At 73.3% G+C, this 57671-nt stretch carries 49 protein-coding genes (2 of these 49 only partly in view); 26 read left to right on the top strand and 23 right to left on the bottom strand.

Annotation, left to right across the window (positions count from 1 at the left end):
• From AB0P03_RS06640 to AB0P03_RS06625, 4 genes are all read right to left on the bottom strand, one after another.
• A protein-coding gene (locus tag AB0P03_RS06640; RefSeq protein ID WP_363580356.1) for a sugar ABC transporter permease crosses the window boundary here: on the bottom strand, positions 1-722 show its 5' portion. 277 nt of this gene lie to the left of the window's left edge; only the first 722 of its 999 coding nucleotides appear in the window; the start codon lies at positions 720-722; the stop codon falls past the left edge of the window.
• A 23-nt stretch (positions 723-745) separates the two neighbouring features.
• Complete coding sequence (locus AB0P03_RS06635) at positions 746-2101, bottom strand: ABC transporter substrate-binding protein (protein ID WP_363618758.1); 1356 nt, start codon at positions 2099-2101, stop codon at positions 746-748.
• Between the two features lie 165 nt (positions 2102-2266).
• On the bottom strand, positions 2267-3457 hold the full coding sequence (locus AB0P03_RS06630; RefSeq protein WP_363580360.1) for an ROK family transcriptional regulator: 1191 nt from the start codon (positions 3455-3457) through the stop codon (positions 2267-2269).
• Between the two features lie 232 nt (positions 3458-3689).
• The gene (locus AB0P03_RS06625; protein WP_363580362.1) at positions 3690-4871 is read right to left on the bottom strand and encodes a mechanosensitive ion channel family protein; all 1182 of its coding nucleotides are present in this window, start codon (positions 4869-4871) and stop codon (positions 3690-3692) included.
• A 436-nt stretch (positions 4872-5307) separates the two neighbouring features.
• Here AB0P03_RS06625 and AB0P03_RS06620 point away from each other — a divergent pair, with 436 nt between their 5' ends.
• Entirely contained in the window at positions 5308-5952 is a 645-nt protein-coding gene (locus AB0P03_RS06620) for an HNH endonuclease (RefSeq protein ID WP_363580364.1), read from the top strand.
• A gap of 112 nt (positions 5953-6064) precedes the next feature.
• Here AB0P03_RS06620 and AB0P03_RS06615 read toward each other — a convergent pair whose 3' ends face one another.
• On the bottom strand, positions 6065-9706 hold the full coding sequence (locus AB0P03_RS06615) for a beta-N-acetylglucosaminidase domain-containing protein (RefSeq protein WP_363627969.1): 3642 nt from the start codon (positions 9704-9706) through the stop codon (positions 6065-6067).
• On the opposite strand from AB0P03_RS06615, the gene AB0P03_RS06610 reads away from it, so the two are divergent.
• The 3 genes from AB0P03_RS06610 (at position 9705) to AB0P03_RS06600 (ending at position 12816) form a co-directional block, all read left to right on the top strand.
• Entirely contained in the window at positions 9705-9962 is a 258-nt protein-coding gene (locus AB0P03_RS06610) for a hypothetical protein (protein ID WP_363580368.1), read from the top strand. The two genes, AB0P03_RS06615 and AB0P03_RS06610, sit on opposite strands and share 2 nt — an antisense overlap.
• A gap of 420 nt (positions 9963-10382) precedes the next feature.
• A complete protein-coding gene (gene malQ / locus AB0P03_RS06605; RefSeq protein WP_363627999.1) occupies positions 10383-12476 on the top strand; it encodes a 4-alpha-glucanotransferase in 2094 nt (697 codons plus the stop codon).
• 106 nt (positions 12477-12582) lie between these two features.
• On the top strand, positions 12583-12816 hold the full coding sequence (locus tag AB0P03_RS06600; protein WP_363580370.1) for a hypothetical protein: 234 nt from the start codon (positions 12583-12585) through the stop codon (positions 12814-12816).
• Between the two features lie 183 nt (positions 12817-12999).
• On the opposite strand, the gene pepN is transcribed toward AB0P03_RS06600, so the two are convergent.
• Both pepN and AB0P03_RS06590 read right to left on the bottom strand, forming a co-directional pair.
• A complete protein-coding gene (pepN, locus tag AB0P03_RS06595; RefSeq protein WP_363580372.1) occupies positions 13000-15582 on the bottom strand; it encodes an aminopeptidase N in 2583 nt (860 codons plus the stop codon).
• Positions 15583-15747: 165 nt separating this feature from the next.
• The gene (locus tag AB0P03_RS06590) at positions 15748-17478 is read right to left on the bottom strand and encodes a PQQ-binding-like beta-propeller repeat protein (protein WP_363627968.1); all 1731 of its coding nucleotides are present in this window, start codon (positions 17476-17478) and stop codon (positions 15748-15750) included.
• Positions 17479-17896: 418 nt separating this feature from the next.
• On the opposite strand from AB0P03_RS06590, the gene AB0P03_RS06585 reads away from it, so the two are divergent.
• The 3 genes from AB0P03_RS06585 to AB0P03_RS06575 all read left to right on the top strand — a co-directional run bounded on the left by AB0P03_RS06585 (position 17897) and on the right by AB0P03_RS06575 (position 22895).
• A complete protein-coding gene (locus AB0P03_RS06585) occupies positions 17897-19075 on the top strand; it encodes an ROK family transcriptional regulator (protein WP_063349467.1) in 1179 nt (392 codons plus the stop codon).
• A gap of 245 nt (positions 19076-19320) precedes the next feature.
• On the top strand, positions 19321-21228 hold the full coding sequence (gene dxs / locus AB0P03_RS06580) for a 1-deoxy-D-xylulose-5-phosphate synthase (RefSeq protein WP_363580376.1): 1908 nt from the start codon (positions 19321-19323) through the stop codon (positions 21226-21228).
• Between the two features lie 137 nt (positions 21229-21365).
• A complete protein-coding gene (locus tag AB0P03_RS06575; protein ID WP_363580378.1) occupies positions 21366-22895 on the top strand; it encodes a glycosyltransferase family 39 protein in 1530 nt (509 codons plus the stop codon).
• Between the two features lie 75 nt (positions 22896-22970).
• Here the strand turns inward: AB0P03_RS06575 and AB0P03_RS06570 are convergent, their stop codons facing one another.
• The 5 genes from AB0P03_RS06570 to AB0P03_RS06550 all read right to left on the bottom strand — a co-directional run bounded on the left by AB0P03_RS06570 (position 22971) and on the right by AB0P03_RS06550 (position 29711).
• A complete protein-coding gene (locus AB0P03_RS06570; RefSeq protein WP_363618750.1) occupies positions 22971-25100 on the bottom strand; it encodes a 3-hydroxyacyl-CoA dehydrogenase NAD-binding domain-containing protein in 2130 nt (709 codons plus the stop codon).
• A 2-nt stretch (positions 25101-25102) separates the two neighbouring features.
• Positions 25103-26347 (bottom strand): acetyl-CoA C-acyltransferase, encoded by a 1245-nt coding sequence (locus AB0P03_RS06565; protein ID WP_363580382.1) that lies wholly within the window; start codon positions 26345-26347, stop codon positions 25103-25105.
• 238 nt (positions 26348-26585) lie between these two features.
• On the bottom strand, positions 26586-27830 hold the full coding sequence (locus AB0P03_RS06560; protein WP_363580384.1) for an HRDC domain-containing protein: 1245 nt from the start codon (positions 27828-27830) through the stop codon (positions 26586-26588).
• Positions 27831-27993: 163 nt separating this feature from the next.
• Positions 27994-28728 carry a response regulator transcription factor gene (locus tag AB0P03_RS06555; RefSeq protein ID WP_063349472.1) on the bottom strand — a complete coding sequence of 245 codons (735 nt, stop codon included), beginning with the start codon at positions 28726-28728 and terminating at the stop codon, positions 27994-27996.
• Positions 28729-29048: 320 nt separating this feature from the next.
• Positions 29049-29711: a DUF3000 domain-containing protein gene (locus AB0P03_RS06550; protein WP_363368843.1), complete on the bottom strand. Its 663-nt coding sequence runs from the start codon at positions 29709-29711 to the stop codon at positions 29049-29051.
• Positions 29712-29947: 236 nt separating this feature from the next.
• Here AB0P03_RS06550 and hemE point away from each other — a divergent pair, with 236 nt between their 5' ends.
• Positions 29948-30961 (top strand): uroporphyrinogen decarboxylase, encoded by a 1014-nt coding sequence (gene hemE, locus AB0P03_RS06545; protein ID WP_244293679.1) that lies wholly within the window; start codon positions 29948-29950, stop codon positions 30959-30961.
• Positions 30962-31017: 56 nt separating this feature from the next.
• On the opposite strand, the gene AB0P03_RS06540 is transcribed toward hemE, so the two are convergent.
• The gene (locus AB0P03_RS06540) at positions 31018-31998 is read right to left on the bottom strand and encodes a DUF4349 domain-containing protein (protein ID WP_363627967.1); all 981 of its coding nucleotides are present in this window, start codon (positions 31996-31998) and stop codon (positions 31018-31020) included.
• A gap of 88 nt (positions 31999-32086) precedes the next feature.
• On the bottom strand, positions 32087-32539 hold the full coding sequence (locus AB0P03_RS06535) for a DUF523 domain-containing protein (RefSeq protein ID WP_363627966.1): 453 nt from the start codon (positions 32537-32539) through the stop codon (positions 32087-32089).
• Between the two features lie 55 nt (positions 32540-32594).
• On the opposite strand from AB0P03_RS06535, the gene AB0P03_RS06530 reads away from it, so the two are divergent.
• The 3 genes from AB0P03_RS06530 to hemQ are packed head-to-tail and all read left to right on the top strand — an operon-like array spanning position 32595 to position 35357.
• Positions 32595-33167 (top strand): Uma2 family endonuclease, encoded by a 573-nt coding sequence (locus tag AB0P03_RS06530; protein WP_363618745.1) that lies wholly within the window; start codon positions 32595-32597, stop codon positions 33165-33167.
• A 34-nt stretch (positions 33168-33201) separates the two neighbouring features.
• Entirely contained in the window at positions 33202-34635 is a 1434-nt protein-coding gene (gene hemG, locus AB0P03_RS06525) for a protoporphyrinogen oxidase (protein ID WP_363627965.1), read from the top strand.
• Positions 34632-35357, top strand: coding sequence for a hydrogen peroxide-dependent heme synthase (gene hemQ / locus AB0P03_RS06520; RefSeq protein ID WP_363580394.1), 726 nt, complete (start codon positions 34632-34634; stop codon positions 35355-35357). The genes hemG and hemQ overlap by 4 nt, the downstream gene beginning before the upstream one ends.
• Positions 35358-35408: 51 nt before the next feature.
• Here the strand turns inward: hemQ and AB0P03_RS06515 are convergent, their stop codons facing one another.
• The 3 genes from AB0P03_RS06515 to AB0P03_RS06505 all read right to left on the bottom strand — a co-directional run bounded on the left by AB0P03_RS06515 (position 35409) and on the right by AB0P03_RS06505 (position 38712).
• Positions 35409-36191, bottom strand: a complete 783-nt coding sequence (locus AB0P03_RS06515) for a TIGR04222 domain-containing membrane protein (protein ID WP_363580396.1) — start codon at positions 36189-36191, stop codon at positions 35409-35411.
• A 69-nt stretch (positions 36192-36260) separates the two neighbouring features.
• Positions 36261-37358 (bottom strand): TIGR04222 domain-containing membrane protein, encoded by a 1098-nt coding sequence (locus AB0P03_RS06510; protein WP_363627964.1) that lies wholly within the window; start codon positions 37356-37358, stop codon positions 36261-36263.
• A 40-nt stretch (positions 37359-37398) separates the two neighbouring features.
• Positions 37399-38712, bottom strand: a complete 1314-nt coding sequence (locus tag AB0P03_RS06505) for a DUF692 domain-containing protein (protein WP_363627963.1) — start codon at positions 38710-38712, stop codon at positions 37399-37401.
• A 266-nt stretch (positions 38713-38978) separates the two neighbouring features.
• On the opposite strand from AB0P03_RS06505, the gene AB0P03_RS06500 reads away from it, so the two are divergent.
• From AB0P03_RS06500 to AB0P03_RS06465, 8 genes are all read left to right on the top strand, one after another.
• Positions 38979-39899 (top strand): GNAT family N-acetyltransferase, encoded by a 921-nt coding sequence (locus AB0P03_RS06500; RefSeq protein WP_363627962.1) that lies wholly within the window; start codon positions 38979-38981, stop codon positions 39897-39899.
• A 116-nt stretch (positions 39900-40015) separates the two neighbouring features.
• On the top strand, positions 40016-40819 hold the full coding sequence (locus AB0P03_RS06495) for a hypothetical protein (RefSeq protein ID WP_363580404.1): 804 nt from the start codon (positions 40016-40018) through the stop codon (positions 40817-40819).
• 121 nt (positions 40820-40940) lie between these two features.
• Entirely contained in the window at positions 40941-41954 is a 1014-nt protein-coding gene (locus AB0P03_RS06490) for an MBL fold metallo-hydrolase (RefSeq protein ID WP_363627961.1), read from the top strand.
• 118 nt (positions 41955-42072) lie between these two features.
• Entirely contained in the window at positions 42073-43893 is a 1821-nt protein-coding gene (locus tag AB0P03_RS06485) for an ATP-binding protein (protein ID WP_363580408.1), read from the top strand.
• Positions 43890-44321: a roadblock/LC7 domain-containing protein gene (locus AB0P03_RS06480; RefSeq protein ID WP_363580410.1), complete on the top strand. Its 432-nt coding sequence runs from the start codon at positions 43890-43892 to the stop codon at positions 44319-44321. Before AB0P03_RS06485 ends, AB0P03_RS06480 begins: the two co-directional genes overlap by 4 nt.
• Complete coding sequence (locus tag AB0P03_RS06475) at positions 44318-44671, top strand: DUF742 domain-containing protein (RefSeq protein WP_350885830.1); 354 nt, start codon at positions 44318-44320, stop codon at positions 44669-44671. Before AB0P03_RS06480 ends, AB0P03_RS06475 begins: the two co-directional genes overlap by 4 nt.
• A gap of 55 nt (positions 44672-44726) precedes the next feature.
• Positions 44727-45362 (top strand): ATP/GTP-binding protein, encoded by a 636-nt coding sequence (locus AB0P03_RS06470; RefSeq protein WP_363580665.1) that lies wholly within the window; start codon positions 44727-44729, stop codon positions 45360-45362.
• A complete protein-coding gene (locus tag AB0P03_RS06465) occupies positions 45359-46549 on the top strand; it encodes a cytochrome P450 (protein WP_063349490.1) in 1191 nt (396 codons plus the stop codon). The genes AB0P03_RS06470 and AB0P03_RS06465 overlap by 4 nt, the downstream gene beginning before the upstream one ends.
• Before the next feature lie 140 nt (positions 46550-46689).
• Here the strand turns inward: AB0P03_RS06465 and msrB are convergent, their stop codons facing one another.
• The 4 genes from msrB to AB0P03_RS06445 all read right to left on the bottom strand — a co-directional run bounded on the left by msrB (position 46690) and on the right by AB0P03_RS06445 (position 49947).
• Positions 46690-47094, bottom strand: a complete 405-nt coding sequence (gene msrB / locus AB0P03_RS06460) for a peptide-methionine (R)-S-oxide reductase MsrB (protein ID WP_063349491.1) — start codon at positions 47092-47094, stop codon at positions 46690-46692.
• A gap of 22 nt (positions 47095-47116) precedes the next feature.
• Positions 47117-48547: a UDP-N-acetylmuramate--L-alanine ligase gene (gene murC, locus AB0P03_RS06455; RefSeq protein WP_363627960.1), complete on the bottom strand. Its 1431-nt coding sequence runs from the start codon at positions 48545-48547 to the stop codon at positions 47117-47119.
• A gap of 104 nt (positions 48548-48651) precedes the next feature.
• The gene (locus tag AB0P03_RS06450; protein ID WP_350885822.1) at positions 48652-49113 is read right to left on the bottom strand and encodes an indole-3-glycerol phosphate synthase; all 462 of its coding nucleotides are present in this window, start codon (positions 49111-49113) and stop codon (positions 48652-48654) included.
• A 66-nt stretch (positions 49114-49179) separates the two neighbouring features.
• Entirely contained in the window at positions 49180-49947 is a 768-nt protein-coding gene (locus AB0P03_RS06445) for a pyrimidine reductase family protein (protein WP_363618730.1), read from the bottom strand.
• A 102-nt stretch (positions 49948-50049) separates the two neighbouring features.
• Here AB0P03_RS06445 and zapE point away from each other — a divergent pair, with 102 nt between their 5' ends.
• The 6 genes from zapE to AB0P03_RS06415 all read left to right on the top strand — a co-directional run bounded on the left by zapE (position 50050) and on the right by AB0P03_RS06415 (position 55757).
• Positions 50050-51096 (top strand): cell division protein ZapE, encoded by a 1047-nt coding sequence (gene zapE, locus AB0P03_RS06440; protein WP_350885869.1) that lies wholly within the window; start codon positions 50050-50052, stop codon positions 51094-51096.
• A 4-nt stretch (positions 51097-51100) separates the two neighbouring features.
• Positions 51101-51241, top strand: a complete 141-nt coding sequence (locus AB0P03_RS06435) for a hypothetical protein (RefSeq protein ID WP_363627959.1) — start codon at positions 51101-51103, stop codon at positions 51239-51241.
• Positions 51242-51267: 26 nt separating this feature from the next.
• The gene (locus AB0P03_RS06430) at positions 51268-51546 is read left to right on the top strand and encodes a helix-turn-helix transcriptional regulator (RefSeq protein ID WP_363627958.1); all 279 of its coding nucleotides are present in this window, start codon (positions 51268-51270) and stop codon (positions 51544-51546) included.
• Between the two features lie 43 nt (positions 51547-51589).
• Positions 51590-53683: an excinuclease ABC subunit UvrB gene (gene uvrB, locus AB0P03_RS06425; RefSeq protein ID WP_363580420.1), complete on the top strand. Its 2094-nt coding sequence runs from the start codon at positions 51590-51592 to the stop codon at positions 53681-53683.
• A 297-nt stretch (positions 53684-53980) separates the two neighbouring features.
• A complete protein-coding gene (locus AB0P03_RS06420) occupies positions 53981-54559 on the top strand; it encodes a TerD family protein (RefSeq protein ID WP_363627957.1) in 579 nt (192 codons plus the stop codon).
• 217 nt (positions 54560-54776) lie between these two features.
• The gene (locus tag AB0P03_RS06415) at positions 54777-55757 is read left to right on the top strand and encodes a TerC family protein (RefSeq protein WP_363580424.1); all 981 of its coding nucleotides are present in this window, start codon (positions 54777-54779) and stop codon (positions 55755-55757) included.
• Positions 55758-55837: 80 nt separating this feature from the next.
• Here AB0P03_RS06415 and AB0P03_RS06410 read toward each other — a convergent pair whose 3' ends face one another.
• Complete coding sequence (locus tag AB0P03_RS06410) at positions 55838-56491, bottom strand: MBL fold metallo-hydrolase (RefSeq protein WP_363580426.1); 654 nt, start codon at positions 56489-56491, stop codon at positions 55838-55840.
• Between the two features lie 48 nt (positions 56492-56539).
• Positions 56540-57274, bottom strand: coding sequence for a maleylpyruvate isomerase family mycothiol-dependent enzyme (locus AB0P03_RS06405; RefSeq protein ID WP_363580428.1), 735 nt, complete (start codon positions 57272-57274; stop codon positions 56540-56542).
• Positions 57275-57542: 268 nt separating this feature from the next.
• On the opposite strand from AB0P03_RS06405, the gene uvrA reads away from it, so the two are divergent.
• Positions 57543-57671: the 5' end (the start) of an excinuclease ABC subunit UvrA gene (uvrA, locus tag AB0P03_RS06400; RefSeq protein WP_350885808.1), read on the top strand. Its footprint extends 2781 nt past the window's final position; the window shows 129 of its 2910 coding nt (coding positions 1-129); the start codon lies at positions 57543-57545; its stop codon lies off the right edge, out of view.

The following is a 57671-nucleotide window of genomic DNA, read 5'->3' as shown; positions in this document are numbered from 1 at the left end:
ACGGCGAACATGATGATCGGCGAGATGTTCGGCAGCGTGACGTACCGGAACCGCTGGAAGGGTCCGGCGCCGTCCAGTTCGGCGGCCTCGTACTGCTCCTTGGGGACGTCGAGCAGCGAGGCCATGAAGATGACCATCAGGTCGCCGATGCCCCACATGGCGAGCATGGTGAGCGCGGGCTTGGACCAGTCGGCGCTGGCGAACCAGCCGGGCTGCGGGAGGCCGATCTCACCGAGGAAGTGGTTGACCGGGCCCGTGCCGGGGTTGAGCAGGAAGGCGAAGGCGACGGTGGCGGCCACCGGCGGTGCCAGGTACGGCAGGTAGAACGCGGTGCGGAAGAAGCCGACGCCGGTCTTGACCTTGGTGATGAGCAGGCCGATGCCGAGGCCGAAGGCGACCCGCAGGCTCACCATGATGAAGACCAGCCACACGGTGTTGCGCAGGCCCTGCCAGAACGCCGGGAGGTCGTTGAAGACGTAGTCCCAGTTCTTCAGGCCGCTGAAGGAGGGGGCGCCGAAGCCGTTGTACTTGGTGAAGGAGAAGTAGACGGTGGAGATCAGCGGGTACAGGAAGAAGACGCCGAAGCCGATCAGCCAGGGGGAGAGGAAGGCGAGGTTGCGGGCCGCCTCCCGGCGGCGCTTCCGGCGCAGCAGGTGCTGCGTGGAGGGCGCCGCCGGGTCGGTCGATCCGGTGCCCCTGCGGGTGCCGAACGCGAGTGACATGGGAGCTCCGTGGACCGTTTCCGCTACTTCGCCTGGGCGATGGCGGCGTCGATCTCCTTGGCGGTGGCCGCGAGGCCGGCCGCGAGATCGGGCTGCTTGCCGGACTCGTAGTCGTAGCCGAGGTTCTGCAGGGAGGCGATGTAGCCGCTGCCGTTGACGGCCGCCGGGGTGGTGCCCGAGTGCTGGTTCTTGGCGACGTCGATGAAGGTCTTGAAGTTCGGGTCGTTCGTCAGCTTCGGCGAGTTGAGCGCGTCGAAGGTGCTGGGCACGTTGTGGATCGCGTTGGCGAAGCTGACCACCGCGTCGGTGTCGGTGGTCAGGTACTTGACCAGCTCCCAGGCCGCGGCCTGCTTCTTGCTGCTGCTGGCGATGCCGACGATGGTGCCGGTCTGGTAGCCGCGGCCGTAGGTGTCGGCCTGGTCGTCCGGGACGGGGAACGCGGCGGTGGCCCAGTCGAAGTCGGGCTTGTTCTCGGCGAGGGCGGCGGTGCGCCACTCGCCGTCGATGGCCATCGCGACCTGGCCGGTGAGGAAGGGGTTCTTGGCGCTGAACTCCTCGCCGAAGGTGGCGCGGTACTTCTCCAGCTTGGTGTAGCCGCCGAGCTGGTCGACCATGCCCTTCTGCCACTTGAGCATCGCGGCGACCTTCGGGTCGGTGGCGATGTTCGACTTGCCGTCGGCGCCGAAGTAGGTCGGGCCGTACTGGCCCAGGAAGTGCTCGGTGGTCGACTCGTAGCCGTGGTACAGCGGCATGAAGCCGAGCTGCTTGTAGCCGTCGCCGTCCGCGAGGGTCAGCCTCTTGGCGTCCTCGGCGAACTCGCTGAAGGTCTTCGGCGGGTTGGCGATGCCCGCGTCGGCGAAGGCCTTCTTGTTGTAGTAGAGGCCGTAGGCGTCGCCGAGCAGCGGCAGCGAGCACTGGTTGCCCTGGAACTGCGTGTAGTTGAGCATCGCGGCCGGGAAGGTCTTGACCGGGTCGATGCCGCTCTTCTGCAGCAGCGGCTTGAGGTCGGTGAACGCCTTGGTCGAACAGAACATGCCGACGTTGTTGGTGGTGAAGGAGGAGACCACGTCCGGCGCGTCGTCGCCGCCGGCCCGCAGGGCCTGGTTGACCTTGTCGTCCGCGATGTTGTCCACGGCCTTGACGTGGATGTTGGGGTGGGCCTTCTCGAAGGCGGCGATGTTGTCGTTGATCGCCTTCACCTCGTTGTCCTGGCTCCAGCCGTGCCAGAAGGTGATGGTGACGTCCTTGCCGCTGGCCGAGTCGTCGCTGCCGCTGCTCTCGCTGCTGCCGGTGCAGGCGGTGGCGAGCAGGGCCAGGACGGCGGTGCCGGTGACGGCGGCGATCGTGCGACGGCCTCTGCGGGAGGTGGTGGAGTGCACTTCGAGGTCCTCCTGGGGGTGCGCGGGCAGGCGTCATTGCCTCGGGGCCCGCGTTCGGGGGTTGGGAGAGGTGGGTGCAGGGTGCGTGCGGGGTGACGGGCGACCGGGGAGCGTCGGTGGGTGGGCGTCTGTGAGCGTCGGTGGGCGGCTGTCAGTGGGTGGCTGTCAGTGGGTGGAGAAGACCGCCTCGCGGGCGTCCGCCAGCGCGCGTTGCAGGGCGCCGAGCAGGACGGGCGAGCCGGGCAGGGCACTGCTGCGGACCTCGGGCCGGGCGATGGAGAGCCTGGCCAGTTCGTCCTCGACGAGGGCGCGCAGGCGTTCGCCGCCCGCGGTGGGCACCGCGCCGGAGAGGACCACCAGTTGGGGGTCGACGACGGCGACGATCGCGGCCAGTCCGACGGCGAGCCGGCCGGCCAGTTCGACGAGGAAGGCGTCGCCGGCGCCCGGGGTCTCCAGGGCCTTGGCGATCGACTCCTCGGCGGTGGGCGCGCCGAGCCCGTGTTCGCGGGCCAGGGTCCGGACGGCGGGTGTGCCGACCAGCTCCTGGAACCCGCCGAACTTGCGGCGGCGCACGTCCCGCGCGACCGGTGAGCCGGGCACCGGCATGTAGCCGACCTCCCCGGCGCCGCCGGTGAAGCCGCGGTGCAGCCGGCCGGCGATGACGATCGCGGCGCCGGTGCCCGCACCGGCCCAGAGCAGGACGAAGTCCTCGGAGCCCCGCGCCGCGCCGGAGGCCTGTTCGGCGACGGCGGCGAGGTTCACGTCGTTCTCGATCGACACGGGCGCGCCGATCGCCTCGGACAGCTCCTCGACCAGCCGCGGCGAGTGCCAGCCGGGCAGGTGGGAGGCGTAGCGCAGCTTGCCGGTGACCGGGTCGGGGGCGCCGCCGACGCCGATCGCGGCGGTGCGCAGGCTGCCCGCGGCCAGTCCCGCGGCACGGACGGTCTCGGCGACGGCGGCGGCGACCTTGGCGACGGTCTCGGCGGCCGGCACGCCCTTGGTCGGCACGGCGTGCTCGGCCAGCGTGGAGCCGGTGATGTCGGCGACGGCGACTCTGATCTCGCTGTTGGTGACGTCCAGCCCGGCGACGTGGCCGGCGGCCGGATTCACCTCGTACAGCTGCGCGTTGGGGCCGGGGCCGCCGGCGGTGGTGCCGACCGGCAGGACCAGTCCGGCCGCCTCCAGACGGGCCAGCAGCTGGGAGGCGGTGGGCTTGGAGAGGCCGGTCAGGGTGCCGATCTGGGTGCGGGAGAGCGGGCCGTTCTCCAGCAGCAGTTCGAGGGCGGCGCGGTCGTTGATGGCGCGCAGCAGGCTGGGGGTGCCGGCGAGGGGGGCCTTGGCGGTGGTCTTGGTCACGCGCGAAATCCTCCTCTTCCGGCTGGTGGGGGGAGCGACGAGGGTGAACCCGCCGGTTCGGGGAGCCGAACTGTTAGGAAAGTTTCCAGTCGCTTGGGAAGGACCGTACGGGCCCCGTCAGCGGGGTGTCAATGGTCCGTGGCCCGGAGGATGCCGAAGCGTTACCGGGCAGCACGAAGCCCCGTTCCCAAGGGTCTTGGGAACGGGGCTTCGTGCTGCCGGGCCTGGGGCCCTACGGCTTGGCGAGGTCGTCGGTCGGCCTCGGCGCCGGTATCGGCTCGGTCGCCCGGTACCGGGGCGAGGTCGGGTCGGACAGCGCGGACGGCGGTGCCGGCTCGGTCGCGGGGGAGATCACCACCCCGGTGGCGGGGGCCGCCGTCGCCGCGGCGGCCACCGGCGCGGCCTCCTCCTTGACCTTGATCCCGGCCTGGTCGAAGGCCGTCTTCAGGCGCTGGCGCAGCGCCCGGGACACCGCCGGCGCCTTGCCCGGCGCGGTCCGCGCCTCGATCCGCACCATCACCGAGTCCGCCGCGACCGACTCCACGCCCAGGACGGACACCGGCGCCCAGACCAGCTCGTCGTACGGCGACTCCTTGGACAGCGCCTCGGCCGTCTCCTGGATCAGGTCCTCGACCCGCAGCAGGTCCTCCTTGTACCCGACCTGCACGTCCACCGAGGCGGTCGACCAGCCCTGGCTCATGTTGGCGATCCGCTTCACCTCGCCGTTGCGGATGTACCAGATCTCGCCGTTGGCCCCGCGCAGCTTGGTCACCCGCAGGCCGACCTCCAGCACCGTGCCGGCGGCCACCCCGGTGTCGATCTCGTCGCCGACGCCGTACTGGTCCTCCATGATCATGAAGACCCCGGAGAGGAAGTCCGTCACCAGGTTGCGGGCGCCGAAACCGATCGCCACACCGGCCACACCGGCGCTGGCCAGCAGCGGCGCCAGGTTCACGCCCAGCGCGGACAGCACCATCAGCGCGGCCGTGCCCAGGATGGAGAACGACGCCACGCTGCGCAGCACCGAGCCGATCGCCTCCGACCGCTGCTGGCGCCGCTCCGGGTTCACCACCCCGGTGTTGGCCAGCAGCCCGCCGAGCCGGCTCTCCTCGTGGTGGTCGTGCGAGCGCGCCATCCGCGTGATCAGCTGGGTGATCAGCTTGCGCACCACGGCGCGCAGCACCAGTGCCAGCAGCACGATGAAGACGATCCGCACCCCGCCGGCCAGCCAGCCCTGCCAGTGCGTGTCGAACCAGCTGGCGGCCTGCTTGGTGGTGTCGCTGACCTCCTGCGCGCTGGTCGGGATTCTCAGGTCCAGCTGCGGCAGTTGCGGCGCGGTCGGGCTGGGCGCCGGTGTCGGAGTGGAGAGCGTCGAGGACGCGTCGGCGATACCGGTGGCGCCGGAGCGGAACACGTGCGGGCCTTCCTGCAAGGGGGCGTGGCGGGCCCGCGCCGCGGCACGCGGCCCGCGGACCGTCCGCCTCAGCCTAACCGGCGCCGAACACCCGACCGGACACGCCGAAGGGCGTACGGAGCAACACGAACGCCCCGTCAGCGCACCGGTGCGCTCCCCCGGACGACGGGGTCGACCGCTGCTCCGACCGGCCGAGCGCTCCCCCGGGAGGGCCACGGGCGGCACCCCGAGGGCACCCGGGTGCAACCCGACCTTCCCCAGGGCATACCGGCTATGACAGAGGCCACACCCGAAGTTCACACCAGGTCCGTTACACAGGAGTGGTGGCGCCGTACAAAGGCGTAAGGCGACACTGGGGGAGATCGCGCACCAGTTGTGCGATCCAACCGCTCGTCCCGGCGCGAGCCACGCGCCGCAGGCGTCCAAGGAGGCATCCGTGCCGCATGTCCTGGTCCTCAACGCGTCCTACGAGCCACTCGGCGTCGTATCGATGCGCCGCGCACTCATCCTGGTCCTCAACCACAAGGCGGTCAGCCTGGAGGACTCGGAAGTCACTCTGCACAGCGCCACCAGCGCCCTCCCGGCGCCGTCCGTCGTCCGCCTGACCCGCTTCGTCCGGGTCCCGTTCTGCGGGCCCGTCCCGCTCACCCGCCGGGCGCTGTTCGCCCGTGACCACGGCCGCTGCGTCTACTGCGGGGCCGCCGCCACCAGCGTCGACCACGTCATCCCGCGCAGCCGGGGCGGCCAGCACCGGTGGGACAACGTGGTGGCGGCCTGCCGCCGCTGCAACCACACCAAGGCCGACCGCCACCTCACCGAACTCGGCTGGCGGATGAAGCGGCCACCGGCCCCGCCCAGCGGCCTCGCCTGGCGGATCATCGGCACCGGCATCAAGGACCCGCGCTGGCGTCCCTACCTGGAGCCGTACGGCGGCTCCGACCAGCTGCGCGCCCCGCAGTGGGGCGAGTACGAGCACCACGACCATACCGAGCAGGGCCTCCCCGTCCCGCTCGGCCGGGCGCACTCGGCCCACTCCGCCCCCGTCCGCCGCGGTGAGCAGCCCGAACCGCTCTCCGCCTGACCCCGCTCCACAAGGGCCAGCCCGTCATACCGTCGGTACGCCTCATGGGCCGCCGCGCCCCCCACCGGGGAGCACGGCGGCCCGCCGCGTTGTCCGGTGGGGGAGGCAGCGGCTACTGCTTCGGCGGCGGTGTCCCGCCCGTCATCCCGCCCGTCGTCCCGCCCGGAGTCCCGCTCGCCGGGGGCGTGGCCGGGGCGCTCGGAGCGGTCGGGGCCGTGGTCGGGGCCGTGGTCGCGGTGGTGGCGCCGCCGCCCGGCGGGGCCGGGGGGACGGCCGGCGGCTGCGACGGGGGCGGCGGGGTGACGGCGTACAGCTCGACGCCCCACAGCGAGTAGCCGTACTTGTTGGCCCGGGCCACGCCCTGCACCCGGAGGAACCGGGCGTCCGGAGCGTCGAAGCGCACGGTCTCGTCGCCGCCCTTGCCGTTGTCCACCGTCGCCGCGTCGGTCCAGGTGGTGCCGTCCGCCGAGACCTGGAGCCTGTAGGCGGCGGCGTACGCGGCCTGCCAGTGCAGCACCGCCGCGCCCAGGTGGGTCGCCTGCGGAAGTTCCAGCTGCACCCAGGCGTCGTCCTTGGCGGGGGAGGACCAGCGGGTCTTCGGGTCACCGTCGGTGACCGCCGAGGCGGGGAAGTTCGGCGTCTCGTCGCCCGAGGAGGTGGCCTTCGCGCCGAGCGCCAGGTCCGGACCGCTGGTCGGCGGCACCACACGCACCTGGAGCACCTGCTTCACGGTGGTGGCGCCGGCCGCGAACTGCACCGGTACCTGGTATGTCCCGAACGGCGTCCCGGGAGCGGCGCTGACCAGCAGCGGCACGCCGATGCGGCCGCCGCGCGGCACGGTCACCCCGGCCGCCGGGGTCACGGTCAGGCCCTTGGCCGCGGCCGGCACCTCGGTGTGCAGCTCGCCGCTGGTCCCCTCGGGGCGGCCGGCCTCGACGGTGGCCCGGGTCTGGGCGGGCGCGGCGGCGCCGGCCACCACGTCCAGGGTCGGGTCGGACAGGCTGAGCCGGGCCGCCGGGACGTCCGCGTACCAGGGGATCACCTGGTTGACCACCGGCGGGTCGCCGCCCGGCTTCCAGGCCAGCCGGAACGCGTCGGCGGCCTGCCCGCCGGCCGGCAGCTCGTTGTAGCCGGGCTGCACGGTGCCGATGTCCGTCCAGCCGCCGTCCGAGCGGCGCACCGAGACGGTGGCGGTGGCGTGCACGCCCGGGTCGGTGAGCACGGTGAGCCGGTCGAGCGGGCGGGCGGCGCCCAGTTCGACGGTGAGCGGCTCGTCCTGCGCGGTGGGCGGCTTGGCGGCCCGGTACGCGGTGTCCGGATTGCCGTCCAGCACCGCGGACGCCGAGGAGCCGGGCAGCGCGGCGGGGCCGCCGGTGACGCTGGCGGGGGCGTCGTCGGGCGCGGTGACGGTGAACTCGCGCACCGCGACGGCGGTCTTCTGGGCGGCGGTGGCCCGCAGCCGCACGGCCCGCACCACCGAGCCGGCCGGCAGCTTGGCGCTGACCGACTTCTGGTTCTTGACCACGGCGAGCTGCTTCCAGCCGCCCTCGCCGGTGCTGTACTCCAGCACGCCGTCGTGGAGGTAGTCGTCGACCGCGCTCCGGCCGTCCGGCCCGTTGCCCCAGGAGCCCATCAGCACGGTGACGGCGCCGACCGGGCGCCCGCCGCCGAGGTCGACGCCGACCGCGTCGCCGGGCTGCGGGGGAGCGGAGCTCCAGTAGAACGTGTCGGCCACGCCGTCGGTCATCAGCGCGGGCAGGTGGTCGTGCGCGGTGCCCATGGTGGTGGTCGGGGTGATCCCGCCGCCGGCCACCCCGGCCCAGTTGTCGGCGGCCCCGACGGCCCGCTCCAGGAACGGGTCGAGCACGCCCGCGCCGATCGTGGCCGGGCTCTGCGCGAGCTGCTCGCGCAGCCGGTTGAGCTCCACCCGGGCCTTCCAGGCAGCCGCGCCGTCGCCGCCGTGCTGGGCCAGCAGCATGTCCAGCGCGGACTGCCCGGCCAGCCCGTAGTCGTGCAGCGGGGCGAGCCAGGGCGCGGCCTCGGCGGCGAGCTGGGCGGTGGCCTGGGTGCCGGCGAGGGTCTGCTGGGCGGTGGCCATCGCGGCGAAGGCGTCCCGCAGGGGCGCGGCGGCCTCTATCAGCTTGGCGAGGTCCGACGCGGTGCCCGAGGTGGGCTCGGCGGCGGCCCAGAACCGGTCGAGCAGCGGCGTCAGGTAGCCGGACTCCTGCTGGGACAGCGGCGAGGAGGAGCTGTTGCCGGCCAGCGCGGTGACCGCGGACAGGGCGGTGCCGGCGGGCGTGCTGCCGGCACCGGTCGGGCCGGCGAGCGAGCGCACCGCGGCCTGCCAGGAGTCCTCCGGCCGGTAGCCGGCCGGGTTCCAGGCGAAGTCGCCGGCCGTGGCGAGGGCGATCCGGGAGGCCATCGGCTGCTGCATGGCACCGGTGAGCATCACCGCCGAGCGGGTGGCCACCTCCGGTTCGCGCCCGGTGTAGGCGCCGAGGAAGAGCCGGTCCGGGCTGGCATCGTTGACCGGGTAGTTGTCCATGGTGACCAGCGGGTGGCCGTACAGGTCGCCGGTCTCGGCGGCCTGGGCGCCGGTGATCTTCTCCGGGATCACCCCGCCCCCGCTCCAGGCCACCTGCACGCCGTCCGGCAGCGCCGCGGCCAGCGCCTTGCGGTACGGCGTGACGCCCTGCTTGTGGTACTCGGTGGGCACGACGGACAGCGGCGCCAGGCCCGGGTTGCGCGCGATCAGCCGGTCCCTCACCTTGGTCACCAGCGCGGCCTGCGCCTTGGCGGCCGCGGCCGGGCCGGTGCCGTAGGTGTCGCGGTCGTCGCCGCAGTGCCACTCGTCGTAGCTGACGTCCAGGAACTGGAGCTGGAAGGCGGTGAAGCCGAGCTTGCGCAGCCCGTCCAGCTTGGCCACCAGCGCGTTCACGTCCTTGCCGGAGCTGAAGCAGAGGGACTGCCCCGGGTCGATCGCGTAGCCGAGCGTGACGTGGTTGCGCCGGGCCGCGGCGCCCAGTTCGCGCAGCTCGTCGGCCTGGGCGGCGGGGTAGGCGTCGCGCCAGCGGGAGAGCCGGAACGGGTCGTCACCGGGGGCGTAGAGGTAGAAGTTCTGCTTGGAGCGGCCGAGGAAGTCCACCTGGTCGAGCCGCTGCTGCGCGGTCCACGGGCTGCCGTAGAACGCCTCCGCGGTGCCGCGCACCGGCGCGCCGCTCGGCCAGTCCCGCAGCGTGATCCCGGGCAGGCCCAGCCCGGCGGCGCCCGGCGCCTGCCCCTGCCCGGCCGGGACGGCGGCGAGCAGCTGGCGCAGGCTCTGCACGGCGTAGAAGGTGCCCGCCGCGTCCGCGCCCGCCAGCACCACCGCGCCGTACGTCCCGCCGCCCCGGGCCGGCAGCTGACCGACCGACAGCACGTACCCGCCGGCCGGCATGCCCGCGGTCGAGGGGGCGGCGCCGTCCTTGCCGCCGGCCGCGGCGGACAGCGCGCGCAGCGTCCGGTCCGTCCCGCCGTCGGCGGCCTCGGCCGGTCCGCCGACGTACACCACCAGCGACCCGGCGGCCGGCGCGTCGGCGTCCGGCTGCGGGGTCACGGTCGTCGCCCCGGCGATCTCCAGCACCTCCCGGACGGCGTCCAACGCCCCGAGGTCCGCGTCCGGCGCCGGCACCAGCGTCACCACGGCCGGCACCGCGACCGGCTTGCCGGCCACCGTCTGCTCCTGCGGACGCGGGAACACCTGCGGGTTCGTCATGCTCCCCAGCGGCGTCTGCGGTGCGCTGCTCACCACGTCCGGCCCCGCCGACGCCGCGTACGCCGCCGACGGCACCGGCCCGGCCAGCAACCCGCCGACCACCGCCGCCGCCGCGACCCCCGCCGCGATCTGCAGCGTCCGCCGCCCCGGCCGCCCCGCCGCCCGCCGGGCCCGCTCCGCCCGCCCCGACGCCAGCAGCGGTTCCGTCCCCTTGAGACCGGCGATCAGCCGGTCCGCCGTCCTGGGCGCCAGTTGACGGCACGTCCGCGCTGTGGCCCGCCGCGCCGCCAGCGCCGCCGGGTGGTACAGCACCTCCCGCAACGCCGCACTCCGCTCCAACCGCTGCCGCAGCCGCCGCCCGGCCACAACGGACACTCGGGCTTCCACAGGAGCCTCCTCGCCAGGCCTGGACCACATCGCCGCAACCCCACCAGCTACCCAACCCGGTGTCAACGCAACCGCCCGGTATGCCTGATCTGCCCCGGTTCGAGAATTCGGTCCGGGGTCGCGGCAGCCCCCGGCCGGCAGGCCGATCCACCCGCGCGATCGTGTCGCGCAGCGTCGTCGGGCCGTCACCCGGGTAGGACTGTGGTCGTCCTGACCAGGCGTTGCCGAGACATCGCAGGAGCCGCGAGTGGCCGCTTATCTCGACCGTGACGGAGCCGACGGGCTGAGGGTGCCGACGCAGGACGCGCCGCCGCCACCGCCCGAACTGGTGGCGCTGGCGCAGGCGTACGGGGTGGACACCCGGTACCCCGGGCCGGGGGGTGTGACCGTGGGGGCGCGAACGCTGGTCGCGGTGCTGGCGGCCCTGGGGGTGGCGGCGGGGACGCCGGAGCAGGCGCGCGAGGCGCTGGAGCGTCACCGGGCCGCGCAGCAGGCCCGGTTGCTGCCGCCCTGCGTGGTGGTCCGTCAAGGGCGGCGGACGGCGCTGGACGTGCCGGCCGACGCGCGGCTGCACGTGGAGCTGGAGGACGGCGGGGTGTGGGAGCTGCCGCGCGGCCACTCGCACTGGCTGCCGCCGGACCTGCCGCTCGGGCGGCACGTGCTCAGGGCGGAGAGCGGGGAGGGCAAGGCCCAGGCGGCGCTGATCGTCGCACCGGAGAAGCTGCCCCCGCTGCCCGGCTACAGCTGGGGCTTCCTCGCCCAGCTGTACTCCGTCCTGTCCGACCGTTCCTGGGGCATGGGCGACCTCGGCGACCTCGCCGAGCTGGCCCAGTGGGCGGGCGCCGGCCTCGGCGCGGGCTTCGTCCAGATCAACCCGCTGCACCAGGCGCTGCCCGCCGCACCCGCCGCCCCCACCGACCCGTCCCCCTACCGCCCCTCCTCCCGCCGCTTCGCCGATCCGGTGCACCTGCGGGTCGAGGCCGTCCCCGAGTACGCCTACCTGACGGGCGACCAGCGCGCCGAGGCGGAGGAGCTGGGCCGCCGGGCCGCCCGGCTGCGCGACGAGGTGCTGGGGCACGACGGCCTGATCGACCGGGACGCCGTCTGGGCGCTCAAGCGCGAGGCGCTGGAACTGCTGCACGAGGTGCCGCGCGGCCCCGGCCGCCAGGCCGCGTACGAGGCCTACCAGCGCCGCGAGGGCGACTGGCTGCGCCGGCACGCGCTGTGGAACGCGCTCGCCGAGGCGCACGGCGCCGACTGGCACGGTTGGCCGAAGGGGCTGCGTCACCCGGACGGCCCACAGGTGGGGCACGCCTCCCGGGAGCTCGCCGACCGGGTCGAGTTCCACCGCTGGCTCGCCTGGCAGGTCGACCAGCAGCTCGCGGAGGCCCAGCGCGCGGCCCGGCAGGCCGGCATGCCGGTCGGCCTGATCCACGACCTGGCCGTCGGCGTCCACCCGGACGGCGCGGACGCCTGGGCGCTCCAGGACGTGCTGGCCGGCGGCATCTCCGTCGGCGCCCCGCCGGACGCCTTCAACGCCCACGGCCAGGACTGGGGCCTGCCGCCCTGGCGCCCGGACGCGCTGGCGGCGGCCGGCTACACCCCGTACGCGGAGCTGCTGCGCACGGCGGCCCGGCACGCGGGCGCGGTCCGGATCGACCACGTGATGGGCCTGTTCCGGCTCTGGTGGGTGCCGGACGGCCACCCGCCGACCGAGGGCGCGTACGTCCGCTACGACGCCGAGGCGATGCTCGGCGTGCTGGCCCTGGAGGCGCACCGGGCCGGGACGGCGGTGATCGGCGAGGACCTGGGCACGGTGGAGCCGGGCGTCCGGGAGGAGCTGGCGGCGCGCGGGATCCTCGGCACCTCCGTGCTCTGGTTCGAGCGGGACTGGCAGGGGGCGGGGGAGATCCTCGCCCCGGACCGCTGGCGCCCGGGCTGCCTGGCCACCCTCACCACCCACGACCTGCCGAGCACCGCCGCCCGGCTCTCCGGCGAGCACGTCGAGCTGCGGCACCGGCTCGGGCTGCTGGCCCGTCCGCTGGGCGAGGAGCAGGAGGAGGCGGTGGCCGAGCTGGCGGACTGGCGGGCCGAGCTGACCGCGCGGGGGCTGCTCGCGCCGGGCGAGCCGCTGTCGATGCCGGTGCTGTACCGCTTCCTGCGCGCGACCCCGGCGGAGCTGGTCGGCGTCTGGCTGCCGGATCTGGTCGGCGATCCGCGCCCGCAGAACCTGCCCGGCACCTGGGACCAGTACCCGAACTGGCGCCTGCCGGTCGCCGACGGGGCCGGCGACCCGGTCACCCTCGACCGGCTGGCCGCCACCCCGGCCGCCCGCCTGCTCGCCCACCTGCTGGCCCCGCCCGGCGCCCACCCCGCCGTCTGACCCCGCCGTGCGGCCCCGCCGCCTGACCCCGGCACCGCGGACGGCCCCCTTCCGGAAGGCCGACCCCGACGCGCGGGGGGTCATAAGCGGCGGGTAAGTTGGAAACGTGGACAAGAGGAACGCTTTGCGAGCCGGCGCGGTCTCCGCAACGGTCACGCTGATGATGCTGCTGTCGTCGCCCGCCATGGCCTTCACCAGGGACGACGGCGACGACCCGGGTCCTGGCCTGAGCGTCGGCCAGACCATCGGCCTGTACGTGCTGATCCCGATCGCCGCCTTCGTGATCATCGCCGCCCTCGCGGGCCTGCCGTACGGCAAGGGCAAGGGCAAGAAGAAGTAACCACCGCGTCCACCAGGACCTGCACGACCCCGAAGGGGCACCGGAGATCTCCGGTGCCCCTTCGGGCGTTTCCAGCGCACCTTGACGGCGCCCGACGGCGCCCGACGGCGCCCACCGCGACCCCGAAGGCGCCCACCGGAACCCCGACCGGGGCCCCGACGGGCGCCTCAACAGCTCAGCAGGTCAGCGGCCGGCGCCCGCCGCCCGGTCGACCGCCTGGGCCTTGAGCGCGCGCTCGATCCCGGCCCGGGCCTCGACGACCTGGCGCCGCAGCGCCGGGGCCGGCTCGGCCTCGGCCAGCCACGCGTCGGTCGCGTCCACGGTGGCCTGCGTGACCTGCAGCGCCGGGTACAGCCCGCCGATGATCTGCTGCGAGATCTCGTGGCTGCGGGTCTCCCAGACCTCCTTGACGGCGGCGAAGTACTTGGCCGCGTACGGCGCGAGCAGCTCCTGCTGGTCGGACTGCTGGAAGCCCGCGATGGTCGCTTCCTGGACGTAGTTGGTGAGGGTGTCCGACTCGACGACGGCGGTCCAGGCCTCGGCCTTGGCCTCGGCGGTGGGCCGGGCGGCGCGGCAGGTGGCGGCGTGCTCCTGGCCGGCCGCGGTGTTGTCGCGGGCCAGCTCGGCCGTCACGGCGGCCTCGTCGGCGCGCCCGGTGGCGCAGAGCCGGGTGAGCAGGGTCCAGCGCAGCTCGGTGTCGACGGCGAGGCCCTTGATCTCGGCGGTGCCGTCGAGCAGGCCGGCGAGCAGGCCGAGCTGCCCGTCGGTGCGGGCGACGGAGGCGAGGGTGCGGGCCCAGGAGAGCTGGTGGTCGCTGCCGGGCTCGGCGGCGCGCAGGTGCTCCTCGGCGGCGGCGGCCCACTGGGCGAGGCCCTGCTCGCGCCAGTCGGGGTCGGTGTAGGCGTCGAGGGCGAGCCGGACCTGGCGCTGCACGGACTGCACGACGCCGATGTCGCTCTCCCGCCCGATGCCGGAGAGGGCGAGCGCCAGGTAGTCGCGGGCGGCGAGTTCGCCGTCGCGGGTCATGTCCCAGGCGGAGGCCCAGCACAGGGCGCGCGGCAGCGACTCGGTGAAGCCGCCGAGGTGCTCGGTGACGACGGCCATCGAGTCCTCGTCGAGCCGGATCTTGGCGTACGAGAGGTCGTCGTCGTTGAGCAGCACGACGGCCGGGCGGTGCCGGCCGACGAGCTCGGGCACCTCGGTGCGCGGGCCGTCGACGTCGAGCTCGATCCGGTCGGTGCGCACCAGCGCGCCGTCGGCGAGCTCGTACAGGCCGATGGCGATGCGGTGCGGGCGCAGCACGGCCTCGCCCTTGGCGCCGGTGGGCAGCGCGGGGGCCTCCTGGAGGACGGCGAAGGACTCGATCTCGCCGTCGGTGTTCAGCGTGATGGCGGGCCGCAGCACGTTGATGCCGGCGGTCTCCAGCCAGGCCTGGGACCAGGTCCGCAGGTCGCGGCCGCTGGCCTCCTCCAGGGCCCCGAGCAGGTCGGTGAGTCGGGTGTTGCCCCAGGCGTGGCGCTTGAAGTAGGCCTGCACGCCCTGGAAGAAGGCGTCCTGGCCGACGTACGCCACCAGCTGCTTGAGCACCGAGGCGCCCTTGGCGTAGGTGATGCCGTCGAAGTTGACCTGGACGTCCTCCAGGTCGTTGATGTCCGCCATGATCGGGTGGGTGGAGGGCAGTTGGTCCTGCCGGTAGGCCCAGGTCTTCATCTGGTTGGCGAACGTGGTCCAGGAGTGCGGCCACTTGGAGCCGGGGGCCTCGGCCTGGCAGACGGCCTCGGCGAAGGTGGCGAAGGACTCGTTGAGCCAGAGGTCGTTCCACCACTCCATGGTGACGAGGTCGCCGAACCACATGTGGGCGAGCTCGTGCAGGATCGTCGCCGCGCGGGCCTCGTAGGCGGCGTCGGTGACCTTGGAGCGGAACACGTACTGGTCGCGCAGGGTGACGGCGCCCGCGTTCTCCATCGCGCCGGCGTTGAACTCCGGGACGAACAGCTGGTCGTACTTGGCGAACGGGTAGGGGAAGTCGAACTTCTCCTGGAAGTAGTCGAAGCCCTGCTTGGTGACGGCGAAGATGTCCTCGGCGTCCAGGAACTCGCGCAGCGAGGGGCGGCAGTAGACGCCCAGCGGCACCTTCTGCGCGCCGTTCTCGTAGGTGTCGAAGACGCCGACGTACGGGCCGGCGACGAGCGCGGTGATGTAGGTGGAGATCCGGCCGGTGGGCTCGAACGTCCAGACCTGCGAGGCGCCCTCGCCGACCGGGGTCGGGGTGGGCGAGTTGGAGACCACGACCCAGCCGGTGGGGGCGGTCACGGTGAACGCGAACGCGGCCTTCAGGTCGGGCTGTTCGAAGGAGGCGAAGACGCGGCGGGCGTCCGGCACCTCGAACTGGGTGTACAGGTAGGTCTCGCCGTCGACCGGGTCGACGAACCGGTGCAGGCCCTCACCGGTATTGGTGTAGGCGCAGTTGGCGACGACGCGCAGCTCGTTCTCGGCGGCCAGGTTCGGCAGCGGGATCCGGCTGTCGGCGAAGCTCTCCGGGTCGAGCGGCGCGCCGTTGAGGGTGATCTCCTCGACGCTCGGCGCGACGAGGTCGATGAACGTGTCCGCGCCGGGGGTCGTGGCCGTGAACCGGACCACGGTGGTGGACCGGAAGGTGCCTCCTTCGCGGGCCGAACTCAGGTCGAGCTCGATGTCGTACGCGTCCACGTGGAGGAGGTCGGCCCGGGTGCGGGCCTCCTCGCGGGTCAGGTTGGTGCCGGGCACTCGCTGCACTCCTTCGTCAGGCTGATGGGGCGAATCCTCCCATGACCCAACGGACGGGCTCCCGGAAAAATCGCAGGCGGGGCGGGTCCGGACAGATCGCCCGTTCCCGCCCCGCCAGGACGAGCCGCGAGGGCCCGTGTCCGAGGGGTGCTCAGCCCCCCGCCGTCACTTCTTCCACTTGGTCAGCGGTGCGTCGGAGCTGCCGCGGCGGAAGGCGTACACGGCGCTGCCGTCGCTGGAGAGGACGTACTCGGACATGCTCATCCCGATGTCCAGGCCGTTGGGCATGGCCATGGTGCCGAGGTCGGTCATCGAGCCGTCGGCAGGCGAGAGCGTCACCAGCCGGGCGGGCTTGTTGTAGCCCTGGCTGACGATGGCGCGGACCTTGCCGTCCTTGTCGGTGCCGGACACCAGCCGGATGTCCTGGTTGGACGTGGCGCTGGCGGCGGACCAGATCCGCTTGCCGGTGGTCAGGTCGTACGCGTTGACGGCCGACTTGGCGCCGGTGATCTGGGCGTACAGGGTGGTGCCGCTGACCACGTTCTGGCTGTAGGCGTCGGACTGGCCGGACAGCCGAAGGCTGTCCGCGCCGGGCTCCTTGACCGACATCTGGTTGCCGGGCTTGTTGCTCTTGTCGAACGGCAGGATGTAGTCGCCGTTGGGGCCGCTGCTCATCAGCAGCACCAGCGGCTGGTCCTGGACGACCTTGTCGATCCGCTCGATGCTGCCGGTGAGGGTGATCGGCGTGCTGGCGGCCTTGCCGCTGTCGGCGTCCACGATGACCAGCTGCGACTTCGGGCCGGAGCCGCCGTAGCAGCGGTCGCTGACCGCGATCTGGCTGCCGGCCGCGCGGCCGTAGAGGCTGCAGTCCTTGTCGCGCGGCTGGAACTGCCAGGCGGCCGAGCCGTTGTCGATGTTCAGGCCGCCGACCACGTTGCCGCCGATGGCGACCACCTTGTCGGTGACGCTGAGCGTCGGCGAGGACATCCGGTCGGTGGAGACCTTGACGCTCCAGAGCAGCTTGCCCTGGCTGACGTCGACGGCGCCGATGGTGGAGCAGTCGCTGTCACCGGTGTTGAAGGAGACGGCGGCGATGTTCTTCGAGTTGGCCGAGTAGGAGGCGGTGCACACCTCCTTGCTGCCGGCCGGGACCGGGATGTTCCAGGCCTCCTTGCCGTCGGAGGTGTTGTACGCCCGGATGCCGGTGCTGTCGGCGCGCACCGCGACCTTGTCGCTGCCCCAGATGCCGAGCAGCTGCGAGCCGCTGTCCGCGTTGGCGGCCTTGGGGGCGTTCCAGGCGATGTTGTAGCCGGCCCCGCCGGTGTTGCCACCGGTGGTGCTGCCGCTGGTGCTGTCGGCGGTCGGGGCGCTGGTGACGGTGCCTCCGGAAGTGGCGCCACCGGACGTGGTGGTGCCGCCGGAGCTGGCGTTCGGCGTGGGGTCGGGGTCGTTGCCCTTGAGGAGCACGACCAGCCCGGCGACGATGGCGATCGCCAGGACGCCGCCGATGATCCCGCCCCACAGCATCACGGGGTTGCGCTGCTTGGGCGCGGGGGGCAGCGGCGCGCCCGGGTAGTACCCGGGCTGCTGCTGCGGGTATCCGTAGCCGGCGCCGTAGGCCTGCCCGCCGTCCGGCGCGCCGTAGGCGCCACCGGGCATCGGGTCGTACGGGCCGACCGGCGCCCCGGCCGGCGGCGGCGGAGCCTGGCCGGGGAAGGCGGCCGCGGTCGGCGCGTACGGCTGGTAGCCGGCACCGGCACCGGCACCGGCACCGGCACCGGCACCGGCGGCGGGCGGCTGCGCGGGCGGAGCCGGCGGCTGGGCCGGCGGCGGCCCGGCGGGCGAGGCCGGGCCCGGGATCGCCGCGCCGTCGAGCTGTGTCACCTGGTCCGCCACGGCGGCCGGATCCACGCCGCCGGGCGGGCGCCCGAACGAGACGCCCCGATTGTCCTGCGGGCCGCTGCCCGGCACTGCGCCTGCCCCCGGCGTAGGGTGATCCCCTGCCATCTGATTCCCCGTCATTCCTGGAAGCGTCCCCCTGCCGATACCGCCCCGCGGTCCGGGGGGACGCGTGAGATAGGGCACCATGCTAGTGGTGGGTGTTTTTCGGTCGAACCCAGGACTCCGTCGGCCCGTTTCCGTCCGCTCCCCCGCCACCTCCCCCCGCCACTTTCCCCCGCCGCTCCCGGACCCGCCGCCGGTCCCCGTCGCCCCGTCCCGGCCCGATCAGCGCCGATCCGCGGCACAGGCCCTACCCTTCAGGAGTTGAAGGGGACGTCCCGGCGGAGGGGTCCCCGCCCTGGGAGGGTGGATCATGTCGACGGACACACCGGGCTCGCAGTCGTCCTTGCACCGGGCGAACCTGGAGCGGGTGCTGCGCGCGGTGCGGACGGCCGGCTCGCTGACCCAGGCCGAGATCGCCCGCGGCACCGGCCTGTCCGCGGCCACCGTCTCCAACATCGTGCGGGAGTTGAAGGAGAGCGGCACCGTCGTGGTCGCCGACACCTCCTCCGGCGGCCGGCGGGCGCGCAGCGTCTCGCTCAGCGGGGACGCGGGCATCGTGGTGGGCATCGACTTCGGCCACACCCACCTGCGGGTCGCGGTCGGCAACCTCGCGCACCGGGTGCTCGCCGAGGAGAGCGCCCCGATCGACGTGGACGTCTCCGCCGCGCAGGGCTTCGACCGGGCCGAGGCGATGGTGGAACGGCTGCTCCGGCAGGCCGGGTTCCGCCCGGAGAAGGTGATCGGCGTCGGCCTCGGCGTGCCCGGCCCGATCGACGTGGAGACCGGTGCGCTGGGCTCCACCGCGATCCTGCCCGGCTGGACGGGCATCGCCCCGGGCCGGGAGCTGGCCGAACGGCTCGGCATGCCGGTGCACGTGGACAACGACGCCAACCTGGGCGCGCTCGGCGAACTGGTCTGGGGGGCCGGGCGGGGGCTGAGCGACCTCGCGTACATCAAGGTCGCCAGCGGGGTCGGCGCCGGACTGGTGGTCAACGGCCAGATCTACCGTGGGCCGGGCGGCACCGCCGGTGAGATCGGGCACATCACCCTGGACGAGGCCGGGCCGGTCTGCCGCTGCGGCAATCGCGGCTGCCTGGAGACCTTCGTGGGCTCCCGCTACCTGCTCTCCCTGTTGACCCCGACCCTCGGCCCGGACCTCACCCTGCCCCGGGTGGTCGAGCTGGCCCATCAGGGTGACCTCGGCTGCCGCCGGGTGATCGCCGACGCCGGCCGGCAGATCGGCACCGGCGTCGCCACCCTGTGCAACCTGCTCAACCCGCGCCGGGTGATCCTCGGCGGCGACCTCGCCGAGGCCGGTGAGCTGGTGCTCTCCCCGATCCGCGACTCGGTGGCCCGCTACGCCATCCCGAGCGCCGCCCGCCAGCTCTCGGTGGTCCCCGGCACGCTGGGCGGCCGGGCCGAGGTGCTCGGCGCGCTGGCCCTGGTGATGAGCGAGATGGGGGAGTCCGGGGCGCTGGGGCGGGGCTGAGCCGCTGCGGCCCGGATCGTTCCCGAACGTCCATTCGTCAATCCAGGGTGACGCGCGACCCCCGGGCCGACCTCCGGGAATGGCGGTAACGGGTCGGTGGCACCGGGCGCGCCGCTCGGTGTCCGGCAAGCGGACATTAGACTCGACCGGTCGGCACCGGCCGCGACCGCCGGCCCGCCGCCAGACCGGGCAGCGACGCCCGTCGGACCGCCCGCGGTCCGCGAACACTGAACGAGGAGGAACGGGTGGCCCTGCTGACCCGCATTCGGGGACCGCGTGATCTCGACCGGCTCACGCCGGGACAGCTGGCCGCACTGGCCCAGGAGATCCGGACCTTCCTGGTGACCGAGGTCGCCAAGACGGGCGGCCACCTCGGCCCCAACCTCGGCGTGGTGGAGCTCACCATCGCGCTGCACCGGGTCTTCGACTCGCCGCGCGACCGCATCCTCTTCGACACCGGCCACCAGAGCTACGTCCACAAGCTGCTCACCGGCCGCCAGGACTTCTCGATGCTGCGGATGAAGGGCGGCCTGTCCGGCTACCCGTCCCGCGCCGAGTCCGAGCACGACGTGATCGAGAACTCGCACGCCTCCACCGTGCTCTCCTACGCCGACGGCCTGGCCAAGGCCAACAAGATCCTCGGCAAGCCGGACCCGGTCGTCGCGGTCATCGGCGACGGCGCGCTCACCGGCGGCATGGCCTGGGAGGCGCTCAACAACATCGCCGACGCCAAGGACCGCCCGCTGGTCATCGTCGTCAACGACAACGAGCGCTCCTACTCGCCGACCATCGGCGGCCTGGCCAACCACCTCGCCACCCTGCGCACCACCCAGGGCTACGAGCGCTTCCTCTCCTGGGGCAAGGACGCGCTGCAGCGCACCCCGGTGGTCGGCCAGCAGCTGTTCGAGACGCTGCACGGCGCCAAGAAGGGCCTCAAGGACTTCATCGCCCCGCAGGGCATGTTCGAGGACCTCGGCCTCAAGTACATCGGCCCGATCGACGGCCACGACCTGACCGCCCTGGAGTCCGCGCTGACCAAGGCGCGCGGCTTCGGCGGCCCGGTGATCGTGCACTGCCTCACCGAGAAGGGCCGCGGCTACCACGCCGCGGAGAACAACGACGAGGACCGCTTCCACGCGGTCGGCAAGATCCACCCGGAGACCGGCCTGCCGATCAAGAACGCCGGCGGCCGGAGCTGGACCTCGGTCTTCGCCGAGGAGATGGTCGCGCTCGGCCACGAGCGGGACGACATCGTCGGCATCACCGCCGCCATGCTCCACCCGGTCGGCCTCGCGCCCTTCGCCGAGGCCTTCCCGGACCGCATCTTCGACGTCGGCATCGCCGAGCAGCACGCCGTCACCAGCGCCGCCGGCCTGGCCACCAACGGGCTGCACCCGGTCTTCGCGGTCTACGCGACCTTCCTGAACCGGGCCTTCGACCAGGTCCTGATGGACGTCGCCCTGCACAGGCTGGGCGTCACCTTCGTGCTCGACCGGGCCGGCGTCACCGGCGACGACGGCGCCTCGCACAACGGCATGTGGGACATGTCGATGCTGCAGATCGTCCCGACCCTGCGGCTGGCCGCCCCGCGCGACGCCGACCAGGTCCGCGCCCAGCTGCGCGAGGCCGTCGAGGTCAAGGACGCCCCGACCGTGGTCCGCTACTCCAAGGGCACCGTCGGCCCGGCCGTCCCGGCGGTCGGCCGGATCGGCGGCATGGACGTGCTGCGCGCCGCCGAGGAGCCGGGCGGCACGCACCGCGCGGACGTGCTGGTCGTCTCGGTCGGCGCGATGGCCGCCACCAGCCTGGAGGTCGCGGACCTGCTGGCCGCCCAGGGCATCACCGCCACCGTGGTGGACCCGCGCTGGGTCAAGCCGGTGGACGCCGCCCTGCCGGGCCTGGCGGCCGAGCACCGGGTGGTCGTCACGATCGAGGACAACGGCCGGGTGGGCGGTGTCGGCGCCGCGGTGGCGCAGGCGCTGCGCGACGCGGACGTGGATCTGCCGGTGCGCGACTTCGGGATTCCGCAGGAGTTCCTGGACCACGCGAGCCGGAACGAGATCCTGGCCGAGATCGGCCTGAACGCCCCGGACATCGCCCGAAAGGTGACGGCCCTGGTCGCCGGCCTGGACGCGGCTCGGGTCGAGGCCTGAGAACGGGCCCGGAACGCGTTCCACCGACGACCGTTCGTCGTAACTCCGTAACAGTTCGTCACGAAACAAGCTGACAATCGCACCGAAAGGCGGGACCGGCGCCGCCCGCGCCGATCCCGCCCGGTAGGTTGTCATCCGTGCCCACCCCCACCCGCTTCCGCTTCGCCGGAATGGCCGAGCGCCTGCCCGAGCGCGTCCGTACCCATGTGCAGACCGGGTACTGGACGAGGCTGGTGCCGGTGCTCGCGCTGGTCGCACTGCTCACCCACATCCCGTCCTTCGCCCGGCCCGTCTGGAGCCCCGACGAGGGGTTCCTGGCCACCCAGGCCCGGATGCTGGCCGACGGCGGAGTGCTGTACGACACCGTGGTGGACCGCAAGCCGCCGTTGCTCCCCTGGCTCTACCAGGCCTGCTTCACGATCTTCGGCTCCGCCTCGCTGTGGCCGCTGCGCACCCTGGCGGTGGGCGCCCACCTGGTCACCGCGATCCTGCTGGCGTCCATCGCCCGCGGCCGCTGGGGCAACCGGGCCGGGGCCGGTGCGGGGCTGCTCTACCTGCTGGTCTCCATCGGGCTCTCCCCGGAGGACACCCAGGCGGCGACCTTCGAGGTCTTCATGCTGCCCGCCATGGTGGCCGCGTTCCGGTACGCCGAGCGCCGCCGCTGGCTGGCCGCGGGCATCGCGGTGGCGCTCTGCTCGCTGACCAAGCAGACCGGCGGCGCGGTGCTGCTGCCCGTGCTCTGGATGCTGTTCCAGGACGCCCGCCGGCGCGGGGTGCGCTGGCCGCCCGCCCTGTTCAAGATCGGCTTCGGCTTCATCCTGCCGATAGCGCTGGTCGCGGTCATCCTGACCAAGCCCAAGGGCTTCCTGTTCTGGGTGGTCACCGGCAGCGGGGACTATGCCTCCTTCGGCGGCGCCTGGCTCCAGATGATCGGCCGCGCGCTCGGCAACTCGGCCATCCTGGTCGCGGCCGGGCTGGGCTTCCTGCTCCCGGTCGGGCGCCGGCTCTGGCTCAAGCACCGCCACCGTCCGCTGCCCGTCGCCGGGGAGGAGCACGGCTCCACCGGCGACCTGTGGGTCTGGCTGGCCTCCTCGGTCGTCGCGGTCAGCGTGGGCTTCCACTTCTTCGGCCACTACTACCTACAGCTGATCCCCCCGCTGGTGCTGCTGGGCACCGGGGCGGTGGCCACCTCGGCGGTCCGCTGGAAGCCCGTCCTGGTGTACACCACGGTCGCCTCGACGGTCTTCTGGGCGCTGGCCCTGGCCTGGCCGGGGGAGCGGCTCGACCGCACCACCGAGGTCGCCACCGCGGTCGCCGCCCAGACCACCCCCAAGGACACCGTCCTGGTCTGGGGCATGCACCCCGAGCTGTACTGGTTGGCCGACCGCAAGCCCGCCACCCGCTACCTGACCGCCGGCTTCCTGACCAACTACAGCGGCGGCAAGGACGGCAACGCCAACGTGGGCGAGCAGTTCAGCGTCAGCAACGCCTGGCAGACCTTCGACAAGGAGCTCGCCGACAACCTGCCCGAGGTCGTGGTGGACGACTCCGGCATCGCCCCGTACCAGCCGGTGCTGGTCCCGCGGATCGAGAACCTGCTGGACACCCACTACGAGATGGTCGGCGTCTTCGCCGACACCGTGGTCTACCGCCTCAAGAAGAGCTGACCGCCCCCGCACATGCCGGAGCCCCGGTGACCGTCCAGGTCACCGGGGCTCCGGCATGTGCGGGGGCGCTACGCGTTACGCGGGCACCGAAGCCACGCCGGGGGCGAGGAAGCGCTTGCCGTTCACCCGCTCCGAGACGCCCTCACGGTCCAGGTACGGGGTGATCCCGCCCAGGTGGAAGGGCCAGCCGGCGCCGGTGATCATGCAGAGGTCGATGTCCTGCGCCTCGGCGACGACACCCTCCTCCAGCATCAGGCCGATCTCCTGGGCCACGGCCTCCAGGGCGCGGTCCAGGACCTGCTCCTCGGTCAGCACGGTGTCGCCGAAGGTCAGCAGCTCCAGCACCTCGGGGTCGAGGACCTGCTTGCCGTCCACCCAGGTGTAGAAGCCGCGCTTGCCGGCCTTGACCACCTTGCCGAGGTTCTCGGAGACGGCGAACCGCTCCGGGAACGCGCCGTGCAGGGTCTCCGAGACGTGCAGCGCGATGGCCGGGCCGACCAGCTCCAGCAGCACGATCGGGGACATCGGCAGGCCGAGCGGCTCGACGCCCTTCTCGACGGTGGCGATCGGGGTGCCCTCGTCGATGATGGTCTGGATCTCGCCCATGAAGCGGGTCAGGATCCGGTTCACCACGAACGCCGGGGCGTCCTTGACCAGCACCGAGGTCTTCTTCAGCTTCTTCGAGACGCCGAAGGCGGTGGCCAGCGAGGCGTCGTCGGTCTGCTCGCCGCGGACGATCTCCAGCAGCGGCAGGATCGCGACCGGGTTGAAGAAGTGGAAGCCGACGACCCGCTCGGGGTGCTTCAGCTTCGAGGCCATCTCGGTGACCGACAGCGAGGAGGTGTTGGTCGCCAGCACGCAGGTCGGCGAGACCACGTTCTCCAGGTCCGCGAAGACGGTCTGCTTGACGCCCATCTCCTCGAACACGGCCTCGATCACGAAGTCCGCGTCGCCGAAGGCGGCGGCCTTGTCGAGCGAGCCGCTGACCAGGCCCTTGAGACGGTTGGCCTTGTCCTGGCCGATCCGGCCCTTGCCGAGCAGCTTGTCGATCTCGGCGTGGACGTAGCCGACGCCCTTGTCGACGCGCTCCTGGTCGATGTCGGTGAGGACCACCGGCACCTCCAGACGGCGGGCGAACAGCAGCGCCAGCTGCGAGGCCATCAGACCGGCGCCGACGACGCCGACCTTGCTGACCGGGCGGGCCAGCGACTTGTCCGGCGCGCCGACCGGGCGCTTCGCCCGGCGCTGCACCAGGTTGAAGGCGTAGATGCCGCTGCGCAGCTCGCCGCTCATGATGAGGTCGGCCAGGGCCGCGTCCTCGGCGTCGAAGCCGGCCTGGAGGTCGGAGTCCTTGACCTGCTGGATGATGTCCAGCGCCTTGTAGGCGGCCGGCGCGGCGCCGTGCACCTTGGCGTCGGCGACCAGGCGGCCCCAGGCGACGGCGTCGTCCCAGGCCTTGCCGCGGTCGATCTCCTCGCGCTCGACGACGACGTCGCCCTTGAGGACCTTGGCGGCCCACAGCAGCGACTGCTCCAGGAAGTCGGCCGGCTCGAAGATCGCGTCGGCGATCCCCAGCTCGAACACGTCCTTGCCCTTGAGCTGCTTGTTCTGGTTCATCGAGTTCTCGATGATGACCTTGATCGCCTTCGAGGGGCCGATCAGGTTCGGCAGCAGGGTGCAGCCGCCCCAGCCGGGGACGAGGCCCAGGAAGACCTCCGGCAGCGAGAACGCCGGGACGCCCGCGCTGACCGTGCGGTAGGTGGCGTGCAGGCCGACCTCGACGCCGCCGCCCATCGCCGCGCCGTTGTAGAAGGCGAAGGAGGGGACGGGCAGCGCGGCGATCCGCTTGAAGACCTCGTGGCCGCCCTTGCCGATGGCCAGCGCGTCCGCGTGCTCCTTGAGCAGCTCGACGCCCTTGAGGTCGGCGCCGACCGCGAAGATGAACGGCTTGCCGGTGACGGCGACGGCGACGACCTTGCCCTCGGCGGCCTCGGCCTCGACCTGGTCCAGCGCGGTGGACAGCTTCAGCAGCGAGCCCGGGCCGAAGGTGGTCGGCTTGGTGTGGTCGAAGCCGTTGTCCAGGGTGATCAGGGCCAGCTTGCCGGCCTGCAGCGGCAGGTCCAGGTGGCGCACGTGCGCGGTCGTGACGACCTCGCCGGGGAACAGCTCGGCGCCGTGCTGCAGCAGCTCAGTGGTGCTCGTCATGTTCACTTACCACCCTCGAGCTCGGACGACTTTTCCGCTCCGCTCCAGTGCGGGTTCTCCCAGATGACGGTCCCGCCCATGCCGAAGCCGATGCACATCGTGGTGAGGCCGTAGCGGACGTCCGGGCGCTGCTCGAAGCGGCGGGCCAGCTGGTTCATCAGGCGCACGCCGGAGGAGGCCAGCGGGTGGCCGAAGGCGATCGCGCCGCCGTACGGGTTGACCCGCTCGTCGTCGTCCGCGATGCCGTAGTGGTCGAGGAAGGACAGCACCTGGACGGCGAAGGCCTCGTTGACCTCGAAGGCCTGGATGTCGTCGATGGTCAGACCGGCCTTGGCCAGCGCCTTCTCGGTGGCCGGCACCGGGCCGATGCCCATGACCTCGGGCTCCACGCCCGCGAAGGCGTAGGAGACCAGGCGCATCTTGACCGGGAGGCCGAGCTCCTCGGCGACGTCCTCGGCGGCCAGCAGCGAGGCGGTGGCGCCGTCGTTGAGGCCGGCCGAGTTGCCCGCGGTGATGTTGCCGTGCGGGCGGAAGGGGGTCTTCAGACCGGCCAGGCTCTCCATCGTGGTGCCCGGGCGCATCGGCTCGTCCACGGTGGCCAGGCCCCAGCCGGTCTCGCCGACCTCGGGGTTGGTGTTGCGGATCGAGATCGGTACCAGGTCGGGCTGGATGTCGCCGTTGGCGTACGCCTTGGCGGCCTTCTCCTGCGAGCGCACGGCGTAGGCGTCGCAGCGCTCCTTGGTCAGGTGCGGGAACCGGTCGTGCAGGTTCTCCGCCGTCATGCCCATGAACAGGGCGGACTCGTCGACCAGCTTCTCGGAGACGAAGCGCGGGTTCGGGTCGACGCCCTCGCCCATCGGGTGGCGGCCCATGTGCTCGACGCCGCCGGCCACGACCACGTCGTACGCGCCGAAGGCGATGCCGCCGGCGGTGGCGGTCACGGCCGTGAGCGCACCGGCGCACATGCGGTCGATCGAGTAGCCGGGGACGGACTTGGGTAGGCCGGACAGCAGGGCGGCGGTGCGCCCGATGGTCAGACCCTGGTCGCCGATCTGCGTGGTGGCCGCGATGGCGACCTCGTCGATGCGCTCGACGGGCAGGTTCGGGTTACGGCGCACGAGCTCCCGGATGCACTTGACGACCAGGTCGTCGGCGCGCGTCTCGTGGTAGATGCCCTTCGGGCCGGCCTTGCCGAACGGGGTGCGGACGCCATCGACGAAGACGACGTCCCTCACGGTACGAGGCACGGGGGCTCTCCTCCCAGGGACCAACATTTGAGGTGGGCAGGCTGCCGCCGGTGAAGACCCGAGCGGCGCCGCTTCACCGTCATGCTACCGGTCGGTAACCAACCTGCCCAGGCCTCACGGAGGGTTCACCCCGTGTGTCCCGCGACACGTCCGACCGGCGGAGTTCGAAAGACGGACCCCGAATACGCCGAAGGGGGTGTCGTCACGAGGACGGCACCCCCTCCGGACGCGCTCCAGGTCAGTCCTGGGCGGCCGCGGCCTCGGCGAACGCGGCGGCCACCACCGGCGCCACCAGGTCGACCTGCCACTGCCGGGCGCCGAGCCGGCGCAGCGCGGCGGCCACGCCCGCGGCGGCCGGATCGGCCGGCGGCTCCCAGGAGACCCGGCGCACCAGGTCCGGGGTGATCAGGTTCTCGGCCGGCAGGTTGTGCCGCTCGGCGAGGTCCGCGACCGCGGCGCGCGCCCCGGACAGCCGGGCGGCGGCCACCGGGTCCTTCTCGGCCCAGGCCCGCGGCGGCGGCGGCCCGTCGTGCGGCGCGGAGGCCGGCGGCAGCTGGTTCTCCGGGACCTCCCGGCCCCGCTGGACGGCCGCCAGCCACTGCTCCAGCTGGCGCCGGTGCACCCGCGGCCCGAAGCCCTGGACGCCCTGCAGCGCGGCGATGTTCAGCGGCATGGCCAGTGCGGCGTTGACGATCGCGGCGTCCGAGAGCACCCGGCCCGGCGAGACGTCGCGCTCCTGCGCCAGCCGGTCCCGGGCCAGCCACAGCTCGCGCACCACGGCCAGCTGGCGGCGCCGGCGGACCTTGTGCAGCTGCGAGGTGCGGCGCCACGGGTCGGTGCGCGGAGCCGGGCGCGGTGCGGCGGCGATCGCCGCGAACTCCTCCAGGGCCCAGCCGAGCTTGCCCTGGGCGTCCAGCTCCTGTTCGAGTGCGTCGCGCAGCTCGACCAGCACCTCGACGTCCAGAGCGGCGTAGCGCAGCCACGGCTCGGGCAGCGGGCGGGTGGACCAGTCGACCGCGGAGTGCTCCTTGGCCAGGCTCAGCCCGAGCACGCTCTCGGTCATCGGCCCGAGGCCGACCCGGGCGAAGCCGGCGATCCGCCCGGCCAGCTCGGTGTCGAACAGCTGCCGGGGTCTCATGCCGACCTCGGCCAGGCAGGGCAGGTCCTGGGTGGCCGCGTGCACCACCCATTCGGTGTCGGCGAGGGCGTCGCCCAGGCCGCTGAGGTCGGGGCAGGCGATCGGGTCGATCAGCGCACTGCCGGCGCCCGCACGGCGCAGCTGAATGAGGTACGCGCGCTGCCCGTAGCGGTAGCCGGAGGCCCGCTCGGCGTCGACGGCGACCGGTCCGGTGCCCCCGGCGAAGGCGGCGACGGTGGCGGCCAGCGCCTGCTCGTCCGCCACGACGGGCGGGATCCCCTCCTTCGGTTCGAGGAGCGGGACCGGGGCTGCTTCTTCTGGGATGGCTGCTACGGCGTCGGTCACCCACCAAGGGTACGACGGTCCTCGCGGCCGGGAGTGTTGTCGGACTGGTCAGACCGGGTCCGTGACTATGCCACGGGGCCCGGGCGGTGGCCGAGGGGCACGGCTACGGCGGCCGAGGAGGAAACGTTCCTCCTCGACCGCCGTGGCGGGTCCGTCCGAGGACTCAGTGGATGATGCCGGTGCGCAGCGCGACCGCGACCATCCCGGCGCGGTCGCCGGTGCCCAGCTTGCGGGCGATCCGGGCGAGGTGGCTCTTGACGGTGAGCGCGGACAGGCCCATCGCCACCCCGATCGCCTTGTTCGACTGTCCTTCGGCGACCAGCCGCAGCACCTCGACCTCACGGCCCGACAGCTCGCGGTAGGCGGACTGCTGTGTGCCCGGCGCACCGGGCGCACCGGGGGCTCCGTGGGTTCCGTGGGCGCCCGGCGCACCCACGGCGCCCGGCATGCCCGGCATGCCGGGGCGGCGCATCCGCCCGGCCAGCCCGGCGGCGCCGAGCGGCAGACCCGGGCGGCCGGGCATCGCCACGTTGGTGCGGGTGCCCGTGACGACGTATCCCTTGACGCCGCCGGCCAGCGCGCTGCGGACGGCGCCGATGTCGTCGGCGGCGGACAGGGCCAGGCCGTTGGGCCAGCCCGCGGCGCGGGTCTCGGCCAGGATGGTCAGGCCGGAGCCGTCCGGCAGGTGTACGTCGGCGACGCAGATGTCGCGCGGAGTGGAGACCCGGGGGCGGGCCTCGGCGATCGAGGACACCTCGATCACGTCCCGGACGCCGAGCGCCCACAGGTGGCGGGTGACGGTGTTTCGGACACGGGGATCGGCGATGACCACCATGGCGGTGGGCTTGGTCGGCCGGTAGGCGACCACGTTTGCGGGGTGCTCAAGAAGGACCGACACCAGGCCTCCTGCGGGGAGTGGCGGACGGAACCCCGAGGGGGCGGTCGGAGTGTTCCGCGTTCGGAAAGGGTCACAGTCTGCTTCGGCAGCTACCGTGCCCGGCTTTAGCGAAAGATCACGATCTAGTGAGTAACAATACGGACAAATCGCGCATATGAGTGATACGACCCGTCCTGAATTCGCACAAAATCGATCAGATCTGGTGCTGATCGGTCGGTTTCAACCGGTTAATTGACCCAGAGCGGGTTCGAAGTCACACTCCGTCAGCCCTGGGGGTGGCATCGGGGCGGTCGGGGCCGCCCGGCCCGGTGCGCCACTCCTCAGTGCGAACGAGGACGCCGCCGCGCGGGCATCGGGACCACCCCACCGAGTGACGGCACATCGGCCGGCGCCTGCGGGGCCGGCGCGGCCGGCGGCAGGCCGGCGCTGATGCACAGCAGGTCCCCCCAGGCCGCCAGGTGCCGCTCGAACCGGCCGTCGGCCGGCGTCCAGGAGGCCCGGATCTCGATCTCGGTCGAGGACGGGCGGTCCGCCAGCCCGCCGAAGTACTGCGAGGCGCAGTGGCTCACCGTGCCGGACGGCTCCGCGTACCCGGCCCCGTGCGCCTGCAGCGAGTCCAGCAGCCAGGCCCAGCCGACCTCCGAGAGCATCGGGTCGCCGGCCATCTCCGGCTCCAGCTCCGCCCGGGTCATCGTCACCACCCGGAACTCCCCGTTCCAGGCCTCCTGCCCGGCCGGGTCGTACAGCAGCACCAGCCGGCCGTCCGCCAGCTCCTCGCCGTCCACCTCCACCGAGGCGGTCACCGCGAACGCGTACGGGGCCAGCCGGCGCGGGGCCGGCGCGGGGGAGAGCTGGATCTCGGGCCGCAGACGTGCTCCGTCGAGGGCCTCCACGGCGGCCCGGAACTCGCTCGGAGCCCCCTCCCGACCTGTTCCGCCACCTGCTCCGCCACCCTGCGCGGGGTGCCCGCCGACCGCTGCCATGACCCGAAGACTAGGTCGAAAACCGCGGTTAAGGCCGCAACTTCCGTCCGAGCGGCGTGCCGGAACGGCAAACCCGGCCAGATCTTGGAGGAACCGACGAGACCGGCCGGGAAGAGCGCCCCGAGGCGCATGCGAAGATTTGGACCGTGAGCGAGACTACGGCAGACACCACGGCGGCCACCCCCGACGGCAGGCCCACCCCCGCGCGCCGCGGCGCCGCGCACGACTCCGCGTTCCTGCGCGCCTGCCGGCACGAGCCCGTGCCGCACACCCCGGTGTGGTTCATGCGCCAGGCCGGCCGCTCGCTGCCCGAGTACCTGAAGGTCCGCGAGGGCATCCCCATGCTGGAGTCCTGCATGCGGCCCGAGCTGGTCAAGGAGATCACCCTCCAGCCGGTCCGCCGGCACAAGGTGGACGCGGCGATCTTCTTCAGCGACATCGTGGTGCCGCTCAAGGCCGTCGGCATCGACGTCGAGATCAAGCCCAACGTCGGCCCGGTCATCGCGGACCCGATCCGCACCGCCGAGGACCTCAAGCGGCTGCGCCCGCTGGAGCCCGACGACGTCCCCTACATCACCGAGGCCGTCGGCCTGCTGGTGGACGAACTCGGCGAGACCCCGCTGATCGGCTTCGCCGGCGCCCCCTACACGCTGGCCAGCTACCTGGTCGAGGGCGGCCCGTCCAAGAACCACGAGCACACCAAGGCCATGATGTACGGCCAGCCCGAGCTGTGGGCCGCCCTGGTCGACCGGCTCGCCGACATCACCTCCACCTTCCTGAAGGTGCAGATCGAGGCCGGCGCCTCGGCCGTCCAGCTCTTCGACTCCTGGGTCGGCTCGCTGGCCCCCGACGACTACCGCCGCTCGGTCATGCCGTCCAGCACCAAGGTCTTCGACGCCGTCGCCTCCTACGGCGTGCCGCGGATCCACTTCGGCGTCGGCACCGGCGAACTCCTCGGCCTGATGGGCCAGGCCGGCGCGGACATCGTCGGCGTCGACTGGCGGGTGCCGCTGAACGTCGCGGCCGAGCGCGTCGGCCCCGGCAAGGGCCTCCAGGGCAACCTCGACCCGGCCGTGCTGTTCGCCCCCACCAAGGTCGTCGAGACCAAGGCCCGCGAGGTGCTGCACGCCGCCCAGGCCCTCGGCACCAGCGGCCACATCTTCAACCTCGGCCACGGCGTCCTTCCGTCCATGGACCCGGACGCCCTCTCCCGCCTCGTCGCCTTCGTCCACGAGGCCAGCGCCCGCTGACCCCGGCGGCGTGCCCCCTCCCGACCGGGCGGGGGCACGCCGTGCTCAGTCCTCGCTCAGTCCTCCGCGGGCCCTTCCCGCGGGCCGGACTCCGGGGGCAGCGCGGTCGCCGGGCGGCGCCGGCGCCGCAGCCGGTACACCAGCGCCGCCGGGACGCCCAGCACCAGCAGGAACGGCGCCACCGCCGCGAGCCCCACCGCCAGGGCGCGCACGATCGCCACCAGCACGTGCCAGCCGCCGCCCAGCGCGGAGCCGACCGACGCCCCGAAGCCCTCGCCGCCGCCCTTCGGCGGTGCCGGGGTGGGCGTCGGCGAGGCGGCCGCACGGCGCACGTCCAGCGTGACGGTCGAGAGCGAGGTCTTGCCGGCCAGCTCCTTCTGCTGCTTCTGGAGCGACTCCAGGTCGGCCTCCCGGCGGCTCAACTCGGCCTCCAGCGTGGTCACCTCGCTCAGCGACTTCGCCTGCCCCATCAGCGCCCGCACCCGCTCCACGCTCGCCTGCTGGGTCTGCACCCGGCTCGCCACGTCCGTGACCTGCTGGGTCAGATCGTCCGCCTGGCTCCTGCGGGACACCACCTGGCCCAGCGCGGCCAGCTGGTCCAGCGTCTGCTGGTAGGCGGCGGAGGGGATCCTCAGCGTCAGCTGGCCGCCCGCCTCGCCCCCCGCCGTGCTCCCCGGCCCGCCCTCCACCGCGCCGGAGACCGACTCGGCGCCGACGTAGCCACCCGCGGCCGCCGTCAACTCCCGGGCCTTCGCCAGCACCTGGGCGACGTCCCCGGTCCGCAGCGTCAACTGCGCGGTGTACGCGATCAGCCGGTTGTCCGCGACCGGCTGGGCGCTCGCCCCCGCCGCCGGAGCCGTCCCGGCGACGCTCGGCGCGGCCGCCGGTGCCGCCGGTGCCGCCGGTGCCGCCGGGGCGACGGCGTCCGCCTTCGCCGCCTCCCCCGCCCGGCCCGCACCGCCGGCGCTGCACGCCCCGACCAGCAGCACGCCCGCGGTCGCTACCGCCAGCGCCCCCGTTCCTGCCCGTCTCCCCATTCCGAAGCCCTCCCCAAGTCCGCTGTGAGATCTGCCCATTGGACGAAGGAACGCCCCGAGCGGACCCCGCCGGGAGGTCGCGACTCGATCACAGCTCGGCAGCGGACCGGACAACCTCGATGCCCGCCCGCCGCAGCAGCGCCGCCGTCACCCCGTCCCCGGGGCGCAGCTCCCCGGTGAACGTCCCGTCGTACACCCGCCCGCAGCCGCAGGACGGGCTGCGCGCCATCAGCACCGCCCGCCGCGCCCCCGCGGCCTCGGCCGCCGCCAGCGCCGCCCGGGCCCCGGCCACGAACTCCGCCGTACAGTCCGCGCCCGTCGCGTCCACCACCCGGGCCCGCCCGTCCAGCACGTCCGCCCCGTCCCCGCCGACGATCTCCGCCGCAGGGCGCGGGGTCGGCAGCCCGCCGGCCCCCTCCGGGCACACCACCACCGCCCGCCCCGCCTCGACCAGCCCCACCACGTCCGGCGAGGTCTTCGCCCGCCCGTCGTACCGGCACGGCACCCCGGCCAGACACGCACTCACCACGATCGGTTCCATAGCACACAGCCTAGGCAGCGGCTCGCAGGGCCTCGGAACTCGCTATCTTGGGAGCATGAGCGAGCTGCCGGACTGGATGTACGCGCCCAGAGACGAGGGCTGGTTTGCCGATGACCTCGACCACCTGCCGCAGGCGCCGCGCCACACCGAACTGATCGATGGGGCACTGGTCTTCGTGATGTCTCCGCAGCGCTGGTGGCACGGTGAAGTTGTCGACAACCTGAAGATGGCGCTGATTCCCCAGGTCCCGGAAGGGGCCAGGGTCGGGCGGGAGATGTCGATCAAGCTCGACAGGCGGAACCGTCCCGAGCCGGACGTTCTCGTCGTCAAGGCCAATTTCGAGAGAAAGCGCACGCAGTTCACTCCTGATGAAGTCCTGCTCGTCATCGAGGTCGTCTCGCCTGAGTCCGTAGACCGTGACCGTTTCGTCAAGGTCCGCAAGTATGCCGAGGCAGGGATCCCGCACTACTGGATCGTCGAGGAGGAAGAGGGCGGTCGGCCAGCCGTACACGTCTACGAGCTGGACCAGGCGACCTCGGCGTACGTGCCCGCCGGGATCTTCCGGGAGTCGTTGGAGCGCCCGGTGCCGTTCCCGATCATGATCGACCTGAACGCGCTGGCGGATTGAGGGCCCGGTGTAAAGACCTGCGAGACTGCGAGGCATGTCGGATGCACAGGTCGTCGTCGTCGGTGGTGGGATCGCGGGGCTGGCTGCGGCCGCCTTTCTGAGCGGGGCCGCCGGGGGGCCGGCGCGGGCGCGGGTGACGCTGCTGGAGGCGTCTGAGCGGGTCGGCGGGAAGCTGCGGGGCGGCGAGGTCGGCGGGGTCCGGGTGGACCTGGGGGCCGAGTCGATGCTCGCGCGGCGGCCGGAGGCGGTGGAGCTGGCACGGGCGGTCGGGCTGGGCGAGGAACTGGAGCCGCCGACCACCGCGAAGGCCTCGATCTGGACGCGGGGCGCACTGCGCCCGCTGCCGGGCGGGCAGGTGATGGGCGTCCCGGGCGACCTGGACGCGCTGGCGGCCTCCGGAGTGCTCACCGCCGCGGGGCTGGAGCGGGCCCGGCACGAGGGCGCCACCGAGGTCGGGGACGACGTGGCGATCGGCCGCTACGTCGCCGACCGGCTGGGCCAGGAAGTGGTGGACCGGCTGGTCGAGCCGCTGCTGGGCGGCGTCTACGCCGGGCGGGCCGAGGAGATCTCGCTGCGCGCCGCCGTGCCGCAGCTGCTGGCGATCGCGCGGGGCGGCGGCTCGCTGGTCGACGGGGTGCACGAGCTGGCCTCGCGGCCGAAGGTGGTCGGCACACCGGTGTTCCAGGGCCTGCGCGGCGGGCTCGGCACCCTGCCGGAGGCCGTCGCCACCGCCTGCCGGAAGGCGGGCGTGGACCTGCGCACTGGTGCGCCGGTGGACGGGCTGCACCGCACCCCCGGGGGCTGGCGGGTGGTGACCGGCGACGGCGAGGTGCTGCACGCGGACGCCGTGGTGCTGGCCGTCCCGGCGCCGGCCGCGGCCCGGCTGCTGCGCGCGGACGCGCCGGCGGCGGCCGCCGAGCTGGACGCCGTCGAGTACGCGGGCATGGCGCTGGTGACCCTGGCGTTCCGCCGGGCCGACCTGGCGGAGCTGCCGGCCGGCAGCGGGTTCCTGGTGCCGCCGGTGGACGGGCGGCGGATCAAGGCGTCGACCTTCTCCTCCAACAAGTGGGGCTGGCTGGGGCGTTCCGCCCCGGACGCGTTCCTGCTGCGCACCTCGCTGGGCCGCTACCGCGAGGAGGAGGCACTGGAGCTGCCGGACGAGGAACTGGTGGCACGGTCGCTGGCGGACCTCCGGGAGGCGATCGGCCTGACCGCCCGGCCGTACGACACCGCCGTCTCGCGCTTCCGGGCGGGCCTGCCGCAGTACCCGGTGGGCCACCTGGACCGGGTGGCCCGGGTCCGGGCGGCGGCGGCCGGGGTGGGGGGACTGGCGCTGTGCGGCGCCGCGTACGACGGGGTCGGCATTCCGGCCTGCATCGGCTCGGCGGCCGCCGCGGTGGCCGCCCTCGACAAACTGTTGACCCCGGCAACCGGGGAAGGTTCCACGGAGAGGACAATGGGCGCATGACTGAGACCGTTGAGCGGCAGCCGGAGCAGCAGCCCGAGAAGAAGAAGGCGCGCGACCTGAACCAGGTCATCCGCTACACCATGTGGTCGGTGTTCAAGCTCAAGGGCACGCTGCCCGAGGACCGGACGGCGCTGGCCGCCGAGGTGGACGAGCTGTTCGCCCAGCTGGCCGCGAAGGACGTGACGGTGCGCGGCACGTACGACGTGTCCGGTCTGCGCGCGGACGCCGACCTCATGGTCTGGTGGCACGCCGAGGATTCGGACGACCTGCAGGAGGCGTACAACCGCTTCCGCCGCACCGGTCTGGGCCGTCAGCTGGAGCCGGTCTGGTCCAACATGGCGCTGCACCGCCCCGCCGAGTTCAACAAGTCGCACATCCCGGCGTTCCTCGCCGACGAGCGCGCGCGCGACTACGTCTGCGTGTACCCGTTCGTCCGCTCCTACGAGTGGTACCTGCTGCCGGACGCCGAGCGGCGCGCGATGCTCGCCGAGCACGGCCAGATGGCCCGCGGCTACCCGGACGTGCGGGCCAACACGGTGGCCTCGTTCGCGCTCGGCGACTACGAGTGGCTGCTCGCCTTCGAGGCGGACGAGCTGCACCGCATCGTCGACCTGATGCGCGACCTGCGCCCCTCCCGGGCCCGGCTGCACGTCCGCGAGGAGGTGCCGTTCTTCACCGGCCGCCGCAAGCCGGTCAGCGAGCTGCTCAACGGCCTGGCCTGAGTTCCGCGGGATCGGTGAACGGGGTTCGCTTCGGCGGGCCCCGTTTGCGTGTCACGTCCGGTGGGGGCGGAGGGCGGCGCGCAGGCGGGGGTCGGGGAGGACGGCGGGGCCGTTCATGGCGACGGCGGTGAGCAGTTCGCGCTCCTCGTCGTCCGCGAGGCCGTGCTGGCGGGCCGGTCGGACCTCGCGCAGCACCTCCTGGCCGACCGGGGACGCCCAGCGGGTGTAGGGGTAGACGTCGACCCGGGCCATCAGCAGGGTGCCCGAGGTGAGCACCAGCGGCAGCGAGAACCAGGCGAGCGGGGCGACGGTGTCACCGCCGGTGAAGCCGGTGAGGGTCAGCGCGGCGGCCAGCAGGAGGAGCGTCAGCAGCAGTGCGTGCCGCACCTGCCGGACCACCAGGACGGTGCTGCGCTGGACCAGGGCCGGGGTGGCCAGGCCGGCCAGCGAGAGCCGGGCGCCGATCTCCAGGACGGTCGGGTGCTCGGCCATCGCCCGGCGCAGCCCGTCGGTGCGGCACTGGCCGTCGGGGCCGACGGTGACGATGACCGCGCGCTCCAGGCGGCTGCGGCCCCGGGGGTCGACCACCGTGGTCCAGCCGGTGTGCGCCAGGTGCAGCCGGCCCCGGCCGGCCATCAGGACGAGGGCGAGTTCGACCACCCGGTCCGGGCCGCCGGCCAGGTAGGCCGTCTCGTACAGCCCGATCCCGACGGCCTCGGGCGGGCGCAGGCCGTCCGCCTCGGCCAGGGCGTCGGCGGTGGCGGTCGTCCGGACGAGCCGGAGACACGAGAGGACCGCCGCGACGCACGCCGGTATCAGGAACAGCAACCACATGGGCTTGTTGTATGCCTGGGCCGATGGCGCGGGGAACGGCTTCCCGGACCGCGATACCGAACTGTGACGTCAGGAGCCGCAGCCGCCGCCACCACCGCAGCTCGACGAGGACGACCCGCAACTGGAGGAGGACGACCCGCAGCTCGACGAGGAGGAGCCGCAACTGCTGGAGCCGGAGCCGCAGCTGGAGGACGAGGATCCGCAGCTGCTGCCGCTTCCCCCGCAGCCGGAGGAGCCGGAGTGGGAGGAGCCGCACCAGGCCGTGGAGCCCCCGCAGGAGGACCCGGACGAGCTGCACGAGCTGGGGGGAGAGCTGGTGGAGGAGCCCGTCGAGGAGGAGGCGGCGTAGGAGCTCGCGGCGGCCGACTTCATCGCCTCGTCCTGGGCGGACGCGGCCAGCATCGCGGACCGCAGCTCGTCGTCCTCCAGCCCGGCGGTGGCCAGCCCGCCGAGCGCGAGGGCGCCCAGCAGCACGCCGCCGGTCGCCTTCGGCGACAGGCCGGCGCTCGGCGTCCACGGCGTGCCGACCTTCATCAGGGAGAGCTGGCGCCGCCCGGCCGGGGTGATCCGGCCCTTGGCCGGCCAGGTGACGAGCAGGCTGATCCCGCCGAAGACCAGGAGCACCACCGGGATCCACAGCGCGGGGCGGTCGGAGCCGGCGCCGCCCTCGTCCAGCACGTGGGAGAGGACGGTCGAGACGGCGACGCCGAGCAGCGCGAGCCAGAGCAGCCGCCGGGCGGTGCGGGCCCGCCGCAGCCGCTCGGGGTGGCGCATCAGGCCGCGGTCGGCGAGCCGGTCGCCGATCTCCTGCACGGCGGCGGAGCGCATCACGGCGCGGCGCAGCGGGGCGAGTTCACGGCTGCCGCCCGGGCCGACGGCGTCCAGGACGGCCTGGTCGACGGCGTCGTACGGCTTGTGCCCGGTGAGGGTGACCAGGCCGGCGCGGCTGATCACGGCCCGCTCGGAGAGGTGCATCCGGATCAGGGCGGTGTCGAAGACCCGGCCGGGGCCGCCGGACAGGAAGGCGGCGTCCATCAGCGGCAGGCCGCGGCCCGGCAGGCCCTGGACGTGCGGGACGTGGCCGACCCGCTGCTTGGTCCGGGACGCGTACAGCGAGGCCGCCACCAGCAGGACGGCGGGGATGACGAAGTAGGTGTTGTGCCACATGGGCGGGTTCCCCCCGAAGGTGTGCGGTGAAGGCGGGTGCTCAGCGCCGCAGGGCTCGGCGCAGACGGGCGAACGCGCCGGGCGGCCGCTCGGCGGCCGGGTGGAGCCACTGCTCCAGGGACCGGCGGTGGTCGGCGGCGAGCGGGCCGCCGTCGGCGAGCGCCCAGGCGGCGAAGGCCCGGGCGTCGGCGCGGTAGCCGCCGGTCTGCGGGTGCCGGCGGGCGTAGTCGAGGAACAGCGGCCCGTACGGCCGGCCGAGCAGGCGGGGCAGTTCGGGGGCCACCTTGGCGACGGTGTCCCGCCGTTTGGTGGCCAGGCCGGTGGACTGGGCGCGGACCTGGTCCGGGTCGAAGCCGGGCGGGACGGGCCCGCCGGCCACCAGGGCGGCGAGCAGGTCCTCCTGGCGCCGCGCCAGCCGGGCGCGGGTGCCGCTCGGGCACGCTCCCGCCGCGGTCCCCCGGGGCTCGGCGCGGGGGGCCGGTGGGGCCGTCCGCGGGGTGCTCCCCTCCAGCACCCGGCGGACGGCGTCCAGTTCGCCGGCCAGCTCGCTGGGCGGCGGGAAGTCGGCGTCCCGTTCCAGCAGGACGCCGGGTGGTGCGACCCGTGCGCAGAGTTCGGCCAGGACCTCCAGCACCGGTTCGGTGACGGGGTGGGCGTGGGTGTCGTGCCAGACGCCGTCGACCAGGGTGCCGCCGGCGACGTGGACGTAGGCGAGCGCCTCCAGCGGCAGGCGGTCCAGTTCGGCGGCCGGGTCGATGCCGAGGTTGACCCGGTTGGTGTGCAGGTTGGCGACGTCGATCAGCAGCCGGACGCCGGTCCGCTCGACCAGTTCGGCGAGGAACTGCCCCTCGGTCAGCTCTTCGTCGGGCCAGGCCAGCTGGGCGGCGATGTTCTCCAGGGCGAGCGGCACCGGGAGCTGGTCCTGGGCGATCCGGACGTTCTCGGCGATCACCCGCAGCGAGTCCCGGGTGCGGGGGACGGGCAGCAGGTGGCCGGCCTCCAGGCCGCCGGCCCGGACGAACGCCAGGTGTTCGGTGACCAACGGGGAGTCGAGGGCGAGTGCCGCCTCGGCGAGCTTGGCGAGCCGGGCGGGGTCGGGCAGGTCGGCGCCGCCGAGGCCGAGCGCCACGCCGTGCGGGACGACGGTGACGCCGCGGGCGCGCAGGACGGTCAGGGACTCGGGCAGGTGGTCGGCGCAGATGTTCTCGGCGACCACCTCGACCCAGTCCAGGCCGGGTTGGCGTTCGACGACGGTGTCGATCTCGCTGCGCCAGCCGAGGCCGACGCCGAGGCGGGGCGCGCCGTCCCGCGCCGGGGTGGCGGAGCCGGGCAGGTCCAGGGCAGGGGAGGTCATCGGTTCGCCCCCTTTCGGAGGGCCGGGTGGGGAGGCCGCCGGGTGGTGCGGGCTTCGTCGCCAGGACCGCGCGGCCGTGTGCTGAGGATGTCCCCGGGTGGGACGGCTGCCAAGCCCCGCCCGGTCTTCTCAGAGCATTATTTGAGCTTGCCGCTGCGGGGGTGAGGGACTTTGGTCCCGAGCCGGGGCCGTTGCCGCAGGTGAGGCGCACCGGCGAGGGGAAATTCGAAGGCGCCGGACGGGCGTCGGGGTTAGCGTGGGAACCCATGACTTCTTTGACGATCCGTGACTTCCGCCCCGACGACGCCGAGGCCGTGGCCGCCGCCCACCGGGCCGGGCGCGAGCACCTGGTGATGACCTCCGAGGCCCTGCTCTGGCTTAACGGCCGGCAGAGCCCGGGCGAGCACTTCCGCACCTTCGTCGCCGAGCTGGACGGCCGGGTGGTCGGCGCGGTGCGCTGCGCGGTGGTGCTCGGGACGACGACCACCGGCGTCGGGTACGCCAACGGCAGCGTGCTGCCGCAGTTCCGGCGGCGCGGCGCGTCCACCGCGCTGCTGGCCGCGGCCGAACGGCACCTGGCCGGGCACGGAGTGAGCGAGCTGCACACCTGGCTGGACGACGAGCCCGCCTCGCTGGCCTTCGCCGCCGCCCGTGGCTACGAGCTCGGGCGCGCGGCGCAGTTCGGCGGACGGGACTTGGCGCTGCCGCTGCCGCAGGCGCCCGTACGGCCGGCCGGCGTCGAGCTGCGCCCGGCCGGAGACTGGGCGGCCGACCCACGCCCGCTGTTCCTGGTCGAGGCGGACGCCATCCAGGACGAGCCCGGCGAGGTGCCGATGGACGCCCTGGACTACGAGGACTGGCTGCGGGGCGACTGGGCCCGGCCGGACCTGGACCGGGCGCTGACCGTCGTCGCCGTGGTGGACGGCGAACCGGCCGCGTTCAGCATGGCGCAGACCGACGGGGTGGACCGCTACTGGTCCGCGTTCACCGCCTGCCGCCGGGAGTTCCGCGGGCGAGGGCTGAGCAAGCTGGCCAAGCTGGAGTCGCTGCGCCTGGCGGCCGCGGCGGGCTACCGGCGCGCGTACACCTCCAACGACGAGACCAATGCGCCGATGCTCGCGATCAACGCGTGGCTGGGGTACGAGCGGTGCGCGGGGGAACGCAAGGGGATCAAGCGCTTGAAGTGACGCCGGGTGCGGCGATCCTGACGGTGGGAATTGCCGCGAGGGGGGTATTTCCGGCCACGGAGGGGACTTAACCAGGGCACACAGTTCGTGGTCGAGTCTTCCTCCGTGGGGATGATATGGAGATCCTGCTCCAGGTGTTCATCGCATCGGTTCCGGCCGTGATCGGATTCCTCGCGGCCCGCTCCCTCGCCCGGACCAGACTGTTCCTGCGCTACGGCTTCCTGCGGGCGCTGCTGGCGCCGTACAGCCGGGTGCAGATCATCACGCCGAGCATCGAGGTCGCGGAGTTCGCCTTCACCACGGACGGCTGCCAGCTGACCAGCCGCGGGCCGAAGAACGTGCTGTTCATGCCGATGGCCGAGGCCAGGGCGATAGCGGGGCTCACCGACCTGCTGCGGAAGGTCAACCGGAAGGCGACGATCGAACTGGTGGTGGCCGGCGCGCAGGATCCCCGGATGCCGACGTTCTCGATCGGGGGCCCGAGCGTCAACTCCTATTCCGGCGGCGTGCTGGACGCGGTGTTCCCGGATTTCGCCATCGAGTACCCGGACGAGGCCCGCGCCCGGTGGGGCGGAATGACCTTCGAGGCGCTGTACAACCCAGCCGGGGAGCTGATCCGCGACCACGGCTTCATCTTCGTGACCCGCACGCCCCGGCAGGCGCCCTGCATCGTGCTCTGCGGGGTGTTCGCCTTCGGCTCCGCGATGGCGGTGGAGGCGTTGACCGCGGCGAGCCGCAACTCCCCGCTGGCGGCGCTCTTCCGCTCGGGGGAGAAAGGATTCGTCGCGGTGGAGGGGCGGGTCATAGGCCTGGACACCGTCGACGTCACGGTCGAGGTCTGCCGCACCCTGCCCGCGCCCCGGTCCGACGTCCCGTCGGGATTCCGGGGCGAGGTGTCCACGGGTCGTCCCGACGGTTGAGACGATTGGTCTCGACCACGAGGGGCGAAACCGGACAGCTCGGGAGAGTCTGGGGCAGCAACTCCTGGCAGCCGTACAGGTTTTGCCCCGCCCCTGACACACTTTGGGCATAATCGCGCACATGACGATCAACCGTGCGAACGTGAGCGCGATTGCCGAGGACCTGTACGTGTGGCTCCCCCCGAAGCGGGGCTGGGGCCTGGCCAACTGCGGGCTGCTGGCCTCGGCGAAGACCGCGCTCTGGATCGACACCCCCTACGACCCCACCCTGGCCGGGAAGTTCCTCGCCGCCAGCCGCCGCCTGCTGCCGGCCGGGGTCGAGGTCGACCGGGTGATCGTCACCCACGCCAACGGCGACCACCTGTGGGGCGCCGGAGTCGTCCCGGACGCCGAGGTGATCTCCACCCGTGAGGCGCTGGAGCACATCCACTACGAGCCCACCCCGCAGCAGCAGCACGCCCTCGTCGTCGGCGGCGACCCGGACTCCCCGCTCGGCGGCTACCTCAGGGAGCACTTCGGACGGTTCGACTGGTCCGCCACCGACCCCGTGCACCCCGACACCGTCTTCACCGGCGAGCTGGAACTGCGGGTGGGGGAGTACCCGGTGCAGGTGACCGGCCTGCCCGCCGCCCACACCGGCGGCGACCTGATCGTCCACCTCCCGTACCAGCGCGCCGTCTTCACCGGCGACGTGATCTTCGGCTCGACCCCCGAGTACCCCGGCGACCACCCGGTGCACTGGGCCGGCCCGCTGGAGAACGTGATCACCGCCTGTGAGCGGATCCTGGCCACCGGCGCCGAGATCTTCGTCCCCGGCCACGGCCCTGTGCTCGACCGCGACGGGGTTCGCCACCACATCGCTTACCTGACGTACGTCCGGGAGCGCGCGCACGCCCTGCACACCGCCGGGATCCCCGCGCTGGACGCCGCCCGGCGGGTGATAGCCGAGCAGCGCCACCCCGAACTCGGCCTGCCCGAGCGGCTGGTGCTCACCGTCGCCGCCGAGTACCGACACCTGGACGGCACCGAGGTGCCGAACGTCCTGGTGGCCATGGGCCAGGTCGCCCAGGTGGCCCGCGAACTGGCCGAGGACGCCGCCCGCAGCCCGCGCCCGCGCGCCGCCGCCCGGGACTGACCGCCCGGGACTGACCGCCCGGGACCGACCGCCCGCCGCGCCCGGGCCGGACCACCGCCGGCCCCGGCCCCGGCAGCAGCCGACCAACCGGACCCCCAGAGGACTTCCGAGGACTTCGATGACGCAGATCGCGCAGATTGCGCTGATCGCCCTGGCGCTGGTCGCCGCCGCGACGGCGGGCGTGCTCGCCCGCGGCCGGGCCCGGGCCCTCACCCGGGCGGTCGCCGCCGAGACCGCCCGCGGACACGGCGAGGAACGCGCCCGCGCCGCCGAAGGCCGGCTGGCCCGCGCCGAGCAGCAACTGCGCGAGGCGCAGGACGCCGCCCGGCGCGCCACCGAGGAGACCCACCACGCCGAGAGCCGCTACCGGGCCGCCGAGGAGCGCACCCGGGAGGCCGAGAGCCGGGCCCGCACCGCCGAGGACGCCACCCGGGAGACCGACCAGCGGGCCGCCGCCGCGAACACCCGGGCCGGGGAGGCGGAACGGCGGCTCACCGCCGCCGAGGAGCACACCGCCGCCGTGCTCGCCGAGATCGGCCACCTCGCCCAGGAACGGGTGGCCGCCACCGCCGTCCGGCTCAGCCACGCCAACGCCCCGCTGGTCGGCCCGCTGGACGGGCAGGCCGTCGGCCCCGAGGCCGTCCGGGCGCTGCAGTCCGTCCTGGACGCCGCCTCCGCGGCCCTCACCGACGAGCGCGAACGCGTCGACGCCGCCGCCCGCGCCGCCATGCGCGGCGCCACCTCCCGGATCCAGACCCTGCTCTACCAGATCCAGAGCCTGGTCCAGCAGCTCCAGCACGACAACGACGACCCCCGGCTGCTGGAGGTCGACTTCCGCAACGAGGTCGCGCTGCGCCGGATCCAGACCGTCGCCGTGCTCTGCGAAGCCTGGCCCGGCCTGGCCCGCACCGACTCGCCGCTCGCCGAAGTGGTGGTCGGCGCGCTCTCCCGGGTGCCCGGCTACGCCCGGATCAAGGTCGCCAACCACCTGCGCGAGCAGCGGCTCGCCGTGGTCGCCCGGGCCGCCGAGCCGCTGGCCATCACCGTCGCCGAACTCCTCGCCAACGCCTCCGCCTACTCGCACCCGGAGACCGACATCCCGGTCACCGTCCAGCAGGGCGGCCGCGGCGCGCTGGTGATCATCGACGACAGCGGCATCGGCATGGACGACGACCAGCTGCGCCGGGCCCGCCGACTGCTGGCCGGCCCGCCCGACGTCCTGCTCACCGAACTCGGCAACCCGCCCAAGACCGGCTTCGCGGTGATCGGCAAACTGGCCCGCCAGTACGGCTTCTCCTGCCACATCGAGCCCTCGCCGTACGGCGGGATGCGCACCATCCTGCGCATCCCGGCCGCGCTGGTGACCGTCGTCGACGACGAGCAGCCGCTGTCGGTGCTCACCCCGCTGCCGCTGCGGGCCGGCGCCGGCCCGGCCCCCGCGCCCACCGTCCAGGCCGTCCCGCCGATGCGCGACGCCGACGAGGGCGACGGGCCGCCCCCGCTCGCCGACCGGCACAACCAGCCGGGCCCGCACCCCGCGCCCGCCATCCACGCGGTGCCCGACGCACCGGCCGGCCCCGCCGACCCGGTCGATGACGGCACCGGCCTGCCCAGTCGGCGACGCCGCCGACCGGTCACCGCCGACGGCCCCGGAGCCCCCGAGCCCGCCGCCGGGCCGTCCGCCGCACCGGCCGAGCCGCCCGCCCGGGCCCCCGAGCGGACGCCCGAGCGCGCCGCCGCCCACTGGCAGGCGCTCCAGGAGGGCACCGACTCCGGCCGCGCCGCCGTGGCACAGGCCGCCCGCGGGACCAGCACGACCGGCGAGTCCAGCGCGACCGCCGGGACCAGCGCGACCGGCCCGACCGCGGCCGCCCGCGACACCGGTGCCCGCACCACCGTCCGCCCGACCGCCCCGACCCCCGAAGGAGCCGAGCAGTGACCAGCACGCCCAGCCCGACCACCGCCGACGAGATCTCGTGGGTGCTGACCCCGCTGCTGGAGCTGCCGGGGGTGCTGCACGCGGTCATCGCCACCGGTGACGGCCTCGTCGAGGGAGCCTCGGACGGGCTCGACCGCGCCTCCGCCGAGCGGGTCGCCGCGATGACCGCCACCGTGCACGCCGCCGCCCGCGCGTTCACCAGCGCCTTCACCGACACCGAACGGCCCCGGCTGGCCCAGACCGTGGTCGAGTCCGACCTCGGCTACGCCGTCGTCGTCCCGGCCGGGGAGAACACCTCGCTCGCAGTGTTCACCTCCCCGGAGGCCCAACTCGGCAACGTGGCCTACCAGATGCAGGTACAGGTCGCCGCCCTGGGCCGTGCCCTCGCGAGTCCGACCCGGCAGCAGGACACCACCGTCCGATCATGACCGCCGTACCCCGCAGGCGGATGGTGCCCGCCTACCTGGCCACCGGCGGCCGCAGCCGCCCCGGTACCGCCGGCTTCGACCGGCTCACCGTGCTGTTCGCGGACCGCGTCGAACCGCCCCGCGAGCTGGAACCCGAACACCAGCGGCTCTGGGAACTGCTGCGGCCCGGCGCGCTGACCGTGGTGGAGGCCGCCGCGCACCTGCGCCTGCCGGTCAGCGCCACCGTCTTCCTCGCGGCCGATCTGGTCGAGGCGGGCTGCCTGCGCGCCCGCGCGCCGATCCCGCGCGCCCAGCAGACCGACCGCTCCATCGTCGAGAGGCTCCTCGTTGGACTCCGTGCGCTCCGGTAGCCCGGCCGACCGGCCGAGCCGGGTGGGCTACCTGCCCGACCGGGACCAGACGCTGATGAAGCTGGTGGTGGCCGGCCCGTTCGGGGTCGGCAAGACGACGCTCATCCGCACCCTCTCCGAGATCGCCACCCTGCACACCGAGGAGGCGATGACCGAGACCGGACGGCCGGTGGACGACCTGGCGGGCCTGCCCGAGAAGGCCACCACCACGGTCGCCGTCGACTTCGGCCGGCTGACCCTGCCCGGCAACCTCGTGCTCTACATGTTCGGCACCCCCGGCCAGCGCCGCTTCTTCCCGCTCTGGCAGGACATCGCCCGCGGCGCCCTCGGCGCGCTGGTGCTCGCCGACACCCGCCGGCTCGCCGACTCCTTCGAGATCATGGACATGGTCGAGGAGCAGGGCCTGCCCTACGCCGTCGCCGTCAACTGCTTCCCGGACGCGCCGGTCCACTCGATCGAGGTGCTGCGCGCCCACCTGGACCTGCACCCCACCACCCCGCTGCTGCTCTGCGACGCCCGCGAGCGCGGTGCCAGCCTGGACGCGCTGATCGCGCTGGCCGAGCACGTCCTCGACGGCCTGCCCGCCGCCCCCGCGGACGCCGCCGACCTCGCCACCCCGGCGGACGTCACCGAGCCCGCCGTCCCGGCAGCGACCGCCCCTGCCGCCTCCGCCGCCGAGGAGCGCCCGTGACCACCGACACCCGCCCGACCCCCATCTACGGCCCGGTCTTCGCCGCCGACCCGCAGCTGGTCTACGACCGGCTGCGCCGCTACGGCGCGGTCGCCCCGGTGGAGATCGCGCCCGGCGTCGAGGCCCTGCTGGTCACCGACTACCAGGCCGCCCTGGACCTGCTGCGCGACACCGACACCTTCTCCAAGGACTCCCGCGCCTGGCAGCGCACCGTCGCCCCCGACAACCCGCTGCTGCCGGTGCTCGGCTACCGCCCGACCGCCCTGTTCAGCGACGGCGAGGTGCACGCGCGCTACCGCGCGGTGATCACCGACGGCCTCGCCCTGCTCGAACCGCACCGGCTCCAGCGCCGGGTCGCCGAGGTCGCCCACCAACTGGTCGACCGCTTCGAGGCGGCCGGCACCGCCGACCTGATCGCCGAGTACGCCCGCCAGCTGCCGGCCTTCGTCCTCACCACCTGGTTCGGCGTGCCGGAGGAGCACAGCGCCCGGCTGGTCGCCGGGATCGCCGGGATGATCGAGTCCACCGAGAAGGCCGTCGTCGCGTACGGGGACCTCGTCGCGGTGGTCACCGCCATGGTCGCCGAGCGGCGCGAGCGGCCCCGGCACGACCTCACCTCCTGGTTCGTCACCCACCCGGCCGGGCTGGAGGACGACGAGGTGATCCGGCAGATCACCCTCACCATGATCGCCGGGCACGAGCCGACCACCAACCTGATCGGCAACGCCCTGCTGCGCCTGCTCACCGACGCCCGCTACGCCGGCTCCCTCATCGGCGGCGCGATGACCGCCTACCAGGCGATCGACGAGGTGCTCTGGCACGAGCCGCCGCTGGCCAACCTCTCCGCCCACTACCCGCGCTACGACATCACCTTCCACGGCCGGGAGATCCCGGCCGGCACGCTGGTGCTGGTCTCCTACGCGGCCGCCAACTCGCAGGCCGCGCCGCCCACCGACGGCACCGAGCTGCGCAGCGGCGAGAGCGCCCACCTGGCCTGGGCGGCCGGCCCGCACGGCTGCCCGGCCCGTGACCCGGCGCTGCTGATCGCGATCACCGCGATCGAGCAGCTGACCAGCCGGCTCAGCGACCTGGAGCTGGCCACCCCGGCCGAGGACCTGCTCTGGCGCCCCGGCCCGTTCCACCGGGCCCTGGTCCACCTCCCGGTCCGCTTCGCCCCGACGGCCTGAGCCCCGGCGGCCTGAGCCCCGGCGGCCCGCCCCTCGGCGGCCCGGACCCTGCTGGTCCGGGCCCCGGCGGCCCGGGACGCACGAGGGCCCGGGCGTCCGTCCGTACGGAAACCCGGGCCTCGCGGCGCGACCGGCCGGCCCTACTCGGCCGGCTTCAGCGTCAGCGAGACGCTGTTGATGCAGTACCGCTGGTCGGTCGGCGTGCCGTAGCCCTCGCCCTCGAAGACGTGGCCCAGGTGCCCGCCGCAGCGGGCGCAGCGCACCTCGACCCGGCGCATGCCGAGCGTGGTGTCCTCGATGTACTGGACCCGGTCCCCGGCCAGCGGCGCGTAGTACGACGGCCAGCCGCAGTGGCTGTCGAACTTGGTCTCGGAGCTGAACAGCTCCGCGCCGCAGGCCCGGCAGCCGTAGACGCCGACGGTCTTGGTGTCGGTGTACTCACCGGTGAACGGGCGCTCGGTGCCGGCCTCGCGGAGCACGTGGTACTCCTCGGGGCTCAGCTCGTCCCGCCACTCGGCCTCGGTCTTCTCGATCTCGTAGCTCATCACGGCTCCCGGTCGGGGTACGTCAGACGTTGGAGGCAACGTTCGAGAGGTGCTGCACGCTTCCCCGGATCTCCTCCAGGATGGCGGGGCCCAGGTTGGTGACGTCGCCGGCACCCATGGTGAGCAGCAGGTCGCCGGGGCGGGCCAGGCCGGCCAGCACGGCGGGGGCGGCGGCGAAGGAGTGCTCGGCGGTGACGTCGGCGCCGGCCCGGTGGGCGGCGTCGATGATCAGCTCGCTGGTCACGCCGGGGATCGGGTCCTCGCGGGCCGGGTAGATGTCCAGCACCACCGAGGCGTCGGCCAGCGCCAGGGCCCGGCCCATCTCCTCGGCGAGCTGCTGGGTGCGGCTGAACAGGTGCGGCTGGAAGACCACCAGCACCCGGCCCTCGCCCTCCAGGCCCTCCCGGATCGCCTCCAGGTCGGCGGTCATCTCGGTGGGGTGGTGGGCGTAGGAGTCGATCACCTGGACGCCGCCGGCCTCGCCCTTGAGCTGGAGGCGGCGCCGCACGCCGGTGTAGGCGCCCAGGGCCTTGGCCAGGTCGGCGGCCGGGACGCCCAGCGCGACGCCGGCGGCCAGCGCGGCGACCGCGTTGTGCGCGTAGTGCCGGCCGGGCACCGAGACGGTGAAGGACAGCTCGGCGCCGTCCAGCTCGACGGTGACCTCGCTGGTCATGCCGCGGGCGACCACCGAGCGGACCCGGACGTCGGCGTCCTCGGCGGCGCCGACGGTCACCACGGTGAGGCCCTCGCGGCCGGCCACCCGGGCGGTCAGCTCGCGGGCGCCGTCGTGGTCGGCGGAGACCACCAGGGTGCCGCCGGGGGTGATCCGGCCGACGAAGGTCTCGAAGGACTCGTAGATCTCCTCGATCGAGGCGTAGTTGGCGTGGTGGTCCAGCTCCACGTTGAGCACGATCGCCACCTCGGGCGCGTACTTGTGGAAGCTGCGGTCGCTCTCGTCGGCCTCGGCGACGAAGATCTCGCCGGCGCCGTGGTGGGCGTTGGAGCCGGGCGTGTCGAGGTCGCCGCCGATCGCGTAGGACGGGTCCAGGCCCAGTTCGCCGAGGGCGACGGCGAGCATGCTGGTGGTGGTGGTCTTGCCGTGGGTGCCGGCCACCGCCAGCGCCCGGCGGCCGCCCATCAGGGCGGCCAGCGCGTCGGAGCGGTGCACCACCGGGATGCCGCGCTCGTGGGCGGCGGCCAGCTCCGGGTTGTCGGCGCGGATCGCGCTGGAGACCACCACGCTGCTGGTGCCGTCCGGCACGTGCTTGGCGGCGTGGCCGACGTGCACGGTCGCGCCGAGGGCGCGCAGCGCGAGGACGGTCTCGGACTCCTTGGAGTCGCTGCCGGAGACGCTGGCGCCGCGCACCGCGAGGATCTTCGCCAGGCCGGACATCCCGGCGCCGCCGATGCCGATGAAGTGCGGGGCGTGCAGGTCGTGCGCGGCGTCGTTCAAGGCGGGGCTCCGTAGGGCGGGGGCGGAATGGTCGGGCGGACGGGATGGGGAATCGTCCTCGCGGGCGGACCGCAAGGACGATTCTGCACCACCGGCCGGGATCCCTAGGAGTCGCTGGCGAACAGCCGCAGCACCGGGACCCCCACCTTGTGCCGGGCCTGGGAGGCCCAGTCGCGGTGGAAGAACTCCTCGACGAAGTGCGGTGAGGTGAGCACCACCACCTCGTCCGCGCGGTGCTCCTCGACCGCCGCCCGCAGCCGGTCCAGCGGCTTCTCCTCGACCAGCTCGCCGACCGCCTCGGCCCCGGCCGCGCGCAGGTGGCGCAGGCTGTGTTCGAGCGACTCGGAGGCCACGGTCGGCCCGGACTCGGACTCGTCGTGCTCGTGCACCACCTTGTCGAGGTGGCCGAGCGCCACGTCGTCCAGCGCCCGCAGCAGCTCGTCCTGCTTGCCGCGCGGCTGCATCAGGACGACGAAGGAGACCTTCTCGTCGCTGTGGAGCGTGGTGACGAGTTCCACGTCCGCGTCGGAGAGAGCCTTTTCGATCATCAGTACCGTCTTGAACACGTGAGTCCCTTCCAGTGGCCGGCCCCCGGGCCCCGGCATCGCATTAACGGGATCACGACCCGTCGGTCACGGGGTCGGCGGACGCATGTAGCGGGTGAAGAGGAATCCTTTCTGCTCGATCAATGAGACCAGCCGCATCCGCTGCACGTCAGGCATTTCCGCATCGCGGATGATGCGCGGCGCGTCGCCGCCCGTGATCAACGGAGCCAGCGACAGGCACAACTCGTCCAGCAGACCCGCCGCCGCCAGCTGCCCCAGCAGCCGCGGGCCGCCCTCGCTCAGCAACCGCGTCCAGCCCCGCTCCGCCAGCGCCGACACGCCCGCCCGCAGGTCCACCGACCCCTCCCCGGCGAGCACCAGGTCGGCCACCTCGGCGACCGCCCGGCGGCGCTCCTCGGGCGCGTCCGCGGTGGTGATCACCACTGTTCTGACCAGCGGGGCGGTGAACAGCGGCGCGGTCAGGTCCAGGGTCAGCGAGCGGCTCACGATCGCGATCGCCGGAGCCGGGGCCTGCCCGGCCGCCGCCCGCGCCGCCGCGAACTCGGCCCGGGCCCGGGCCGGCCGGTAGCCCTCCGCGCGGACCGTCTCCGCGCCCACCAGCACCACGTCCGACAGCGCGCGCAGCACACCGAAGATCCGCTTGTCGGCGTCCCCGGACAGGCCCTCCGAGAGGCCCTCCAGCCTCGCCCCGCCGTCCAGACCGGCCACCATGTTGGCGCGCAGCCAGGGCCGCCCCCGATTCACCTGGTCGGGGTACGCGTAGACGGCGGCGAGCGACTCCAGCGAGGCCGGGTCCACGACCGGCTCGCCCAGCGGGCTGATCAACTGTTGCATGCCCTCAGTCTTCCACCGGCCGCCGTCCCGAGGGGCCTGGGACCAGGCGTACCCTCTACTAACGTGCCAGCAGCCCCCCGCCCCGACACCGCGACCGAGTCCATAGCCGCCGCGAGCGCGGCCGGCTCCCCGATCGCGCTCGCCGACCGCCGCCCCGTCGTGCCCGCCGAGCGGCTGGTCGCCGAGATGGTCCCGCCGCCCCGGTTCTCCGACGTGAGCTTCGGGACGTACATTCCGGACCCGAACCAGCCCAGCCAGTACGAGGCCGTCCAGGTCCTGGAGCAGTTCGCCACCACCCTCGGCGGGGGAAACGGTTCCGCACCCAAGCGCAGCTGGTTCCGCCGCTCCGCCCCGGCGCCCACCGGCCCGGCCGGTGTGTACCTCGACGGCGGCTACGGCGTCGGCAAGACCCACCTGCTCGCCTCGCTCTGGCACGCCGCCCCCGGCCCCAAGGCCTTCGGCACCTTCGTCGAGCTGACCAACCTGGTCGGTGCGCTCGGCTTCCAGCAGGCCGTCCGGACCCTCTCCGGGCACACGCTGCTGTGCATCGACGAGTTCGAGCTCGACGACCCGGGCGACACCGTCCTCGTCTCCACGCTGCTCGGCCGCCTCGTCGACAACGGCGTCAAGCTCTGCGCCACCTCGAACACCCTGCCGGAGAAGCTCGGCGAGGGCCGCTTCGCCGCCGCCGACTTCCTGCGCGAGATCCAGGGCCTGTCCGCGCACTTCCGCCCGATGCGGATCGACGGCCAGGACTACCGCCACCGCGGCCTCCCGGACGCCCCGCCGCCCTACCCCGACGCGGCCGTCGACGCCGTCGCCGCCCGGACCCCCGGCGCCTCCCTGGACGACTTCGACACCCTCCTCGCCCACCTCTCCGCCGTCCACCCCAGCCGCTACGGCGCGCTGCTCGACGACGTCACCGCCGTCTGCCTGCGCGGCGTCCGCCAGGTCGACGACCAGTCCACCGCCCTGCGCCTGGTCGTCCTCGCCGACCGCATGTACGACCGCGAGCTCCCCATCACCGCCTCCGGCCTCCCCTTCGACCAGGTCTTCCCCGACGACATGCTCCGCGGCGGCTACCGCAAGAAGTACCTCCGCGCCATCTCCCGGCTGGTAGCCCTCGCCCGCGACAGCGCGAAGACCTGAGCCCGTGACCCCCGCCCCGGCCGGGCGCTGCTCCCGGGCCCTGTCCGGCAAGATCAGCCGGACAGGGCCCGGCGGAGCAGAGCGTGAGGCCGAGCATCTGCCCGCTGCCGACCACGACGTCTACGACCGGGAGGAGCAGCGGTGAGCAGCGGTTGTCACACGCGGTGGGTCGTGCCGCCGGAGCATCGGGAGAGCGAGCAGTACCGGCCGGCCGGGCGGCGGATGGCGCCGGCCGAGGCCGTGTACGCCCGCCGCTCCGCTCTCGGCTGGACGCTCGCCGAACTCGCGGAGCGGTCCGGGCTGGACGAGGCGACGGTCGAGAGCATCGAGGAGAGCGGCGTCGATCCGGCCCTGCCGCTGATCGAACGCCTCGCCGCCGACTTCGACTCGGTCGTCCGCATCGACCCGGCCCGCGAGCCGGCCATGAGGTTCGAGGGGCACGCGGCCTGAGGGAGCCGCACCGCTTGTCGGTGGTGGGTCGTACGGTGGACTCGTGCGACCCATCACGAGTATTGAGCGGTCAGTGGCGCCCTTCGAGGTCGTCAGTCCCTTCCAGCCGAACGGGGACCAGCCGGCGGCGATCGCCGAGCTGGAGCGGCGGATCAAGGGCGGGGAGAAGGACGTCGTCCTGCTCGGTGCCACCGGTACCGGGAAGTCGGCCACCACGGCCTGGATGATCGAGCGGCTGCAGCGGCCCACCCTGGTGATGGCGCCGAACAAGACGCTGGCCGCCCAGCTGGCGAACGAGTTCCGCGAGCTGCTGCCGAACAACGCGGTCGAGTACTTCGTCTCGTACTACGACTACTACCAGCCCGAGGCGTACGTCCCGCAGACGGACACCTACATCGAGAAGGACTCCTCGATCAACGAGGAGGTCGAGCGGCTGCGGCACTCGGCGACCAACTCGCTGCTGACCAGGCGGGACGTGATCGTGGTCGCGTCGGTGTCCTGCATCTACGGCCTCGGCACCCCGCAGGAGTACGTGGACCGGATGGTCCCGCTCAAGGTCGGCGAGGAGATCGACCGGGACGTCCTGCTGCGCCGTTTCGTGGACATCCAGTACGCCCGCAACGACGTGGCGTTCACCCGGGGCACCTTCCGGGTCCGCGGCGACACCATCGAGATCTTCCCGGTCTACGAGGAGCTGGCCGTCCGGATCGAGATGTTCGGCGACGAGATCGAGGCGCTGTACACCCTGCACCCCCTCACCGGCGAGATCATCAGCCAGGACGAGTCGGTGTACGTCTTCCCCGCCTCGCACTACGTGGCCGGCCCGGAGCGCATGGAGCGGGCGATCACCGGCATCGAGAAGGAGCTGGAGGAGACGCTCGCCCGGCAGGAGAAGCAGGGCAAGCTGCTGGAGGCCCAGCGGCTGCGCATGCGCACCACCTACGACATCGAGATGCTGCGCCAGATCGGCACCTGCTCGGGCGTCGAGAACTACTCGATGCACTTCGACGGCCGCGAGCCCGGCTCCCCGCCGAACACCCTGCTCGACTACTTCCCGGAGGACTTCCTCCTGGTCATCGACGAGTCGCACGTCACGGTCCCGCAGATCGGCGCGATGTACGAGGGCGACGCCTCGCGCAAGCGCACCCTGGTGGAGCACGGCTTCCGGCTGCCCTCCGCGATGGACAACCGCCCGCTGAAGTGGGAGGAGTTCCTGGGGCGGATCGACCAGACGGTGTACCTGTCGGCGACGCCCGGCCCGTACGAGCTGTCCCGCGGCGACGGCCAGGTCGAGCAGATCATCCGCCCGACCGGTCTGATCGACCCGGAGGTGATCGTCAAGCCGACCGAGGGCCAGATCGACGACCTGGTGCACGAGGTCCGCAAGCGGGTGGAGCGGGACGAGCGCGTCCTGGTGACCACGCTGACCAAGAAGATGGCCGAGGACCTCACCGACTACATGCTCGGCCTGGACATCCGGGTCCGGTACCTGCACAGCGACGTGGACACCCTGCGCCGGGTGGAGCTGCTGCGCGAGCTGCGCGCGGGCAGGTACGACGTGCTGGTCGGCATCAACCTGCTGCGCGAGGGCCTGGACCTGCCGGAGGTGTCGCTGGTGGCGATCCTGGACGCGGACAAGGAGGGCTTCCTGCGCTCCGGCACCTCGCTGATCCAGACGATCGGGCGGGCCGCCCGAAACGTCTCGGGCCAGGTGCACATGTACGCGGACCGGATCACCCCGTCGATGGAGAAGGCGATCGACGAGACCAACCGCCGCCGGGTCGTGCAGCAGGCGTACAACAAGAAGCACGGGATCGATCCGCAGCCGCTGCGGAAGAAGATCGGCGACATCCTGGACACCCTCGCCCGCGAGGACGTGGACACCGACGAGCTGCTGTCCACCGGCTACCGCGGGGCCGCCGGGAAGGGCAAGGCCCCGGTGCCGGCCCTGGGCATGGAGCGCAAGCAGGGCGAGAGCCTGCCGGCCGCCGAGCTGGCGGAGCTGATCCAGTCGATGACGGACCGGATGCACGCGGCCGCCGCCGACCTCCAGTTCGAGGTCGCGGCCCGGCTGCGCGACGAGGTGAAGGAGCTGAAGCGGGAGCTGCGCCAGATGAGGGAGGCCGGCGTGGCCTGAGCGGGGGCCGAGGGGCCGAGGGGCCGAGGGGCCGACGGGGGTCTGAGGCGGGTCGAGACGGCCGCCGGGCCGGGCCGGTGTGACACCGGTCAAGCCCGGCGGTGTCTCAGCCTTGCCACAATGCGGCGACCGCCGGGAGGTGCGGGGTGCCGCAGGCCCTAGGCTGGCCTGCGGCATCGACCTCGGGACGGGGTGGTGCGACAGCAACAGGGGGCCTCAGCCGGGGGACGGCACGGGGTGTTCCACCGTGGCGCCGCGCGGGGAGCGACCGCGTGGCCGGGTAGAGAGGACAACGCCGTGTCGGTGAACCTTGCCAAGGGACAGCGGGTCAGTCTCCAGAAGGGGCCGGGCGGCGCGTTGACCGTGGTCCGGATGGGGCTCGGCTGGCAGGCCGCGCCGAAGCGGGGCCTGTTCGGCAGCCGCACCAGGACGATCGACCTGGACGCGTCGGCGCTCCTGTACGCCGAGAAGACCCCGTCCGACGTGGTGTTCTTCCAGCACCTGGAGAGCACGGACGGTTCCGTCCGGCACACCGGGGACAACCTGGAGGGCGGCTCGGGCACGGAGGACGACGAGGCGATCCTGGTGGACCTGCTGCACGTGCCGGCGCACATCACCCAGGTGGTGTTCACGGTGAGCTCGTACACCGGGCAGACCTTCGCGGAGGTGCGGGGCGCCCACTGCCGGCTGGTGGACGAGACCACGGGCGAGGAGCTGGCCCGGTACGAGCTGGCCGGGGGAGGGTCGCACACCGGGCAGATCATGGCGAGGGTGTTCCGTGACGGGGCCGGCGGCTGGGAGATGCAGGCGATCGGCGCGCCGGCCAAGGGGCGGACCTTCCAGGACCTGCTGCCGGCGATCGAGCCGTACCTCTGACGGTTCTTTACCTTCTTTACCTTTCTTTGGGCTTCCTGTTACTCTCGATGGCAGCGGAGGGGAGTATTCCCCCGCAGTTGTCCCCGTCATCACGGGCGCCCACGAGCGGCGCCCCGGGGCGCTGGTCCGTGCGGACGCCCCGAGAGCGGGCCCGACGGGCGGAAGAGACCTCCGGCAGTGACGATGACTGTCTCGCCTACCTGCCGGAGGAGCAGTAGTGGACGTTTCCATAGCCATGTGGGTCACCACGATCGGTGTGTTGATCGCACTGATCGTGGCGGACTTCTTCATCGGAGGGCGCAAGCCGCACGAGGTCTCGGTCAAGGAGGCCGGGATCTGGACCGCGGTCTGGATCGTGCTGGCGCTGATCTTCGGCGGGTTCCTCTGGTGGCACTCCGGCGCGCAGCCGGCCGGTGAGTTCTTCGCCGGTTACATCACCGAGAAGTCGCTCAGTGTCGACAACCTGTTCGTCTTCATCCTGATCATGGGCAAGTTCGCGGTGCCGAGGATCTACCAGCAGCGCGTGCTGATGTTCGGTGTGATCATCGCGCTGGTGCTGCGGGCGGTCTTCATCGCCGGCGGCGCGGCGCTGGTCACCCAGTTCTCCTGGGTGTTCTTCATCTTCGGCGCCTTCCTGATCTGGACCGCCTGGAAGCTGATCAAGGAGGCCCGGGCCGGCGAGGAGGAGGACGAGTTCGAGGAGAACCGCCTGCTCAAGTCGATCGAGCGGCGCTTCCCGTCCACCGACACGTACCACGGCACCAAGCTCTTCATCCGGGAGAACGGCCGCCGGCTGATGACCCCGATGCTGATCGTGATGCTGGCGATCGGCACCACGGACGTGCTGTTCGCGCTGGACTCCATCCCGGCGATCTTCGGCCTCACCCAGGACCCGTACATCGTCTTCACCGCCAACGCCTTCGCCCTGATGGGCCTGCGCCAGCTGTACTTCCTGATCGGCGGCCTGCTGAAGAAGCTGGTCCACCTGTCGTACGGCCTGTCGGTGATCCTCGGCTTCATCGGCGTGAAGCTGGTGCTGCACGCGGCGCACGAGGCGGGCGCGAACGTGCCGGAGATCGGCATCCCGCTCTCGCTGGGCGTCATCGTGGTCGTGCTGGCCGTCACCACGGTGACCAGCCTGATCGCCTCGAAGAAGCAGGAGCGGGCCGAGCGCGAGGCCCAGAAGCTGGACGCCTGACCCCCGCGTGACGGCCGAGGCCCCCGCGACCCGAAAGGGGTCGCGGGGGCCTCGTCGTGCCCGGTGCCCGGAGGCCGAGGTCACCAGCCGCGCTCGCGCCACTCGTCGAGGTGCGGGCGCTCGGCGCCGAGGGTGGTGTCGTTGCCGTGGCCGGGGTAGACCCAGGCCTCGTCCGGCAGCACGTCGAAGACCTTCTCGGTGACGTCTCGCAAGAGCGTGCGGAAGGCCTCCGGGTCGCCCCAGGTGTTGCCGACGCCACCGGGGAAGAGGCAGTCGCCGGTGAAGACGTGCGGGTGGCCCTGCGGGTCGTCGTAGACCAGCACGATCGCGCCCGGGGTGTGTCCGACCAGGTGCCGGACGGTGAGTTCCACGTCGCCGACCCGCAGCTTGTCGCCGTCCGCGAGCAGCAGCTCGGTGGGCACGTCGACGCCCTCGGCGTCGTGCGCGCCGGCGGCGGTGCGAGCCCCCGTCACCGCGACCACCTCGGCGAGCGCGGCCCAGTGGTCGTGATGCCGGTGGGTGGTGACCACGGTGGCCAGCTCGTCGCCGATGGTCTCCAGCAGCACCGGGGCGTCGGCGGCCGCGTCGATCAGCAGCTGCTCGTCGGTGGCCCGGCAGCGCAGCAGGTAGGCGTTGTTGTCGTACGGGCCGACGGCCACCTTGGTGATGATCAGGTGCGCCAGCTCCCGCACGTCCGGCGGCCCGCCGACCTTGACCGCTCCGTGGTACGTCATCCGTCCGCTCCTCGTCCGGTGAAGGGGTTCAGGATCATCTTCGCGCCGTCAGCCCAGCGGGGGAAGCTGGGGGAGGGCGGTGTCGGGGGTGGCCCGGAGGTCGGCGCCGTCGGAGCGGCCGGAGAGCCAGGCGAGCAGGGAGCGGAGGGGGCCCCGGACGGTGAGGGCGGGCTCGCCGGTGCCGATCAGGCCGATGTCCCCGGTGTCCTCGGCGACGAGCTCGACGCCGGGCAGGGCGGCGCCGTGCAGCTTGTTGGCGATCTTGTGGAACTCGGTGACGGCGAAGACCTCCGGCCAGTGCGCGGGGGTGTGGCCGGCGTCCAGGTCGACGTGGTGGTACTCGACCTCGGCGAGGCGCTTCCACGGGAGGTCGTGGGCGGGGAAGACGTAGCCGGTGCGGTGGCGGACCTCGACCGTCCAGGCATCGGCGGGCAGCAGCGCGGCGGCCGCGGCGAAGCGCTCGCGGGAGTCGCGCAGGTCGGCGAGCTGGACGTCGACCGGGCGGGGCGCGCCCTCCTCGATCTGCCGGTCGCGGGCCTCGGTGCTGGCGTACTGCGGGATGTCGGTGCCGGTGCGGGCGCCGTCCAGCAGGTTGACCAGGGAGTCGGCGTTGCGGGCGAGGTGGGCCAGCACGTGACCGCGGGTCCAGCCGGGCAGGGCGGAGGGCTCGGCGACGGCCTCGGGCTTCAGCTCGGCGACGGTGTGCAGCAGGTGCCGGGTGCTCTCCTCGACCAGGGCCAGGTACTGCGCGGCGGCCTCGGCGGCGGTCTGCGGGTCGGTCATCGGATCGGCCTTCTGTGGGAGACGGCGCGTTGCCCGCGGGGGGCTCCGCTCGTTGACCAGCTGACGCTATCGCCGAATCCGACCGCTGAGCAGGGCCTTTTTCGGTCCGGGTACGGAGGGTCCGAGGGGCGCTCTCACTCGTTCGGGTGGACTCCACTGGACACGGTCGATATTCGAACGTCTGAGCTAGTAGGCTGGCTGCCGCATCCTGGAAGAAGCACACATCTCCCCGCAAGTCCTCTCGCCCCGGAGAAAGGCGCCAGAAGCAGTGGCCGACCGCCTCATCGTCCGCGGTGCTCGCGAGCACAACCTCAAGAACGTCTCGCTCGACCTGCCCCGCGACTCCCTCATCGTCTTCACGGGCCTCTCCGGCTCCGGCAAGTCCTCGCTCGCCTTC

Origin of the sequence: Kitasatospora sp. NPDC088779, from assembly GCF_040685395.1 — a bacterium.
Lineage (GTDB): Bacteria > Actinomycetota > Actinomycetes > Streptomycetales > Streptomycetaceae > Kitasatospora.
The sequence above is the reverse complement of the archived record's forward strand: the minus strand, read 5'-3'. Positions and strand labels throughout refer to the sequence as shown.

What these genes read in the sequence shown, in the direction of transcription:
- AB0P03_RS06610 (WP_363580368.1), top strand. Translation starts at nt 9,705, where the DNA reads ATGCTCCCCAGCGGCGTCTGCGGTGCGCTGCTCACCACGTCCGGCCCC.
- AB0P03_RS06615 (WP_363627969.1), bottom strand. Translation starts at nt 9,706, where the DNA reads ATGACGAACCCGCAGGTGTTCCCGCGTCCGCAGGAGCAGACGGTGGCC.
- AB0P03_RS06585 (WP_063349467.1), top strand. Translation starts at nt 17,897, where the DNA reads ATGTCGACGGACACACCGGGCTCGCAGTCGTCCTTGCACCGGGCGAAC.
- AB0P03_RS06570 (WP_363618750.1), bottom strand. Translation starts at nt 25,100, where the DNA reads ATGACGAGCACCACTGAGCTGCTGCAGCACGGCGCCGAGCTGTTCCCC.
- AB0P03_RS06550 (WP_363368843.1), bottom strand. Translation starts at nt 29,711, where the DNA reads ATGGCAGCGGTCGGCGGGCACCCCGCGCAGGGTGGCGGAGCAGGTGGC.
- AB0P03_RS06540 (WP_363627967.1), bottom strand. Translation starts at nt 31,998, where the DNA reads ATGGGGAGACGGGCAGGAACGGGGGCGCTGGCGGTAGCGACCGCGGGC.
- AB0P03_RS06535 (WP_363627966.1), bottom strand. Translation starts at nt 32,539, where the DNA reads ATGGAACCGATCGTGGTGAGTGCGTGTCTGGCCGGGGTGCCGTGCCGG.
- AB0P03_RS06530 (WP_363618745.1), top strand. Translation starts at nt 32,595, where the DNA reads ATGAGCGAGCTGCCGGACTGGATGTACGCGCCCAGAGACGAGGGCTGG.
- hemG (WP_363627965.1), top strand. Translation starts at nt 33,202, where the DNA reads ATGTCGGATGCACAGGTCGTCGTCGTCGGTGGTGGGATCGCGGGGCTG.
- hemQ (WP_363580394.1), top strand. Translation starts at nt 34,632, where the DNA reads ATGACTGAGACCGTTGAGCGGCAGCCGGAGCAGCAGCCCGAGAAGAAG.
- AB0P03_RS06515 (WP_363580396.1), bottom strand. Translation starts at nt 36,191, where the DNA reads ATGTGGTTGCTGTTCCTGATACCGGCGTGCGTCGCGGCGGTCCTCTCG.
- AB0P03_RS06510 (WP_363627964.1), bottom strand. Translation starts at nt 37,358, where the DNA reads ATGTGGCACAACACCTACTTCGTCATCCCCGCCGTCCTGCTGGTGGCG.
- AB0P03_RS06505 (WP_363627963.1), bottom strand. Translation starts at nt 38,712, where the DNA reads ATGACCTCCCCTGCCCTGGACCTGCCCGGCTCCGCCACCCCGGCGCGG.
- AB0P03_RS06500 (WP_363627962.1), top strand. Translation starts at nt 38,979, where the DNA reads ATGACTTCTTTGACGATCCGTGACTTCCGCCCCGACGACGCCGAGGCC.
- AB0P03_RS06495 (WP_363580404.1), top strand. Translation starts at nt 40,016, where the DNA reads ATGGAGATCCTGCTCCAGGTGTTCATCGCATCGGTTCCGGCCGTGATC.
- AB0P03_RS06490 (WP_363627961.1), top strand. Translation starts at nt 40,941, where the DNA reads ATGACGATCAACCGTGCGAACGTGAGCGCGATTGCCGAGGACCTGTAC.
- AB0P03_RS06485 (WP_363580408.1), top strand. Translation starts at nt 42,073, where the DNA reads ATGACGCAGATCGCGCAGATTGCGCTGATCGCCCTGGCGCTGGTCGCC.
- AB0P03_RS06475 (WP_350885830.1), top strand. Translation starts at nt 44,318, where the DNA reads ATGACCGCCGTACCCCGCAGGCGGATGGTGCCCGCCTACCTGGCCACC.
- AB0P03_RS06470 (WP_363580665.1), top strand. Translation starts at nt 44,727, where the DNA reads ATGAAGCTGGTGGTGGCCGGCCCGTTCGGGGTCGGCAAGACGACGCTC.
- msrB (WP_063349491.1), bottom strand. Translation starts at nt 47,094, where the DNA reads ATGAGCTACGAGATCGAGAAGACCGAGGCCGAGTGGCGGGACGAGCTG.
- AB0P03_RS06445 (WP_363618730.1), bottom strand. Translation starts at nt 49,947, where the DNA reads ATGCAACAGTTGATCAGCCCGCTGGGCGAGCCGGTCGTGGACCCGGCC.
- AB0P03_RS06410 (WP_363580426.1), bottom strand. Translation starts at nt 56,491, where the DNA reads ATGACGTACCACGGAGCGGTCAAGGTCGGCGGGCCGCCGGACGTGCGG.
- AB0P03_RS06405 (WP_363580428.1), bottom strand. Translation starts at nt 57,274, where the DNA reads ATGACCGACCCGCAGACCGCCGCCGAGGCCGCCGCGCAGTACCTGGCC.